Origin of the sequence: Loktanella sp. DSM 29012 (assembly GCF_900110705.1) — a bacterium.
Classification (GTDB): Bacteria; Pseudomonadota; Alphaproteobacteria; order Rhodobacterales; family Rhodobacteraceae; genus Loktanella; species Loktanella gaetbuli.
Window position 1 is genome coordinate 684,334 of record NZ_FOEJ01000001.1, and the last position, 54,676, is coordinate 739,009.

General features: G+C 62.0%; 61 protein-coding genes (2 of these 61 running past the window's edge). 26 read left to right on the forward strand and 35 right to left on the reverse strand.

From position 1 onward, the window contains the following. On the reverse strand, positions 1–1,373 hold the 5' portion of the coding sequence (locus BMX27_RS03410; RefSeq protein WP_090158461.1) for a hypothetical protein. The gene continues 31 nt to the left of window position 1, outside the view; the window shows 1,373 of its 1,404 coding nt (coding positions 1–1,373); it begins with the start codon at positions 1,371–1,373; its stop codon lies beyond the left edge, outside the window. 177 nt (positions 1,374–1,550) lie between these two features. Between BMX27_RS03410 and BMX27_RS03415 the strand changes: the two genes are divergently transcribed. Further along, on the forward strand, positions 1,551–1,835 hold the full coding sequence (locus tag BMX27_RS03415; RefSeq protein WP_056032489.1) for a co-chaperone GroES: 285 nt from the start codon (positions 1,551–1,553) through the stop codon (positions 1,833–1,835). 53 nt (positions 1,836–1,888) lie between these two features. After that, positions 1,889–3,541, forward strand: coding sequence for a chaperonin GroEL (gene groL / locus BMX27_RS03420; RefSeq protein WP_056033202.1), 1,653 nt, complete (start codon positions 1,889–1,891; stop codon positions 3,539–3,541). A gap of 238 nt (positions 3,542–3,779) precedes the next feature. Here groL and BMX27_RS03425 read toward each other — a convergent pair whose 3' ends face one another. Beyond that, on the reverse strand, positions 3,780–4,433 hold the full coding sequence (locus BMX27_RS03425) for an alternative oxidase (RefSeq protein ID WP_090158462.1): 654 nt from the start codon (positions 4,431–4,433) through the stop codon (positions 3,780–3,782). A gap of 126 nt (positions 4,434–4,559) precedes the next feature. Then, on the reverse strand, positions 4,560–5,447 hold the full coding sequence (gene yghX, locus BMX27_RS03430; protein WP_090158463.1) for a YghX family hydrolase: 888 nt from the start codon (positions 5,445–5,447) through the stop codon (positions 4,560–4,562). A 172-nt stretch (positions 5,448–5,619) separates the two neighbouring features. Between yghX and BMX27_RS03435 the strand changes: the two genes are divergently transcribed. Both BMX27_RS03435 and BMX27_RS03440 read left to right on the forward strand, forming a co-directional pair. Then, on the forward strand, positions 5,620–6,729 hold the full coding sequence (locus BMX27_RS03435; RefSeq protein WP_090158736.1) for a serine/threonine protein kinase: 1,110 nt from the start codon (positions 5,620–5,622) through the stop codon (positions 6,727–6,729). Between the two features lies 1 nt (position 6,730). Continuing rightward, the gene (locus BMX27_RS03440) at positions 6,731–7,576 is read left to right on the forward strand and encodes a DMT family transporter (protein ID WP_371260068.1); all 846 of its coding nucleotides are present in this window, start codon (positions 6,731–6,733) and stop codon (positions 7,574–7,576) included. On the opposite strand, the gene BMX27_RS03445 is transcribed toward BMX27_RS03440, so the two are convergent. Further along, positions 7,546–7,989 (reverse strand): NUDIX domain-containing protein, encoded by a 444-nt coding sequence (locus tag BMX27_RS03445; RefSeq protein WP_090158464.1) that lies wholly within the window; start codon positions 7,987–7,989, stop codon positions 7,546–7,548. The genes BMX27_RS03440 and BMX27_RS03445 overlap by 31 nt on opposite strands. A 137-nt stretch (positions 7,990–8,126) precedes the next feature. On the opposite strand from BMX27_RS03445, the gene BMX27_RS03450 reads away from it, so the two are divergent. After that, a complete protein-coding gene (locus tag BMX27_RS03450; RefSeq protein ID WP_256212381.1) occupies positions 8,127–8,813 on the forward strand; it encodes an esterase/lipase family protein in 687 nt (228 codons plus the stop codon). 8 nt (positions 8,814–8,821) lie between these two features. Here the strand turns inward: BMX27_RS03450 and BMX27_RS03455 are convergent, their stop codons facing one another. The 3 genes from BMX27_RS03455 to BMX27_RS03465 form a co-directional block, all read right to left on the reverse strand. Continuing rightward, entirely contained in the window at positions 8,822–9,895 is a 1,074-nt protein-coding gene (locus BMX27_RS03455; RefSeq protein ID WP_090158466.1) for a 5-(carboxyamino)imidazole ribonucleotide synthase, read from the reverse strand. Next, positions 9,888–10,376 (reverse strand): 5-(carboxyamino)imidazole ribonucleotide mutase, encoded by a 489-nt coding sequence (gene purE, locus BMX27_RS03460; RefSeq protein WP_090158467.1) that lies wholly within the window; start codon positions 10,374–10,376, stop codon positions 9,888–9,890. The genes BMX27_RS03455 and purE overlap by 8 nt, the downstream gene beginning before the upstream one ends. A 67-nt stretch (positions 10,377–10,443) precedes the next feature. Continuing rightward, positions 10,444–10,662, reverse strand: a complete 219-nt coding sequence (locus BMX27_RS03465) for a YdcH family protein (protein ID WP_090158468.1) — start codon at positions 10,660–10,662, stop codon at positions 10,444–10,446. Positions 10,663–10,819: 157 nt separating this feature from the next. Between BMX27_RS03465 and BMX27_RS03470 the strand changes: the two genes are divergently transcribed. Both BMX27_RS03470 and BMX27_RS03475 read left to right on the forward strand, forming a co-directional pair. Beyond that, entirely contained in the window at positions 10,820–11,233 is a 414-nt protein-coding gene (locus BMX27_RS03470) for an Hsp20 family protein (RefSeq protein WP_090158469.1), read from the forward strand. A gap of 3 nt (positions 11,234–11,236) precedes the next feature. Further along, positions 11,237–11,461: a DUF1150 family protein gene (locus BMX27_RS03475; protein ID WP_056032509.1), complete on the forward strand. Its 225-nt coding sequence runs from the start codon at positions 11,237–11,239 to the stop codon at positions 11,459–11,461. 40 nt (positions 11,462–11,501) lie between these two features. On the opposite strand, the gene BMX27_RS03480 is transcribed toward BMX27_RS03475, so the two are convergent. The 3 genes from BMX27_RS03480 to trxB form a co-directional block, all read right to left on the reverse strand. Beyond that, the gene (locus tag BMX27_RS03480; RefSeq protein WP_090158470.1) at positions 11,502–12,437 is read right to left on the reverse strand and encodes a response regulator; all 936 of its coding nucleotides are present in this window, start codon (positions 12,435–12,437) and stop codon (positions 11,502–11,504) included. 162 nt (positions 12,438–12,599) lie between these two features. Then, positions 12,600–14,675: a bifunctional sulfate adenylyltransferase/adenylylsulfate kinase gene (locus tag BMX27_RS03485; protein WP_090158737.1), complete on the reverse strand. Its 2,076-nt coding sequence runs from the start codon at positions 14,673–14,675 to the stop codon at positions 12,600–12,602. A gap of 227 nt (positions 14,676–14,902) precedes the next feature. After that, a complete protein-coding gene (trxB, locus tag BMX27_RS03490) occupies positions 14,903–15,910 on the reverse strand; it encodes a thioredoxin-disulfide reductase (RefSeq protein ID WP_090158471.1) in 1,008 nt (335 codons plus the stop codon). Positions 15,911–16,066: 156 nt separating this feature from the next. On the opposite strand from trxB, the gene BMX27_RS03495 reads away from it, so the two are divergent. Further along, positions 16,067–16,567 (forward strand): Lrp/AsnC family transcriptional regulator, encoded by a 501-nt coding sequence (locus BMX27_RS03495; protein ID WP_090158472.1) that lies wholly within the window; start codon positions 16,067–16,069, stop codon positions 16,565–16,567. 58 nt (positions 16,568–16,625) lie between these two features. On the opposite strand, the gene BMX27_RS03500 is transcribed toward BMX27_RS03495, so the two are convergent. Further along, positions 16,626–17,312 (reverse strand): Hint domain-containing protein, encoded by a 687-nt coding sequence (locus tag BMX27_RS03500; RefSeq protein ID WP_177172634.1) that lies wholly within the window; start codon positions 17,310–17,312, stop codon positions 16,626–16,628. 363 nt (positions 17,313–17,675) lie between these two features. On the opposite strand from BMX27_RS03500, the gene BMX27_RS03505 reads away from it, so the two are divergent. After that, a complete protein-coding gene (locus BMX27_RS03505) occupies positions 17,676–18,803 on the forward strand; it encodes a carboxylate-amine ligase (RefSeq protein ID WP_256212382.1) in 1,128 nt (375 codons plus the stop codon). 118 nt (positions 18,804–18,921) lie between these two features. Here the strand turns inward: BMX27_RS03505 and BMX27_RS03510 are convergent, their stop codons facing one another. The 4 genes from BMX27_RS03510 to lgt form a co-directional block, all read right to left on the reverse strand. Next, positions 18,922–19,101: a hypothetical protein gene (locus tag BMX27_RS03510; protein ID WP_090158474.1), complete on the reverse strand. Its 180-nt coding sequence runs from the start codon at positions 19,099–19,101 to the stop codon at positions 18,922–18,924. Between the two features lie 270 nt (positions 19,102–19,371). Next, positions 19,372–20,130: a peptidoglycan editing factor PgeF gene (gene pgeF / locus BMX27_RS03520; RefSeq protein ID WP_090158476.1), complete on the reverse strand. Its 759-nt coding sequence runs from the start codon at positions 20,128–20,130 to the stop codon at positions 19,372–19,374. Beyond that, the gene (locus BMX27_RS03525; RefSeq protein WP_090158477.1) at positions 20,127–21,182 is read right to left on the reverse strand and encodes a class I SAM-dependent methyltransferase; all 1,056 of its coding nucleotides are present in this window, start codon (positions 21,180–21,182) and stop codon (positions 20,127–20,129) included. The genes pgeF and BMX27_RS03525 overlap by 4 nt, the downstream gene beginning before the upstream one ends. Further along, on the reverse strand, positions 21,179–22,054 hold the full coding sequence (gene lgt / locus BMX27_RS03530) for a prolipoprotein diacylglyceryl transferase (RefSeq protein WP_090158739.1): 876 nt from the start codon (positions 22,052–22,054) through the stop codon (positions 21,179–21,181). Before lgt ends, BMX27_RS03525 begins: the two co-directional genes overlap by 4 nt. 109 nt (positions 22,055–22,163) lie before the next feature. Here lgt and BMX27_RS03535 point away from each other — a divergent pair, with 109 nt between their 5' ends. Continuing rightward, positions 22,164–22,406 carry an accessory factor UbiK family protein gene (locus tag BMX27_RS03535; RefSeq protein WP_056032536.1) on the forward strand — a complete coding sequence of 81 codons (243 nt, stop codon included), beginning with the start codon at positions 22,164–22,166 and terminating at the stop codon, positions 22,404–22,406. Positions 22,407–22,503: 97 nt separating this feature from the next. Then, complete coding sequence (locus BMX27_RS03540) at positions 22,504–22,836, forward strand: zinc ribbon domain-containing protein YjdM (RefSeq protein ID WP_090158478.1); 333 nt, start codon at positions 22,504–22,506, stop codon at positions 22,834–22,836. Positions 22,837–22,860: 24 nt separating this feature from the next. On the opposite strand, the gene BMX27_RS03545 is transcribed toward BMX27_RS03540, so the two are convergent. The 4 genes from BMX27_RS03545 to cobU form a co-directional block, all read right to left on the reverse strand. Further along, positions 22,861–24,375, reverse strand: a complete 1,515-nt coding sequence (locus tag BMX27_RS03545) for a YifB family Mg chelatase-like AAA ATPase (protein WP_090158479.1) — start codon at positions 24,373–24,375, stop codon at positions 22,861–22,863. Between the two features lie 134 nt (positions 24,376–24,509). Further along, positions 24,510–25,376, reverse strand: a complete 867-nt coding sequence (locus tag BMX27_RS03550; protein WP_090158480.1) for a glutathione S-transferase — start codon at positions 25,374–25,376, stop codon at positions 24,510–24,512. Between the two features lie 77 nt (positions 25,377–25,453). Continuing rightward, a complete protein-coding gene (locus BMX27_RS03555; RefSeq protein ID WP_090158481.1) occupies positions 25,454–26,026 on the reverse strand; it encodes a histidine phosphatase family protein in 573 nt (190 codons plus the stop codon). After that, the gene (gene cobU / locus BMX27_RS03560) at positions 26,023–26,547 is read right to left on the reverse strand and encodes a bifunctional adenosylcobinamide kinase/adenosylcobinamide-phosphate guanylyltransferase (RefSeq protein WP_090158482.1); all 525 of its coding nucleotides are present in this window, start codon (positions 26,545–26,547) and stop codon (positions 26,023–26,025) included. The genes BMX27_RS03555 and cobU overlap by 4 nt, the downstream gene beginning before the upstream one ends. 89 nt (positions 26,548–26,636) lie before the next feature. Here cobU and BMX27_RS03565 point away from each other — a divergent pair, with 89 nt between their 5' ends. From BMX27_RS03565 to BMX27_RS03600, 8 genes are all read left to right on the forward strand, one after another. Next, positions 26,637–27,515 carry an RNA polymerase factor sigma-32 gene (locus BMX27_RS03565; RefSeq protein WP_056032555.1) on the forward strand — a complete coding sequence of 293 codons (879 nt, stop codon included), beginning with the start codon at positions 26,637–26,639 and terminating at the stop codon, positions 27,513–27,515. Next, entirely contained in the window at positions 27,512–28,282 is a 771-nt protein-coding gene (locus BMX27_RS03570; RefSeq protein WP_090158483.1) for a ChaN family lipoprotein, read from the forward strand. Before BMX27_RS03565 ends, BMX27_RS03570 begins: the two co-directional genes overlap by 4 nt. Before the next feature lie 61 nt (positions 28,283–28,343). Beyond that, positions 28,344–29,537 carry a bifunctional phosphopantothenoylcysteine decarboxylase/phosphopantothenate--cysteine ligase CoaBC gene (gene coaBC, locus BMX27_RS03575; protein ID WP_090158484.1) on the forward strand — a complete coding sequence of 398 codons (1,194 nt, stop codon included), beginning with the start codon at positions 28,344–28,346 and terminating at the stop codon, positions 29,535–29,537. 62 nt (positions 29,538–29,599) lie between these two features. Beyond that, the gene (gene dut / locus BMX27_RS03580; protein WP_090158485.1) at positions 29,600–30,049 is read left to right on the forward strand and encodes a dUTP diphosphatase; all 450 of its coding nucleotides are present in this window, start codon (positions 29,600–29,602) and stop codon (positions 30,047–30,049) included. Then, positions 30,049–31,098 carry a HesA/MoeB/ThiF family protein gene (locus tag BMX27_RS03585; RefSeq protein WP_090158486.1) on the forward strand — a complete coding sequence of 350 codons (1,050 nt, stop codon included), beginning with the start codon at positions 30,049–30,051 and terminating at the stop codon, positions 31,096–31,098. The genes dut and BMX27_RS03585 overlap by 1 nt, the downstream gene beginning before the upstream one ends. A gap of 40 nt (positions 31,099–31,138) precedes the next feature. Then, the gene (locus BMX27_RS03590) at positions 31,139–31,918 is read left to right on the forward strand and encodes a transporter substrate-binding domain-containing protein (RefSeq protein ID WP_090158740.1); all 780 of its coding nucleotides are present in this window, start codon (positions 31,139–31,141) and stop codon (positions 31,916–31,918) included. 19 nt (positions 31,919–31,937) lie between these two features. Continuing rightward, positions 31,938–32,711, forward strand: coding sequence for an amino acid ABC transporter permease (locus BMX27_RS03595; RefSeq protein ID WP_226748924.1), 774 nt, complete (start codon positions 31,938–31,940; stop codon positions 32,709–32,711). An 89-nt stretch (positions 32,712–32,800) separates the two neighbouring features. Then, positions 32,801–34,825 carry a M3 family metallopeptidase gene (locus tag BMX27_RS03600; RefSeq protein ID WP_090158487.1) on the forward strand — a complete coding sequence of 675 codons (2,025 nt, stop codon included), beginning with the start codon at positions 32,801–32,803 and terminating at the stop codon, positions 34,823–34,825. A gap of 3 nt (positions 34,826–34,828) precedes the next feature. Here the strand turns inward: BMX27_RS03600 and BMX27_RS03605 are convergent, their stop codons facing one another. The 3 genes from BMX27_RS03605 to BMX27_RS03615 are packed head-to-tail and all read right to left on the reverse strand — an operon-like array spanning position 34,829 to position 36,530. Then, positions 34,829–35,056: a hypothetical protein gene (locus BMX27_RS03605; RefSeq protein WP_056032575.1), complete on the reverse strand. Its 228-nt coding sequence runs from the start codon at positions 35,054–35,056 to the stop codon at positions 34,829–34,831. A 22-nt stretch (positions 35,057–35,078) separates the two neighbouring features. Further along, positions 35,079–35,984 carry a cation diffusion facilitator family transporter gene (locus BMX27_RS03610; RefSeq protein WP_090158488.1) on the reverse strand — a complete coding sequence of 302 codons (906 nt, stop codon included), beginning with the start codon at positions 35,982–35,984 and terminating at the stop codon, positions 35,079–35,081. A gap of 6 nt (positions 35,985–35,990) precedes the next feature. After that, positions 35,991–36,530 (reverse strand): SH3 domain-containing protein, encoded by a 540-nt coding sequence (locus tag BMX27_RS03615; protein ID WP_090158489.1) that lies wholly within the window; start codon positions 36,528–36,530, stop codon positions 35,991–35,993. Between the two features lie 116 nt (positions 36,531–36,646). Here BMX27_RS03615 and BMX27_RS03620 point away from each other — a divergent pair, with 116 nt between their 5' ends. Further along, a complete protein-coding gene (locus BMX27_RS03620) occupies positions 36,647–37,633 on the forward strand; it encodes a 2-hydroxyacid dehydrogenase (RefSeq protein WP_090158490.1) in 987 nt (328 codons plus the stop codon). Between the two features lie 31 nt (positions 37,634–37,664). After that, the gene (locus BMX27_RS03625) at positions 37,665–37,973 is read left to right on the forward strand and encodes a hypothetical protein (protein WP_090158491.1); all 309 of its coding nucleotides are present in this window, start codon (positions 37,665–37,667) and stop codon (positions 37,971–37,973) included. Between the two features lie 69 nt (positions 37,974–38,042). Here the strand turns inward: BMX27_RS03625 and BMX27_RS16790 are convergent, their stop codons facing one another. The 4 genes from BMX27_RS16790 to BMX27_RS03640 form a co-directional block, all read right to left on the reverse strand. Beyond that, a complete protein-coding gene (locus BMX27_RS16790; protein ID WP_177172635.1) occupies positions 38,043–38,189 on the reverse strand; it encodes a hypothetical protein in 147 nt (48 codons plus the stop codon). Between the two features lie 189 nt (positions 38,190–38,378). Beyond that, positions 38,379–39,188 (reverse strand): 3-methyl-2-oxobutanoate hydroxymethyltransferase, encoded by an 810-nt coding sequence (gene panB, locus BMX27_RS03630; RefSeq protein WP_090158492.1) that lies wholly within the window; start codon positions 39,186–39,188, stop codon positions 38,379–38,381. Further along, positions 39,185–40,027, reverse strand: coding sequence for a pantoate--beta-alanine ligase (gene panC, locus BMX27_RS03635; protein ID WP_090158493.1), 843 nt, complete (start codon positions 40,025–40,027; stop codon positions 39,185–39,187). The genes panB and panC overlap by 4 nt, the downstream gene beginning before the upstream one ends. A 59-nt stretch (positions 40,028–40,086) precedes the next feature. After that, positions 40,087–40,725, reverse strand: a complete 639-nt coding sequence (locus BMX27_RS03640) for a DUF7002 family protein (protein ID WP_090158494.1) — start codon at positions 40,723–40,725, stop codon at positions 40,087–40,089. Positions 40,726–40,871: 146 nt separating this feature from the next. Here BMX27_RS03640 and BMX27_RS03645 point away from each other — a divergent pair, with 146 nt between their 5' ends. Continuing rightward, positions 40,872–43,376 (forward strand): GcvT family protein, encoded by a 2,505-nt coding sequence (locus tag BMX27_RS03645; RefSeq protein WP_090158495.1) that lies wholly within the window; start codon positions 40,872–40,874, stop codon positions 43,374–43,376. Between the two features lie 80 nt (positions 43,377–43,456). Here the strand turns inward: BMX27_RS03645 and BMX27_RS03650 are convergent, their stop codons facing one another. Beyond that, the gene (locus BMX27_RS03650; protein WP_226748934.1) at positions 43,457–43,816 is read right to left on the reverse strand and encodes a hypothetical protein; all 360 of its coding nucleotides are present in this window, start codon (positions 43,814–43,816) and stop codon (positions 43,457–43,459) included. Positions 43,817–43,904: 88 nt separating this feature from the next. Here BMX27_RS03650 and BMX27_RS03655 point away from each other — a divergent pair, with 88 nt between their 5' ends. After that, positions 43,905–44,939 (forward strand): Hint domain-containing protein, encoded by a 1,035-nt coding sequence (locus tag BMX27_RS03655; RefSeq protein ID WP_177172636.1) that lies wholly within the window; start codon positions 43,905–43,907, stop codon positions 44,937–44,939. Between the two features lie 16 nt (positions 44,940–44,955). Here BMX27_RS03655 and BMX27_RS03660 read toward each other — a convergent pair whose 3' ends face one another. Then, on the reverse strand, positions 44,956–46,026 hold the full coding sequence (locus BMX27_RS03660) for an NAD(P)/FAD-dependent oxidoreductase (RefSeq protein ID WP_090158498.1): 1,071 nt from the start codon (positions 46,024–46,026) through the stop codon (positions 44,956–44,958). Next, positions 46,023–46,955 carry an aldo/keto reductase gene (locus BMX27_RS03665; protein WP_090158742.1) on the reverse strand — a complete coding sequence of 311 codons (933 nt, stop codon included), beginning with the start codon at positions 46,953–46,955 and terminating at the stop codon, positions 46,023–46,025. Before BMX27_RS03665 ends, BMX27_RS03660 begins: the two co-directional genes overlap by 4 nt. A 169-nt stretch (positions 46,956–47,124) precedes the next feature. Between BMX27_RS03665 and BMX27_RS03670 the strand changes: the two genes are divergently transcribed. The 3 genes from BMX27_RS03670 (at position 47,125) to BMX27_RS03680 (ending at position 48,798) form a co-directional block, all read left to right on the forward strand. Next, complete coding sequence (locus BMX27_RS03670) at positions 47,125–47,436, forward strand: hypothetical protein (protein ID WP_090158499.1); 312 nt, start codon at positions 47,125–47,127, stop codon at positions 47,434–47,436. Between the two features lie 250 nt (positions 47,437–47,686). Beyond that, positions 47,687–48,007, forward strand: a complete 321-nt coding sequence (locus BMX27_RS03675; RefSeq protein ID WP_143056775.1) for a hypothetical protein — start codon at positions 47,687–47,689, stop codon at positions 48,005–48,007. Between the two features lie 104 nt (positions 48,008–48,111). Next, positions 48,112–48,798 (forward strand): haloacid dehalogenase type II, encoded by a 687-nt coding sequence (locus tag BMX27_RS03680; RefSeq protein WP_090158501.1) that lies wholly within the window; start codon positions 48,112–48,114, stop codon positions 48,796–48,798. On the opposite strand, the gene BMX27_RS03685 is transcribed toward BMX27_RS03680, so the two are convergent. From BMX27_RS03685 to BMX27_RS03710, 6 genes are all read right to left on the reverse strand, one after another. After that, positions 48,795–50,285: a mannitol dehydrogenase family protein gene (locus BMX27_RS03685; RefSeq protein WP_256212383.1), complete on the reverse strand. Its 1,491-nt coding sequence runs from the start codon at positions 50,283–50,285 to the stop codon at positions 48,795–48,797. The two genes, BMX27_RS03680 and BMX27_RS03685, sit on opposite strands and share 4 nt — an antisense overlap. Then, the gene (locus BMX27_RS03690; RefSeq protein ID WP_090158502.1) at positions 50,285–51,058 is read right to left on the reverse strand and encodes an L-iditol 2-dehydrogenase; all 774 of its coding nucleotides are present in this window, start codon (positions 51,056–51,058) and stop codon (positions 50,285–50,287) included. Before BMX27_RS03690 ends, BMX27_RS03685 begins: the two co-directional genes overlap by 1 nt. Beyond that, positions 51,055–52,059 carry an ABC transporter ATP-binding protein gene (locus tag BMX27_RS03695; RefSeq protein WP_090158503.1) on the reverse strand — a complete coding sequence of 335 codons (1,005 nt, stop codon included), beginning with the start codon at positions 52,057–52,059 and terminating at the stop codon, positions 51,055–51,057. The genes BMX27_RS03690 and BMX27_RS03695 overlap by 4 nt, the downstream gene beginning before the upstream one ends. Positions 52,060–52,071: 12 nt before the next feature. After that, positions 52,072–52,902, reverse strand: coding sequence for a carbohydrate ABC transporter permease (locus tag BMX27_RS03700; protein ID WP_090158504.1), 831 nt, complete (start codon positions 52,900–52,902; stop codon positions 52,072–52,074). Between the two features lie 14 nt (positions 52,903–52,916). Further along, on the reverse strand, positions 52,917–53,795 hold the full coding sequence (locus BMX27_RS03705; RefSeq protein WP_056033239.1) for a carbohydrate ABC transporter permease: 879 nt from the start codon (positions 53,793–53,795) through the stop codon (positions 52,917–52,919). 113 nt (positions 53,796–53,908) lie between these two features. Continuing rightward, a protein-coding gene (locus BMX27_RS03710) for an ABC transporter substrate-binding protein (RefSeq protein ID WP_090158505.1) crosses the window boundary here: on the reverse strand, positions 53,909–54,676 show its 3' portion. 546 nt of this gene lie beyond the right edge of the window; 768 of the gene's 1,314 nt are visible here — the last part of the coding sequence; the start codon falls outside the window, past its right edge; it ends in the stop codon at positions 53,909–53,911.

Consider the following 54,676-nt stretch of genomic DNA (forward strand, 5'->3'; position numbering starts at 1 on the left):
CCGTCGGACAGGTTGGCGCGGATCAGCGTTGCGCTGCCTGCGCCCGCGTCCTCTTGGACCAGTTCCAGGCCGGTATCGTCGCTATCGTCGTTTGCCTCGGTGGACAGGTCGACACCCGTCAGGGCAAGGTCGCCCGCGTCGGCCTCTTCCAGCACGATGCCCTTGCCACCGTTGGCACGCGCGGTGATGGCCGTGGCCACCACATTGACGTCGCCGGCATCCTCTTCGGACAGCTTGATCGCATCATCGGTGTTGCCTTCGGCCAAGGCCCCCACCAGCGTCAGCGTGATGTCGCCGTCACCTGCCTCGTCGAAATCCAATCCCTCGTCGGTGTTGTTCATGATCTGGCCGCCGGTCAGTGTCGCGATGATCGAACCGTCACCTGCCTCGTCCACGTCAAACCCGTCGTCCAGGTCGATGCCAAAGGCATATTCGGCAATGGACCCGTCATCATGCAGATCGACCTCGCGTTCGATGCAGCGATCATCCGGCGATCCTGTGACCGGTCCGGGGGCGTCCGCCTCGGCCAGGACGCCGGGTTCGAATTCACCCTCATCGGGATCGGGCAGGAAACTGGCCACCATGGCAGGATCGCAATAGTTCCCGTTCAGATCGTAATGGTTGTCGATCGAGGTCACGCGCACATCGCCTGCGTCGCCTTCGTCCAGTTCGACCCCGTCGGCGCCGACGCTGATGAACCGCGACGCGCTCGCGTGAAACATGATGTCGCCATCGCCGCGCTCGTCGACCCGCACGCCATCGGAGTCGAAATTGCCATGGCCTGCGTTTTCGACGGTCACCCCGTTCAGCATCACGGAAATGCTGGCGGCCGATCCATCGCCACCACCACCAGCGCCCGCGCCACAGGCATCCGCCAGTGAACAATCCGACAGGTGGATACCGTGTCCGGCCACGTCGCGCACGGTGACGTCCTGCAAGGTCAGGGTCACGGTACCTGTCGCATCCTGCGGGACGCCGACATAGATCCCCTTGCCCGGCGTGCCGGTGGACTGGTTTGCGATATCAAATCCACCCGGCCCGGCGAAATTCAGCGCATGGATGGTCACATCAGCACCCTGCGCAATGGCCAGCAGCGTGAAATCGCCGTTTGCCATCAGGGTCTGCCCGCGACCGATCAGTGTCAGTGGTGCCGCGCCGTCATAGGTTGCTGTCGCGTCCAGCGCGATGTCGCCCTCTGTCGTGATCAGGATGGTGGTGGGCGTGGTCGCGGCGCTGGCCTGTGCCAATGCCTCGGACAGGCTACCGGGGCCGGTTGCCGCGTCGGTCGACACGACCAGGGGGGCATGGCCTGCGGCCAGCAGCGGTGTTGCGAGGGCTGCGGCTGCCACGCTTGTCATCAGGGTGCGAAACATGAAAGTGGTCCTTGTGATCTATCAATTCCGCCGGTGACGCTAACCCGCCGGTGAAACGATTTTGCGACACGCAAACCAGTTGACAGCTGCACTTCCCCTCCCTAACTACACCCCGCTAGCACTCGCCTTGGGTGAGTGCTAACGAAATTGAAACATCAACGAAGGAAGGTCTTTCAGATGGCATTCACCCCTCTTCATGACCGCGTTCTGGTTCGCCGCATCGAAGGCGACGACAAAACCGCAGGCGGTCTGATCATCCCCGAAGCCGCAAAAGAAAAGCCCGCAGAGGGCGAGATCATCAGCGTTGGCACCGGTGCGCGCAAGGACAACGGCGAACTGATCGAGATGGCCGTCAAGGCCGGCGACAAGGTTCTGTTCGGCAAATGGTCCGGCACCGAAGTCAAGATCGACGGCGAAGACCTGTTGATCATGAAGGAAAGCGACATCCTCGGCATCCTGTGATCGCCTGAGACGCACGCTTTTCCAACGAAACCTAATATCAGGAGCACATGAAAATGGCTGCTAAAGACGTCAAATTCGGCACCGACGCCCGCAATCGCATGCTCAAGGGTGTCAACATCCTTGCAGACGCCGTCAAGGTCACGCTGGGCCCCAAAGGCCGCAACGTGGTTCTGGACAAATCGTTCGGCGCCCCCCGCATCACCAAGGACGGTGTGTCCGTCGCCAAAGAGATCGAGCTGGAAGACAAGTTCGAGAACATGGGCGCACAGATGGTCAAGGAAGTTGCTTCCCGGACCAACGACGAGGCCGGTGACGGCACCACGACCGCCACGGTTCTGGCCCAGGCTATCGTCCGCGAAGGCATGAAGTCGGTTGCTGCCGGCATGAACCCGATGGACCTCAAGCGCGGCATCGACATGGCGACCTCCAAGGTTGTCGAGGCCATCAAGGCCGCTGCACGCGACGTGACCGACAGCGACGAAGTCGCACAGGTCGGCACCATCTCCGCCAACGGCGAAGCTGAAATCGGTCGCCAGATCGCTGACGCGATGCAAAAGGTCGGCAACGAAGGTGTCATCACCGTCGAAGAGAACAAAGGCCTCGAGACCGAGACCGATGTCGTCGAAGGCATGCAGTTCGACCGTGGCTACCTGTCGCCCTACTTCACCACCAACACCGAGAAAATGACGGCCGAACTCGACGACGTCATGATCCTGCTGCACGAGAAAAAGCTGTCCTCGCTGCAGCCGATGGTGCCGCTGCTCGAGGCCGTGATCCAGAGCCAGAAGCCGCTGCTGATCATCTCCGAGGACGTCGAGGGCGAAGCCCTGGCAACGCTCGTGGTCAACAAGCTGCGTGGCGGTCTGAAAATCGCTGCCGTCAAGGCACCGGGTTTCGGTGATCGTCGCAAGGCGATGCTGCAGGACATCGCGATCCTGACCGGCGGTCAGGTCATCTCCGAAGACCTCGGCATGAAGCTGGAATCGGTCACGATGGACATGCTGGGCACCGCCAAGCGCGTTTCCATCACCAAGGACACCACTACCATCGTTGATGGCGGCGGCGACAAGGCCGAGATCGAAGCACGGGTCAACCAGATCCGCGGCCAGATCGAGGAAACCACGTCCGACTACGACCGTGAAAAGCTGCAAGAACGCGTGGCCAAACTGGCCGGTGGTGTTGCCGTGATCCGCGTCGGCGGCATGTCCGAAGTCGAAGTGAAAGAGCGCAAGGACCGCGTCGATGACGCGCTGAACGCAACCCGCGCAGCTGTCCAAGAGGGCGTTGTCGTCGGTGGCGGTGTGGCTCTGGTCCAGGGTGCAAAGGCACTGGACGGCCTGAAGGGTGCGAACTCTGACCAGGACGTCGGTATCGCGATCATCCGCAAGGCACTCGAGGCACCGCTGCGTCAGATCGCGGAAAACTCTGGCGTCGACGGTTCCGTCGTGGCTGGCAAGATCCGCGAAAGCACGGACAAGAACTTTGGCTTCAACGCGCAGACCGAAGAATATGGCGACATGTTCAAGTTCGGCGTGATCGACCCGGCCAAGGTTGTGCGCACTGCACTGCAGGACGCAGCATCGGTCGCAGGCCTGCTGATCACCACCGAAGCGATGGTTGCTGATCGTCCGTCCAAGGACGGCGGCAACGGCGGCGGCGACATGGGCGGCATGGGCGGAATGGGCGGCATGGGCGGCATGATGTAAAAAACGTGTTTTGAGGCATCGCCTCGAACACGTTTGGCGGGGCACGACAGGTGTTTGTGAACCAGACACGGATTGTGTCCCGCCTCCGCACCGCGGTGCGGGCATCTGCCAAACGGCACCTCGTTTCCGAACACAGACGTGAAATAAGAAGGGCGACCCCGGCGGGTCGCCCTTTTGCGTGTTCGGGTCGTGCGTTTGCCCCACACTACGGCTGCGGGCCGTCCATTGGCTGTCCAGCCTAGGCGTGTTCGCCGTTCTTGATCTGATCGGCAAACCCGTGGTTGGCGTCCCGGTGGCGGGCCTCGTCGTCGCGTATCACGATCACGACCTCGCGCAGGCGGGCGTCATCATCCAGTTTCCAGTAGTCCTTGGCGATCTGGGGGGCCGGGACGTTTTCGGCATGCCCGGCGTCGATCTGTTCCAGATAATGCGTGTAGCTGATGACGGCCTCTTCCTCGAGGTAGCCCACGACCCGGTGCGCAATGCGCGGTGCCAGCAGGTAGAGAAAGAAATACAGGTTGTAAAAGACGAGTTGCGCTGCGGCGATCAGAAACCGTTCCAACCGTGACGGTTGCGCGATTTCGATGAACGTCATCAGGTGCATGCGCTCGTTGTCGGCCTCTTCGATCAGCTCCTTGATCCAGCCCTGATCGTCGCGGATATGGCGCAGCGCCTTGAGGTGCTGCAACAGGCCGCCCACCATGCCGGGGACGGCAGCGACGGTTTCCAGAACGACGGCGCGGTGGCCATAGCGCTGGGCAAAGAACTTGTCGGCAAAGAAACGCATGAATCTCACGACGCGCAGCGCGGTCCGGTCACGCCAGTCCACCGGTTCGTGGTGCTGCGTGATGTAGGCGTCGGCGCTCAATGCCATGTCGGTGTCGTGTTTCATCGGATCAACTCCTGTCTGTGCGTCAAACAGATATGGTGCGACGGGCAAATTGCAGCGGGCATTTCTGCGACATAACGCGGCATGGTCGGTTGCGGGCGCATCAATCGGGATGCGCCCGCCCGCGCATCAGGTCAGATAAATGTTGAACCAGGCCAAGGTCCGGTCCCAGGCCAGCTCTGCCGCTGCGGCGTCGTAACGCGGTGTGCTGTCGTTGTGAAAACCGTGGTTCACACCGGGATAGATATGCGCCTCGTAGGTTTTGTCGTTGGCTTGCAGCGCCGCCTCGAACGGTGGCCAGCCTTCGTTGATGCGTTCGTCCAGTTCGGCGTATTGCAACAAGAGCGGTGCCTCGATTTTCGGGACATCCTCGATGCTGGCCTGGCGCCCGTAGAACGGTACACCGGCCGCCAATTCGGGGTAGGCCACGGCAATCGCGTTGACCACACCGCCGCCATAGCAGAACCCGACGGCGCCGACCCGTCCCGTGCTGTCGTCGCGGTTCAGCAGGTGTTCAAACCCGTTGAAGAAATCGTTCATCAACTGCGTGCCGTCCACCGTGCTTTGCAATTCGCGTCCGTCAGCGTCATTGCCGGGATAGCCGCCTACCGACGTCAGGCCGTCCGGGGCCAGTGCCATGAACCCGGCCTTGGCCAGCCGACGCGCGACATCCTCGATATAGGGGTTCAGGCCGCGGTTTTCGTGGATGACCAGCACGGCCGGCAAGGGCCCCGTGGCATTTGCAGGGCGCACCAGATACCCGCGCACATCGCCCGTGCCGTTGGGCGAAGGATAGCTGATGTAATCGGCCACGATATCGGGGTCGTTGAACGAAACCTGTTCGGCCATCGCATAATTGGGCGACAACATGCCCAGCAGCGACAGCGCCGTCACGCCGCCCACCGCATAGCGTCCCGCCTGATCCAGAAACTCGCGCTTGGTGATCTTGCCGTGCGCATAATAATCGTATAGATTCAGTAGTTCTTGGTCGAAATCCTTGGCTGTCATGCGTTTCATGGTCGTTCCTCCGTTTGAACCGCCCCACAGATAGCGCAGGCGCGGCTGTGTGCATGTCACGGTTGGGACAGCGGGGTGGGGCCGCCTGTGTGACGGGCCTTGGTTGAAACCCGTGCTTGCTGGATCGGTATGGCCGCCCTACCACTGGTCGGGTGCAGATGCGGAGGGCACCATGACCAAGACGATCGTCAACAGCTGGAATGAATGGGACCCCCTGCGCCACGTCATCGTGGGTCGCGCGGATGATTGCCATATTCCACCCGCAGAACCCGCACTGGACGCCAAGGTGCCAGAGGACAGCGACATGCGCGGCCAATGGGGCCGCCGGCCGCCGGACACCATCGACCGCGCGAATGAATTGCTGGACGGTTTTGCGGCGCTGCTGGAGGGGCGCGGCATCCGTGTCGATCGCCCCACGCCCATCGACCACGCGCAGCCCGCCACGACCCCCGATTTTCATACCGACAGCCAATTCGGCTGCATGCCGCCGCGCGATGTCCTGCTGACAGTCGGGTCAGAAATCCTCGAGGCGACGATGTCCTATCGCTGCCGTTGGTTCGAATACCTCAACTACCGCCCCCTGATGCAGCGGTATTTCGAAGAGGACCCCCGGTTTCGCCACGAATCCGCGCCCAAGCCGCGCCTGACCGACGCCGATTATCACCCCGACTACCTGTCGGACAAAATCGGCACCGCGAAACGGCTGGAATGGGCCGCGGCGAAACATTTCGTCACGACCGAAGAAGAGCCGCTGTTCGACGCTGCCGACGTGCTGCGCTTTGGCCGTGATCTGGTGGTGCAGCATGGTTTCACGACCAACCTCAAGGGGATCGAATGGCTACGCAGGCATTTCCCCGACCACCGCGTGCATGCCGTGAATTTTCCCGGTGACCCCTATCCGATCCATATCGACGCAACCTTTACACCGTTGCGCCCGGGTCTGATCCTGAACAACCCGCAACGGCGGTTGCCTGACGCGCAACGGCAGATGTTCGAACGCAACGGATGGGATATCGTGGATGCCGCTCAACCGGCCCACAACAGCCCGCCACCGTTGTGCTATTCGTCCACATGGCTGTCGATGAACGTGCTGGTGCTGGACCCCAAGACCGTCTGCGTCGAGGCGTCAGAGGTTTACCAGATGGAACAGATGGACAAACTGGGAATGAACGTCATCCCGGTCGCATTGCGTGACGCCTATGCCTTTGGCGGGGGGCTGCATTGCTGTACCGCGGATGTATATCGCGAAGGACAATGCGAAGACTATTTTCCCGTTCAATAACATGTTGCGCCTGATCTCTCTCGTGACGTTGGTCATGGTGGCCTTTGCCGCGAATTCGATCCTGAACCGGGTGGCCGTCGCAGGTCATAACATGGCACCGATGACATTCGCGGCCATGCGTGTGGCAGCGGGGGCTGCTGTGCTGCTGGCGTGCGCGCGGCGCGATCTGTTGCGCGTCACCCCTGCCAGGTTGGGCGGTGCCGTCACCCTGGCGATCTACATGATCGGTTTTTCCTGGGCCTACCTCGCGCTGGACGCAGGGTTGGGCGCGCTGATCCTGTTTGGATGCGTGCAGCTGGGCATGTTTGCCTCTGCCGTCGCGCGAGGGATCGTGGTCCCGGTGATGCGCTGGGTCGGTGCGGGGGTGGCGCTGGCCGGGCTGGCTGTTCTGCTGTGGCCCGCCGGCGGCGTGCAGGTGCCCGTGCTGCCGGCCATCGCCATGGTCGCGGCGGGTCTTGGCTGGGCTGGCTATACCTTGTTGGGGCAGGGGGCCGCTGACCCTGTCGCCGCCAGTGCGGTAAATTTCGTGCTATGCCTGCCGTTAGTGATCGTGGCGCTGATTGTCTCCGGCCAGATTGGGACGGTGACAGCACCTGCGATCCTCGCCGCCGTCACATCTGGTGCCGTGACCTCGGGGCTTGGCTATGCGCTGTGGTATCGGGTGCTGCCGCAGCTGCCGACGACTGTCGCCGCCATCGCGCAGCTCAGCGTGCCGGTCATCGCCGTCGCCGGTGGCGTGGTCTTGCTGGGAGAGCCTCTGACGCAGCGCCTCGTGATTGCAGCGGGGCTGGTGCTGGGCGGGATCGCACTGTCACTCTATCGTAAAAGCGGCTCGAGCGGGTCGTAAAATACCGTCACGCCGTCAAAGGCCACGGCCGCAAGACTGTCGGGTTTGACCTGCAGGCGTGTCAGTTCGGCCCGCGTGACCCAGCGCCTGTCGGTCACGATCCCCTCTGGGTCCTGCCAGTCGGGGTCGATCTGTGCATCGGCCACGGTACAGCGAAAATAGATGTCGACCTGATGCATGTCCCGTTCGGGATCGTGAAATTCGTTCACGAGGCAGACCGGACCGATGTCCACGCGCAATCCGGTTTCCTCGATCATCTCGCGGCGCAGATTGTCATGCAGGCTGGCGTGTGCCTCGGCCCCGCCACCGGGTGCACACCACAGATCATCGCGCCCCTTGTAGGCATTGACCACCAGCAGGCGGTCGTTTTCCACGAGGACGGCGCGAACGGCAATGCGGGGCGGTTTCGACATAAGCGGACAGTGACGCTCCGGCGATTTGATCGCAAGCCTATTGCGCTGCGCCTGCGACACTCTAGCTTAGCGCCATGAAACGCATCGCCCTGATACTGACACTATTTCTCGCCGCATGCGGCGGCGGAGGTCCCCTGATGGCTGATCCGGACAAGGATTGCGTCGTGCTGCTGCACGGTCTGGCCCGGTCTGAAACATCGCTGACGCCGATGCAGATCTACCTCGAAAACAGGGGCTATTTCGTCGTCAATCGTGGCTATCCCTCGACCGAAGAGACGATCCAGCAGCTGGTTGCCGAAAACGTGGGTCAGGACGTGGCGCAATGCGGTGACCGTCGGGTGAATTTCGTGACCCACTCGATGGGTGGCATTCTTGTGCGGGCATGGCTGGAAAACAACCGTCCCGCCAATTTTGGCCGCGTGGTGATGCTGGCACCGCCGAACAACGGATCTGCACTGGTCGATGTGTTCGGTGATTGGGAACCGTTCGAATGGATCAACGGTCCCGCCGGTGAACAACTGGGCACCGAGGCGACGAGCCTGCCCAATCGCCTGTCGGGTGCGGCCGACTACGATCTGGGTGTGATCGCCGGATCACGCAGCCTGAACCCGATCTATTCCAACGTGATCGACGGGCCAGACGACGGCAAGGTCAGCGTTGAATCCACGATGCTGGAGGGCATGAACGACCACATCACCCTGCCGGTGACCCATACCTTCATGATGAACAACCCGCTGGTCATGGCGCAGGTGCTGTCGTTTCTGACGACGGGCGCATTCGATCGTGGCCTCAGCCTGACCGGCGTTATCTTGGGCGACGAATAGGCGCGGGACTAGGTCGCCGCACCCGTGACCGTGTTCACATGACCCATCTTGCGACCCGGTTTAACCTCGGCCTTGCCATACAGGTGCAAGCTTGCGTCAGTCTTTGCGATTTGAGGAACACGGTCCATGTCGTCGCCGATCAGGTTTTCCATGGTGACATTGCTGTGGCGGCTTCCGTCGCCCAGCGGCCAGCCCGCCACGGCGCGGATGTGCTGTTCGAACTGGTCGATGGCGCAACCATTTTGCGTCCAATGGCCTGAATTATGCACGCGCGGCGCAATTTCGTTCACGATCAGCGCATCGCGGGTCACGAACAGCTCCACACCTAGCACGCCCACGTAATCCAACGCGTTCAGCACCCGTGCGGCAATCAGCACGGCGTCGGTGCGCTGACTGGGCGAGAGCGATGCAGGCACAGTCGTGGTGTGCAAAATCCCGTCGCGGTGCACGTTTTCGCCGGGGTCATAGCAGGCGACGGACCCGTCCTGCGCGCGGGCGGCTATCACCGACACCTCGCGCTGAAAATCGACGAAACCTTCCAGCACGGCAGGCGCACCGTTCATTGCGGCCAAGGCGGCGTCTGCATCGTCCGGCGATTTGATCCGGGCCTGTCCCTTGCCGTCATATCCCATGCGCCGGGTTTTCAGGATCGACGGTGTGCCGATACTGTTCAGCGCGGCGCGCAGGCTGTCCGCATCTGTCACATCGGCAAAGGGGGCGACCGACAGGCCGAGGCCGGTCAGAAATTCCTTTTCCGTCAAACGATCCTGCGAGGTCGCAAGCGCGCGGCGGTTGGGATGGATCGGCGTGATCGCCTCCAGCACATCCAGCGCGGCAGTGGGGATGTTTTCGAATTCATAGGTGATCACATCGACAGACCGGGCAAAGCGTTCGAGTGCCGCATGATCGTCGTAATCGGCCTTGAGATGGAAATTCGCCACATGGCTTGCCGGGCAGTCGGAACCCGGTTCGAACACGCAGGTCTTGAAACCCAACCGGCTGGCAGCCACTGACAGCATCCGGCCCAGCTGGCCGCCGCCCAGAATGCCGATGGTCGCGCCTGTGCGCAGCGGTTCAGTCATCGGTCGGGACCTCTGGAATGGATGCGGACAGATCGCTGCGCCACTGGTCCAGACGGGCGGCCAGATCGGCGTCCTGCAGGGCGAGGATTCCGGCTGCCATCAGGCCGGCATTCTGTGCACCAGCAGCCCCGATCGCCATGGTGGCGACAGGAAATCCGCGCGGCATTTGCAGGATCGAATACAGGCTGTCCACGCCCGACAGCGCCTTGGTCTGGACCGGCACGCCGATCACCGGCACGCGCGTTTTCGACGCCATCATGCCGGGCAGATGGGCCGCACCCCCGGCCCCTGCGATAATGACCTGCAACCCACGATCCACAGCACCCTTGCCGTAGTCCCACAGACGGTCCGGCGTGCGATGCGCCGACACGATCCGGGTTTCATAGGCGATGCCAAGGGTGTCGAGGATCAGCGCGGCCTCTTTCATCGTGGGCCAGTCGGACTGGCTACCCATGATGATGCCGACAGGTGGTTGGGTCATGGCGGGACACCCCGGTAATTGAACGAAGCGGCACTATAGTCAGCAGCCGCAGGGGCGCAATGCGCCTTTAGGCGATGATGTCGGGGTTCAGCTGGTCCTCGATCCGCGCGATCCGATCCTTGAGCATCAATTTCTTGCGTTTCAGCCGCTTGATGGTCAGCACGTCGCCGGGGTGTGTCATCTGCAACGCGGAAATCGCAAGGTCGAGATCATGGTGTTCCTGCCGCAGCACGCCCAATTCGATGCGCTGCACTTCGGTCTCTGAAAGTCGGGATGAGGTGTTCATGCGCGGTTGCCTGTCTGTCTGAACGTCCTTTTAGCGCGAACTGACCCACAGGCATAGGGTCTTGCGCGGGGGGCGCGCTGCACCCATATTTTTATCAGGACGGTTGCCGCAACGGGACCGCACGATTGATGTCGCTTGCATATAAGGACTGATCGCAATGACGAAATTGGCTTTGGGAACGCATCCGTTCCTGCTGGGGTTCGAGGGGCTGGAACGGCTGGTGGAACGCACCGCCAAATCCGGCAACGAAGGTTATCCACCCTACAATATCGAACAGACCTCTGACACATCCTACCGGATCACGCTCGCCGTCGCGGGTTTTGCAGAGGATGACCTGAGCATCACGGTCGAGGACGCGACCCTCTTGATCCGTGGCCGCATGACCGAGGATATGGGCGAACGCGTTTTTTTGCATCGCGGTATCGCCGGGCGGCAGTTTCAACGTGCATTCGTGTTGGCCGACGGTGTCGATGTCGGTGCCGCCACGATGGAAAACGGCTTGTTGCACATCGATCTGAACCGAAAGCAGCCCGACCGCGTTATCCAGACAATACAGATCTCGAAAGGTTAAATCATGTTTACGAAAAAAGACTTCGCCGATCTGGGCCAGAACATCGTCTATCTCAAGCAGGTACAGGTTGACGATCTGCCCGATGATGTCCGCCAGCAGGCGGGCGATCTGGATACGCTGTTCGCCGTGCATAACACCAAGGGCGAACAGGTCGCACTTGTTGCCAGCGAAGGCATCGCAACACATCTGGCCGCCGAACACGACATGCAGTTGGTGACCCTGCAATAGCCGACGGGGCGAACCAGCCCGGTTCGCCCATGTAGCGGCTTCAGGCGACTTCGAACAGTTCGTCGTCCATGACGTCGCCGGACCCACTGCAATCCGCATGAACATTCACGAAATGCCGAACTGCGGCCACCGCGGTTCTGCTGGTCCAGACGCGTGTGCCTGAAATGCTGCCGCATGTGATGCCGTCGGCAATCCGGTCCTGACCGGCCTCAATCAGCGATTTCACGATGTTGATCTGTAACGCGCTCATGGATTCGCAGCGGCGGCCGTAGGTCACACCGACGAACAGACCATGACCCGCGTAGGCCAGGTCCATCTTGTGGTTGCCTGATGACAGCGCGGCACTAGCGACCGCACGCAGGTCAGCTGCAAAGGCCTCGGCCTCTTGTGGCTTGGGGGTGCGCTCGGCATGGGGGACCATGATGTGGAACAGGTGCAACGCATGACATCCCTGCGGGGCGGTCAGTAATCGGTTTTCAAGCTCCATATAGCGCAGCAATCCGGTCTGTGCGGACTGCGGCGGCAGCAGGGAAAACGCGTCCGTCAGCAGCACGGACAGGCTGTTTACCCGGATCTGTGCCTCGCGCCTTTTTTGAACCGCGTCAGCCAGTGTTTCGGCAACCAGCACACGTGTCAGCAGTTCGAGACCGTCAAATGGTTTCCTGACAAAATCGGTTGCCCCGGCAGAAAATGCCTCTTGGATCAGATCGACATCGTTGCTGGCTGTCATGATCACGATCGGTGTCTGATCGTAGTCATTCAGTTTGCGCACGGCGCCACACAGCGCCATCCCGTTCTGGCCGGGCAGGTAGATATCGATCAGCAGCGCATCAAAAGGCGTGTCTGCCTCGGCGATGGCCCGCAGTGCGTCCGCCGCGCAACTAACGGGCGTGATCACGTGTGTGCCGCCCAGAACGTCAGGATCGCAAAGAAAGTCAAGAATGATAGGGTCGTCGTCCACCGCCAGGATACGCATTCCCTTTTTCCTCTCTTGAGAGCAGTTTTGTTTTGATCGTGATCGCAGCCGATCTGGGCAAAATCATGGAGATGACGTGGCAAGAGGTCGCAGTTTGTGGCCGACCACAGAAAAAAGGCCGGGCTGATGCCCGGCCTTTTGTTTTGCATGTTCGCGTTGGATCTAGCCGCTGATCAGGCCCATGGATTCCAGCTTCAGAATGACCTGATGCGCGCAGTTGTCGACATCCTGTCCTTCGGTATCCAGCCGCAGTTCGGGGTCCTTCGGAACGTCATAGGGGTCTGAAATTCCGGTGAATTCCTTGATCTTACCTTCGCGTGCCAGCTTGTACAGGCCCTTGCGGTCGCGGCGCTCGCATTCCTCGATCGAGGTCGCGACGTGCACTTCGATGAATGCGCCGAAATCCTCGATCTCTTCACGCACCGCGCGGCGGGTCGTGGCGTAGGGTGCAATCGGGGCACAGATGGCGATCCCGCCGTTCTTGGTGATCTCGGAGGCGACGTAGCCGATGCGGCGGATGTTCAGGTCGCGGTGTTCCTTGGAAAAGCCCAGTTCCGACGACAGGTTCTTGCGCACGATGTCACCGTCCAGCAACGTGACCGGGCGGCCACCCATTTCCATCAGCTTGACCATCAGCGCGTTGGCGATGGTGGATTTGCCCGAACCGGAGAAGCCGGTGAAGAACACAGTAAAGCCCTGCTTGGACCGCGCTGGTTTCGTGCGGCGCAGCTCTTCAACGACCTGCGGAAAGCTGAACCATTCCGGGATTTCCAGGCCCTCTTGCAGGCGGCGGCGCAATTCGGTGCCGGAAATGTTCAGGATCGTGACGTTGTCGCGGTCCTCGATTTCGTCTGCGGGCTCGTATTGGGCGCGTTCCTGCACATAAACCATGTGTTTGAAATCGACCATTTCGATACCCATTTCCTCTTGATGCTCGCGGAACAGGTCCTGCGCATCGTAGGGGCCGTAGAAATCGTCACCGGCAGAGTTCTTGCCCGGGCCTGCGTGGTCGCGGCCGACGATGAAATGGGTGCAGCCGTGGTTCTTGCGGATCAGCCCGTGCCAGACGGCCTCGCGCGGACCGGCCATGCGCATCGCGAGGTTCAGCAGGGACATGGTGGTCGTTGACGGCTGATACTGGTCCAGAACCGCCTCGTAGCAGCGCACGCGGGTAAAGTGATCAACGTCGCCCGGCTTGGTCAGGCCCACGACGGGGTGGATCAGCAGGTTGGCCTGTGCCCCCTTGGCGGCGCGGAAGGTCAGTTCCTGATGCGCGCGGTGCAGCGGGTTGCGGGTCTGGAACGCCACGACCTTGCGCCAGCCCAGCTTGCGGAAATAGGCGCGCAATTCGTTGGGCGTGTCGCGGCGGGCGCGGAAATCGTAATGCACCGGCTGCTGGATGCCGGTCACCGGGCCGCCCAGATAGACGTTGCCTGCGGTGTTGTGCAGATAGTTGACGGCGGGGTGCGCGGAATCGTCGGCGCCAAAGACCATCTCGGCCTCGCGGGCCTTGTTCGGCACCCATTTGTCCGTAACCGTCATGGTCGCAAGGATTACGCCTTCCTGGTCGCGCAGTGCGATGTCTTGACCCAGTTCGATCGTGTCGGCAAAGGCGTCAGTCACGTCCAGCGTGATCGGAATGGGCCACAGGTGGCCGTCTGCGGTGCGCATATTTTCCACGACACCGTTGTAATCTGCCTCGGACAGGAACCCCTTGAGCGGGTTGAAGCCACCGTTCATCAGCAGTTCCAGATCGCAGATCTGGCGTGGCGTCAGGTCGTGGCTGGTCAGATTCCCGGCCTCATGCTTCATCTTTTGTGCGCTCTCGAACGACACATATAGCTCTGGGATGGGGGCAAGGTTGTTTTGCATCATTTGGGTCCTGTGGGTGGTTGGAATGTAGCCGCTGGTCGTTCCGGTCAGTTCGGCATGAAGGGCGTCGTATTCAGCGAATTTTCGGGCAAGGAATTGATCCCTCAACCGCACCATTTCGGCTGCCCCGCGATGGGTCAGCACATAGGAAAACCGCTGTCGCCGGTCGGCGCTGGCACGGTCGCTGATCTGGATGAATCCGGCGGCAACCGCCGACTTGAGCAATGCGTTCAAACGTCCAAGCGACACCCCAAGCGCCACAGCCGTCGCACGTTGCGACGCCTCGGGCGCAAGGTTGACTTGACGCAGCAGCCGAAACAGGGCGACCTCTTCGTCAGATATGGGTGCTATGGTCTGGACGGCCACGATCACGACTCAATCTTTGTTCACGCGTGAACGCATACAGGAAAATTGCGTTCACAAAAGAACAAACATGTGTCCAAGGCTGAAAATCGCGGATTTGCGCTGAAAACAGGGCAGGTGCATGGCCAATGCGCCGCCCTGCGCGCCATTGCGCGGCGCCACAGAGACAACGGGGCCGGTCTGCGATGCGCAGCCCGGCCCCGTTTTCGCATCAGGCTGGTCTGTGCCGTCTACTCGGCTGCGTTTACAGGCGCGCCGTAGCCCAGCGGCAATGTCGTGTCGGCCTCGACATCACTGTCGTCCTGTTCGGCCAGGAACCGTTCCGCATCCAGTGCCGCCATGCAGCCCATCCCGGCGCTGGTCACGGCCTGACGGTAGACATGATCGGTCAGGTCACCAGCGGCAAAGACGCCGGGGATCGCCGTGCGCGTCGTTCCGGGTTCAACCACGACATAGCCGCCATTGTGGGTTTCCAGCTTGTCCTTGACCAGTTCGGACGCCGGTGCGTGACCGATGGCGATGAACACGCCCTTGGCTGCGATTTCCGTGATCTCGCCGGTTTCGACGTGTTTCAGGCGCACCGCCTCGACCCCCTTGGGGTTTTCCGTGCCGACGATTTCGTCGATCTCGTGGAACCACAGGGTTTCGATCTTGGGGTTTTTCAACAAACGGTTTTGCAGGATTTTTTCCGCGCGCAATTCGTCGCGGCGGTGCACCAGCGTGACTTTGGATGCGAAATTCGTCAGGAACAGCGCCTCTTCGACGGCCGTATTGCCGCCGCCGACCACGATGATTTCCTGACCACGGTAGAAAAACCCGTCGCAGGTCGCGCAGGCGCTGACGCCAAAACCCTTGAATTTATCCTCGGATGGCAGGCCCAGCCATTTTGCGCGGGCACCGGTGGCCAAAATCACCGCGTCAGCCGTCACAACCGACCCGCTGTCGCAGGTCGCGGTAAAGGGGCGTTTGGACAGGTCCAGATCCGTGACGATGTCATGCACAATGTTGCAGCCCATCGCGCGGGCGTGGGCCTCCATCCGGACCATCAGGTCGGGGCCCTGCACTTCGGTATCGCCGGGCCAGTTTTCGACCTCGGTGGTGGTGGTCAGCTGACCGCCCGGTTCGATCCCCTGGATCAGCATGGGTTCCAGCATCGCGCGGGATGCATAGACGCCTGCGGTATAGCCTGCCGGGCCAGAGCCTACGATCAAGACACGGGTGTGCTGGGGTGTGGACATGGGACCTCCTGTCGGTGTTGTTCCCCATATAGTCGGGCCGGGCTGGCAGCGAAAGGTCAACTGCGTTTCTGAAAGTTGCGCGTCAATGAAACTTTGTTGCGCAGGTTTGCCTTTGGTCGTAGTAATCAAAGCAACAACAAGGAGAGACCCCCCAAAATGCCGGGTGCAAAGCTGGACGAAATCGACCGGATGATTCTTGCAGAACTCCAGGCCGATGGCCGGATGACCAATGTGGAATTGGCAAAACGGGTCGGCATCAGCGCGCCGCCCTGCCTGCGCCGTGTCCGCACGCTGGAGGAGCAGGGCTATATTCTCGGCTATCACGCCGAGGTCGATCCGCGCGAACTGGGGTTCGAGGTTCAGGTGTTTGCCATGGTCGGTCTGGTCAGTCAGGCCGAGGCCGATCTGTCGGCATTCGAGGGGCGTTGCGAACATTGGCCGCTGGTACGCGAATGTCATATGCTAAATGGCGAGGTCGATTTTATCCTGAAATGCGTGGCCCCCGACCTGCGGACCTTTCAGCGTTTCCTGACCGAGGAACTGACCAGCGCGCCCAACGTGGCAAGCGTCAAGACATCCCTCGTGATCCGTGGTGCCAAGGATGAGCCGGGCGTGCCGTTCGATGTGCTCGAGGCGCGACTGGCAAAAGACGCCTGATACCACCCGTCATGAGCGTATGCCTATCCGCCGGACGACATGTCCTGCGACATAGGCCTCATGCAATGGATGACAGGTCCAGATCGCGCAGATGCAGGCGTGGATGCAGTAGCGGGCCGAAGTCGCCCAGCTGTTGCATGTGCGGAAACATCGACATCAACAGCTCGCGGCCGTCATTGCGCAGCTTGAGCAGGTGCGGCAGGCCCGGGTGCAGCGATTCAACCTCCAGACCGCCGCTGATGAGGATGCTGGCATGTTCGCGAAACCCCAGCTGATAGACATCGACCGCCGTGGCCGGATGCAGTTCGACGATCGCGGACTGGTCGATGAAATCACGCGCGGGGATGAACGATACCTCGTCGCCGGACAGACGCTTGCTCATGTTGTGACGGTGGGCAATGCGTGCGGCCGGGCCAAGCACGAGGTCCGCATTCGGTTTGCGGTAGCCCAGTGCGTCCTGCGTCAATCGCGTCATTGTTCCCATTTCGGGATTTGCGTTCTGCGCACCCGGTACGATCTGCATGCAGCCTTTCCACAAGAGCTGAACCATACCGTGACTGGTCGTCATCACACGGTCGCCGGGCCACAGGTCCTCGACCGCGCAGGGGCCGGTGTCCGTGGTAACGATCGCGCCGCGTCCAATCGCGGCAAAGCAATCTTCAAAAAGAGGTATTGCCGGGGCAATCCGGGTCACATCATCAATGTCAGAAGAGGGAGTCAGATGGACAATCTCGTAGCGACGCATGAGAGGCTTCACGCGTCGAGATTGTCCATCCAGACCAGCTGTCCGGTCTGAGGAAACCGGGGTCGTATTTCGTTGCGGCGCATAAGACGCGGACCGCGGGAGGGACTGATTTAACATGTGTCGCACCATCTGGCTTGTCACATCATCTGTCGGCCCCACCGACAACATCTGAGGAGATCGTTGCTGTTGGGTTGATTAAGGCGTTATCCGCCGCATTTCGTCAAACTATTCGCAGGATTGAGTTGTGACCGGCGATAGTTCTCCGTCTTGACGGCGATTGTTGAGGGAATGACGGGAAATTTTGCCATATTTGGCCGAATCAAAGGTCTGCACGCGGCGGGAATCACGAGGGAAAGCACAGACGTGACACAGTTGCCTGAATTCACCATTGGGATCGAAGAGGAATATCTGCTGGTCGACGCAGATACGTTTGACCTGGTTGCAGCACCGGATTCGCTGATGGCGGCACTGACCGGGGCGCTGGGGAATCAGGTCAGCACCGAATTCCTGAACTGCCAGGTCGAGGTCGGAACCGGAATCTGCGCAACCATCGCCGAGGCACGCGCCGATCTGGGGCATTTGCGCAGAACCGTTGCGGAACTGGCCGCAGATCATGGGCTACGGCCTGTCGCGGCCTCTTGCCATCCTTTTGGTGATTGGAAACAGCAGGGCCGCACGGACAAGCCGCGCTATGAACAGCTGGACGATGATCTGGGGGCGGTCGCACGACGCATGTTGATCGGTGGCATGCACGTTCACGTGGGGTTGCCCGATCAGGACAGTCGCATCGCGCTGATGAACCAGCTGTCCTATTTTCTGCCGCATCTTCTGGCCTTGTCCGCGTCTTCGCCGTTCTGGCAGGGCAGGGACACCGGGCTTGCCAGCTATCGCATGGCGGTTTTCGATTCCATGCCGCGGACGGGGTTGCCACCGCGTTTGCGGGACTGGGCGGACTGGGAGTCGCGGGTCCAGCGCCTGGTCGGGCTTGGTGTGATCGAGGATTCGTCCAAGATATGGTGGGATTTGCGCCCGTCGGGCAAATTTCCCACGCTCGAGACACGGATTTGCGATGTCTCACCGCGCCTCGCAGATACGCTGACGATCGCGGCGGTCGTGCAGGCGCTGACCCGGACGTTATGGCGGCGCACCCGCAATGGACAGCCCTGGCGGGAATCCGACCCGATCATGGTGCAGGAAAATCGCTGGCGCGCGCAGCGATACGGTGTCTCGGCTGGCCTGATCGACAGCGCAGCCGATCGGATCGTGCCGATGCCGCAGCTGATGGACGAACTGCTGGACCTGATTTCAGAGGATATGTTGGCGCTGGATAGCGTGGCCGAGGCGTCGCGGATTGCCGATATCGCAAGGTCGGGAACCGACGCGGATCGCCAGCGGGCGCTGTATCATTCTGCAATGGATGGGGGTGCTGACACCCATGACGCGCTGTGCGCCGTGGTTCGCGCCCTGGCGGATGATTTTACCGCCATCTGACGGGCCAACGCGTCCCTCTGGTGTGGTGGAAAAAGCCCGTGCGGCCAGAGGTGGTCCGCACGGGGGCAGTGGACCGGCCGAGGGGAAGCAGCCGGTCGTCGGGAAATCGGTGCGCGGCCTAGCCTGCCAGCGACATGCCTTCGGGAAGCGGTGCCAGAGAGATCTTCTTGTCGCGACCTTCGGTTTCAAGCCGGCGCGCGATCATGGCCTGACGGCGCAATCCGCGCTCCCAGGGCATCTTGGTCGTGCATTTCTCGGCTTCGGCGATGGTGTTCTTCATCCAGCGTGATTTGCTCATGGTCTCGGTCCTCTGTTTCAAAAAGCCCGCACTTTTCTGCGGGATTGGAAACAGTTTCACCCCGGGAATGGGCAGCAATTGGACAATCGATCGGGATTTTCAGTTTTTTTGCAGGCAGGGGCGGATGAACTTTGGCAACGTTGTTGCCGCATACGAAACACGATGTTTTCAGTGTTTTTGTGCTGAATTTTGGGTCAATGCGGCCCTCGGCCCGTGCATTGTTTCGCGTTTTGTGGCGAAACGGCGGCGGCATGCCGCCGCAAAGCGGCCCTAATCCAGCACGATGGACGCAATCATGCGCCCGTAATCTGCATCATTGGCATGGGTGGACCTGCGATAGCTGAAGAATCGCGCAGGGTCCGCATAGGTGCAGTGCCGCGTCCATGATGCATGGCCGATCCCGGCACCGCGCAGCCGGTGCAACCCGTAGGCGGGCAGATCGAAATGCAGCCTGTCGCCGGCCCCATTGGCAAAGAACCGGCTGTTGGCGTCGTCTTCGGTCAAAAAGGCATCCATGAATTCCGGTCCGACCTCATAGGCGGCCTGGCTGATGGATGGTCCGATGACGGCGCTGATCCGCGCCCGGTCCGCGCCCAGTGCCACCATCGCGTCGATCGTGTTTTCCAAAACGCCCGACAGCGCGCCTTTCCAGCCGGCGTGGGCCGCGCCGATCACCCGCGCTTGCGCATCGGCGAACAGCACGGGCTGGCAATCGGCGGTCAGGGTGCACAGGGCGACACCGGGGGTGGCCGTGACGATCCCGTCGGCCTTGGGCAGTGTGGTCGATGGCCCCGTGACGGCCACCACATCGGGCGAATGCACCTGATAGACACCCACCAGCCAATCCGGGTCGACCCCCATGTGACCTGCGACCCGTTCACGGTTGATCGCCACGATTTCCGACTGATCGGCGCTGCCGATCCCGCAATTGAGCGATGCGTAGATACCAGAGGACGCACCGCCCTTGCGGGTGAAAAAACCGTGGCGCAAGGGTGCCAGGGCATCGTCGGTAATCGGGGCAAGTGTCATGCGGTCAGTCCCGGTGGCGGCGTGCTGCCTGCGGCATACAGGCCCAATACCTTGAATAGGTCACCCATTTCGGCGGGGTGGGTCAACCGTCGGTGGGCCGAAATCAGGGTTTCGCGTGCGGGTTCGCTCAAACCTTTGGCAAGCGCCTGCGCCCGGTTGCTGATCCCGAGGCGTTCGAGAAACACGCCTTGTGGCGTCAGTTTGCTGTGCAGCGCAGGCTGTGCTGCCTGCGCCAAGGCCGCGAAATCGACATGCGCTGTCAAGTCCGCCGCCCCCGGAGTCGCAAAGGGATCGACGGGCTGGTGCGCCTGCACCGCCTGAAACGTGTCGCCGAAACTAGTCCAGCCGCCGTAATCCACGATCATTGCAGCACCACCATGACCTGCAATGCGCGCACCGATGATGCGTGCTGCGTCCTGCGCAGGCGTGCTGACCTCGACCACGTCGCCGTCGCGGGTGTCGTCCAGGCGGTCCGCCAGCATTGCCAGCGGGGCGGGGTCGGTCAGTCCCAGCGTCAGTGCGCCATCCGACAGGCCCACAACACGTTCCCGCCAGCCCTGACCGTCGCGCTGGAACTGCCGGATCGGCAGCGCGTCGAAAAATTCGTTGGCGACCAGAAACAGGGGCTGGGCAGGCAGGACATCCAGATGATCCAGCCAGATCGCATCAGGCACCATCTGCGCCTGTGCCGCGCGCAGCACCGGGGATGCCTCGATCAGATGGACCTCTGCGGCATCGCGGAATCCCGGCACCCGTGCTGTAGCGCGCAGGATATCCGCCATCAGCGTGCCGCGCCCCGGTCCCGGTTCAGCCAGCGAAAAACGCGCAGGCGATCCCTGATCCATCCACGCCTGCGCCAGCGCGAGGCCGATCAGCTCTCCGAACATCTGGCTGATCTCGGGCGCGGTGATGAAATCGCCAGCCGCCCCGAGCGGGTCGCGGGTCGCGTAATAGCCGTCGGTGGGGTCCAGCAGGCAGGTGGACATGTAGTCGGCCAATGTCATCGGGCCGTCAGTGGCGATGCGCGCCATCAGACGATCAGCCAGTGTCATCGGCGGGACAGAACGATCAGTGTCAGACCAAACAGGATCATCGGCAGGCTGAGCAATTGGCCCATCGTCAGACCCCATGCGCCGAAATCCAGCGCCCAGCCCAGCGGGTTGCCCGGGCCCTGAAACTGCGCATCGGGCTGGCGTACGAATTCGATCATGAACCGCGCCAGCGCATAGCCCGCGCAGAACACGCCGGTGATGAACCAAGGTGCCTTCAACCCGCCACGGCGGTATACAAGAAACAGCAGGATCGCACCCAGCACCAACCCTTCGAGTGCGGATTCGTACAATTGGCTGGGGTGCCGTGCGCACAGCCCCAGTGTGTCGCCACAGTCCTGTGCCGCAGCCCCGGGAAACACGACGGCCCAGGGCACGTCGGTCGGACGCCCCCAAAGCTCTCCGTTGACGAAATTCGCGACGCGCACCAGCAGGATCGCGGGTGTCGCAGCCAGACAGGTCACGTCCGCCATCGACCCGAACGACGCGCCATTGCGGCGGCTGAACAGATAGACTGCCAGGACGACCCCCAGAAAACCGCCGTGAAACGACATCCCGCCGGTCCAGATCGCGGGAATTTCCAGTGGATTGGCTAGGTAGTAGGCGGGTTGGTAGAACAGGCAGTAGCCCAGACGCCCGCCCGCGATCACGCCTACCACGATGTAGGTCAGGTAATCTTCCAGCCGCGCCGCCGCGACCGGCGGTTCACCGCGCCACAGCGCGGGGCGGTTCAGCGCCTGCTTGATCATCTGATAGCCGACGGCGATGCCCACGATATAGGCCAGCGCATACCAGCGCAGGGCAAAACTGCGCCCGAACAGGTCGATCGAAAATACCTCGGGCGAGATATCGGGAAAGGGAAGGGCGGCCAACATGCCGCCATCTGTGTAATCGGGCGCGGGTGAAGTCAACCAGCCGCGCTTGAATACAGGCGCGCCGCCGCCCATATATAGGATAACAAATTCCTCAGCGCAGGTGGATACCATGCAACAACGCGGCAAGATTTTCGACGACATCAGCCAATTGATGACCAACGCGATGGGCGTGGCCCAAGGTGCCAAGGACGAGGCGAACAACGCCATCTCGGGCATGATGGACCGCTGGCTGGCCGACCGTGATTTCGTCACGCGCGAAGAATTCGACGCCGTCCGCGCCATGGCGCAAAAGGCGCGCGAAGAGAACGCGGCCCTTCTTGCGCGGATTGAGGCGCTGGAGGCCAAAGGCTGACCTGACCCGCGAAAACGGACATCGAAAAAACACCCGCCCGCATCTGCGTGGCGGGTGTTTTGTTGTGCGTGGCACGCCGGTGGTCTAGGCGGTGCAGATGGATGATACCCTGCCACCGTGCCCCGAATGTGCTGCCGACATGACATATGCGGTTGATGCCTTGCTAAATTGTCCCGCCTGCGGCCATGCGTGGTCAGCCGCGGATACCGCCGCTGACGTGGTGCGCGATGCGGTCGGCAACCCGCTGGCGGATGGCGACACGGTCACCGTGATCAAGGATCTGCGCCTCAAGGGCGGGTCTGGTGTGGTCAAGGTCGGCACAAAGGTCAGCAATATCCGTCTGGTGGACGGCGATCACGATATCGATTGCAAGGTTCCCGGATTTGGCCAGATGGGCCTGAAATCGCAATTCGTGAAAAAGGTGACCTAGGCACCGGACCAATGGGTCGGGAAACTAGACCTCCTTAGTCAGGGTCAATCGAAAGCTGACGGCCTCGGCGATATGGGCGCGGCCCACGTCATTACTGGATTCGAGATCGGCAATCGTGCGGGCGACGCGCAGCACGCGGTGATATCCCCGCGCGGACAGGCCAAAGCGTTCGGCCACGTCGCGCAGCAACGCGCGGCCTGCATCGTCAGGGGTGGCAACCGCCTCTAGCACGTCGCCCTGTGCGTCGGCGTTGGACCACATCGCGGATTCTGCGGCATAGCGATCCGTCTGGATGCGGCGCGCACCGGCAATGCGCTGTGCGATTACCTGTGATGTTTCGCCTGTCGCGGGCAAGTCGAGGTCGGTATAGGCCACGGGCGGCACCTCGACCCGCAAATCGAAACGATCCATCAGTGGCCCGGAAATGCGTCCAAGGTAATCGTCGCCACAGACGGGTGCGCGCCCGCAGGCGCGGGCCGGATCGGGCAGATACCCACATTTGCAAGGGTTCGCCGCCGCCACCAGCATGAACCGGCAGGGATAGCGGACGTGCGCATTGGCGCGGGCAACCACCACCTCGCCCGTCTCGATGGGTTGCCGCAGCGTTTCCAGCACCTGGCGCGGAAATTCGGGGAATTCGTCCATGAACAGCACACCATTGTGCGCGAGGCTGATTTCGCCCGGTTTGGCCCCGCGCCCGCCGCCGACGATTGCGGGGGTGGATGCGGTGTGATGCGGTTCGCGAAAGGGTCGCGTGCGGTTGATGCCGCCCTCGGTCAGCAATCCCGCGACGGAATGGATCATCGAGGTTTCCAGCGCCTCGACCGGCGTCAGCGGCGGCAACAGACCGGGCAGGCGGGCGGCGAGCATGGATTTGCCTGATCCCGGCGTGCCGACCATCATCAGATGGTGCCGCCCGGCCGCCGCGATTTCCAGTGCACGTTTCGCACGTTCCTGGCCCTTGACCTCGGACAGGCAACGCGCGCCGCTGTGTTGGGTGACCTCGCCTGCCTCGGCAGGGTCCAGCACGCGGCGTCCGGTGAAATGGTCGATGGCTTGCGACAGCGTGGCAGGGGCCAGGACGCGGACGCTGTCCACCCAGGCGGCCTCTGCACCGCAGGGCTGCGGACACATCAACGCGCGATCCTCTGACCCGGCGGCCACGGCGGCGGGCAGTGCGCCTGTCACCGGCACCAATGCGCCGTTCAGCGACAGCTCGCCCAAGGCCACGGTGGCGGCGATGTCATCCTTGGGCAGGATGTCGATGGCCCCCAGCACCGCCAGGGCGATGGGCAGATCGAAATGCGACCCTTCCTTGAGGATGTCGGCGGGCGACAGGTTGATGCTGATCCGTGCGCTGGGCAACGCGATGGCAAGGGCTGCGAGGGCCGCCCGCACACGCTCGCGTGCCTCTGATACAGCCTTGTCCGGCAATCCCACGATGGCAAAGGCCGGCAGTCCGGGGGTGATGGCGCATTGCACCTGCACCAGCCGCGCGTCGATGCCGTCAAAGGCGACTGTATAGGCAAGGGCGGTCATGGCGGCCTGTGGTGGTTGCCGTGCCAGTTGACTGCGAGATCGTTGTTAATTGGTTAAAGCCGGGCTGATTTCGATGTCGGAGGGGGCGCTGCCCCCGCCTGCGGCCCCCCGGGATATTTCTGACCAGAAGAAGGTCAGACCAGTGCCATGAATTTTGGCCATGCAGCAGGATCGGCCACGGTCTTGTCGCGGCAAAACGCGTTGCAAAATCCGAACGTGCGTCCGTCCATGGTCATGAGGTGGGTCACGGGATCCCCCGAATAAGGGCAGGTCCGGTTTTCGGCTGTGCCCTGATCGACGGCGCGGGCGTGCAGTGGCGCGGGGCCGGGCCAGGGGCGTTTGGGCAGGTCCATCGCATAGGGCATCGGATCGTAGCTCTGCGTCAGCCCCATCGCCCGCCATTGCCGGATCAGCGGATCGTTCAAGTGGGCGGCAACATAGGCCTGCGCCGCGTCAGACACCGGCAGGTCGTATGTGGCGATGCGCAATGCCGCGGGCGCATAGAAAACATCCGCCAGCGAATAGGTCCCGAACAGCCAGGGACCACCTGCCTCATGGCGCGCACGGGCCAGCGCCCAGAGTGTTTCCAAGCGCGCCAGATCGGCCAGCACGTCCGGTCCGGGGGTGAACCCCTGCCAGCCGTGGGCCAGCATCATCGGGCAATCGCCGCGCAGGGCTGCAAATCCGCTGTGCATCTCGGCCACGAGCGACCGGGCCAGCGCGCGTGCGCCGGGATCGGCCGGGTACAGACCGGCCTGAGGATGCGCCTCGGCCAGTGTTTCGGCCATGGCGATGCTGTCGGTCAGCACGTGTCCCCGCGGCGTCCGCAGGACCGGGACGGTCCGTGCCGGAGCCAGATCAGCAAGGTCAGCTGCCATCGTCCCGGAATAGAGCCCCACCACATGGCTACGGTACGGCAGATCAAAAGCTTCAAGCATCAACCATCCGCGCAGGGACCAGCTGGAAAACGTGCGGTCTCCGATAAACAGGTCGTAGGTCATGGCGGATCTCCTTGATGTTAATCCATTTTAGCGGGCAAATGTGGCGTCGCGCCAACGGTTATCCGTGATGGGGGCCATCAAGGGCGGTGATTGACCGCACCCAGCGTCCAGCCGTCGATGCCCCGGTCCATCCTGCTGACACTGAGCGGGTCGATGCTGTGGCCCATCGCCTGATAGGCACTGCCCCCGGCGCGGGTGAATTGCGACATGATCACGCCCATGTGGGCCACCACGATCAGATGTTGCGGGGCATGGACCGCAATCAGCGCGTCAATTGCCGCGGTGACCCTATGCGTCAGGTCGTTCCAGCTCTCGCCGTCGGGCGCGCGCAGGTCACCGGGCTGTTCCCAGAACTGACGGGACAGCACCGGGTCGCGGGCACTGACCTGTGTATGGTGCAGGCCGTCCCAGGCACCAAAGTCGATTTCGCGCAATGCCGGGTCATGGGGCAGACGCAGGCGGTCGCCCTGGATCGCATCTGCCGTGGTCACGGCGCGGATCAGATCCGACGATATCACCGGTCCAATTGGCAGGTGGCCGGCAAGACGCGCCAGCGCTGCCCGGTCTGACAGATCCGCCGGCACATCACGCCAACCGGTCATGGATTTTTGATGCGTGGGCCCATGCCGGACCAGCCAGAGCGTCGTCATGGTGCGGCCTTGAGCATCAATGGCAGGCCAGCCATCACGGCGACCACCTGATCGGCCTGTGCAGCCAGGTCGCGGTTCAGGCGGCCCTGTGCCGTACGGAACCTGCGCGACAGCGCGTTATCCGGGACAATACCCATGCCCACCTCGTTGGAGACCACGACGACGGGGCAGGGGCAGGCGGCAATCGCATCCAGCAGATCGGCACAGGCGCGGTCCACATCCGCCTCTGCCAATATCACGTTGGTTAGCCACAACGTGACACAGTCCAAGAGCACCACGGCGTCCGGCGATTGCGCACGCAGGACCTGCGGCGCATCCATCGGGGCCTCTATCGTGGTCCAGTCCGGTCCGCGTTGCAGGAGGTGGGCTGCAATTTTCGCCCGCATCTCATCGTCAAAGGCCTGGGCTGTCGCAACGTAAACCCTTGAAAATCCAGTCTCGGGCAAGAGCGCCTCTGCATAGGCAGACTTGCCAGAGTTGGCACCGCCTAGAACGAAAGTAACTTTGGCCAACTTTTTCATGGAACTTTAATGCTTTCGTCGCGTTCTCAACCCAAGTTCAAGCTGTACCCGTTCGGAATGACAAACAGCAAGCTTCAGGGGGATGACCAATGGCGTTTGATGGATTTTCAGATCAGAAACTCTCACGCACAGCAATGAAGGCCGAATTGCTGGATGCGGAAACAGAACTCAGACTGGCCTATGCCTGGCGCGACGAGCGATGCGAGGAAAGCCTGCACCGCCTGATCACCGCTTACATGCGTTTGGCCATTTCGATGGCGGCCAAGTTCAAACGCTATGGTGCTCCGATGAACGACCTCATTCAGGAGGCCTCTGTAGGTCTCATGAAGGCGGCCGAAAAATTTGATCCCGATCGCGGCGTGCGCTTTTCGACCTATGCGGTCTGGTGGATCAAGGCATCCATCCAGGACTATGTGATGCGCAACTGGTCGATGGTGCGCACCGGGTCCACGTCCAGCCAGAAATCCCTGTTTTTCAACATGCGCCGGGTACAGGCGCGTCTGGAACGCGAAGCTGCGGCCGAAGGTCGCAAGCTTGAAGGGCACGTCATGCGCCAGTTGATTTCGACCGAGGTGGGCGTTCCGCTGCACGACGTCGAAATGATGGAAGGTCGTCTGTCCGGGTCCGACTATTCGCTGAACGCGACCCAGTCCTCCGAAGACGAAGGGCGCGAGTGGATTGATGCGTTGCAGGACGACAGCTCTCAGGCGGCGGAAAACGTGGAACTGTCGCATGACAACGAACGTCTGCGTGGCTGGTTGCTGGCGGCATTGTCCGACCTGAACGACCGCGAACGGTTCATCGTGCGCGAACGCAAGATCCGCGATGACCCCCGCACCCTCGAAAGTCTGGGGACAGAGCTTGGGCTGTCGAAGGAACGCGTGCGTCAGCTGGAGGCCGCTGCCTTCGGCAAGATGCGAAAGAACCTCGAGAGCCAGAGCCGGGAAGTCATGAACTTTCTCGCATGATCCGCCTGATCGCGGCTGTTTGCCTTGCGACACCTGTTGCCGCTGACGTCGGTCCGCTACCACGGGCCGACGTTTTCGTGTTGGGTGAACTGCATGACAACCCCGATCATCATGCCATGCAAGCGGACCTGACGGCACGGATCGCGCCCAGCGCGCTGGTGTTCGAAATGATCAGTCCGGCGGATGCAGATGCGGTGACGCAGATCACCGATGTCGAAGCGCTGGCGGAGACCTTGCGTTGGTCGGAAAAAGGCTGGCCGGATTTCGCGATGTATCACCCCATCTTTCTGGCGGCACCGGATGCGGTCATTGTCGGGGCCGATGTGGACCGCGATGACCTGATGGCCGCGATGCAAGGCAGTGCAGCCGATGTGCTGGGTATAGGCGTCACGGGTTTCAACCTGTGGACAAACTTTGGACCCGACTATGACGGGCTGATTGCCGATCAACGCGATGCCCACTGCGGGATGCTGCCAGAGGACATGCTGCCCGGCATGGTCGAGGCGCAGCGCCTGCGGGACGCGGCCCTGGCGCTTGCCACGCGTGATGCGTTTGACGACACCGGCGGGCCGGTTGTCGTGATCACAGGTAACGGTCATGCCCGCATTGACACTGCGGTGCCTGCGCTGCTGGCGACCTTGGCACCCGAACTGACCGTCTGGGCGCTGGGCCAGTTCGAGACCGACCCCGGCGATGCGCCATTCGATGCGGTCCATGTGACGCAACCGATCCCGCGCGATGACCCTTGCCTGATGCTGGCGAACTAGCCGCCGTTGCATCAGGCGTCCGGCCTGCCTACACCTGTATCGACCACAGGCGGGGCACCTCATGTTGCATGGCAAACGAATCCTCTTGATCATCGGTGGCGGTATCGCGGCCTACAAGTCGCTGTTGCTGATCCGGTTGCTGCGGGCCTCGGGTGCCAGCGTTACGCCCGTAATGACGCGTGCGGCGTCGGAATTTGTGACCCCCCTCAGTGTTGCATCGCTGGCCGGGGAAAAGGTCTATGATCACCTGTTCGATCTGACCGACGAGGCCGAGATGGGCCATATCCAGCTGTCGCGCGTGGCGGACCTGATCGTCGTGGCACCTGCGACTGCCGATCTGATGGCGCAGGCAGCCAGCGGTCTGGCGCGTGATCTGGCGACGACGCTCTTGCTGGCGACCGACACGCCCGTGCTGATGTCACCCGCGATGAACGTGCGCATGTGGAACCACCCTGCAACCCAACGCAACCTGACCACGTTGCGCGGCGATGGCGTCCGTTTTGTGGGACCGGATGAGGGCGACATGGCTTGCGGTGAATACGGCCCCGGTCGTCTGGCAGAACCAGAGGCGATCATGGACGCCATCCGGGCGCAGCTGGCGGACGGACCATTGGCGGGCAAGCATGTGATCGTGACTTCCGGTCCGACGCACGAACCGATCGACCCGGTACGCTATATTGCGAACCGTTCCTCCGGGGCGCAGGGCACGGCGATTGCCGTGGCGCTGGCTGCACTGGGTGCGCAGGTGACATTCGTGACCGGTCCTGCGGATGTGCCGCCCCCGCAGGGTGTGCAGGTCGTGGCGGTGCAGACCGCGCGGCAGATGCACGCGGCCGTCATGGCAGCGCTGCCTGCCGATGCGGGCGTCTTTGCCGCCGCTGTCGCGGATTGGCATGTCGCCAATGCAGGCGACCAGAAGATCAAGAAAACCAAGGACGGCCTGCCATCACTGTCCTTTGCCGAAAACCCCGACATCCTGGCGACGGTCGCGGGGCTGGATCAGGACCGTCCCCGGCTTGTTGTCGGCTTTGCTGCCGAAACGCAGGATGTTCTGGCCAATGCCACCGCCAAACGCCTGCGCAAGGGCTGCGACTGGATCGTCGCCAATGATGTGTCCGAGGGGACGGGGATCATGGGCGGATCGGAAAATGCCGTGACCCTGATCACCGAGGCCGGGGCCGAGGACTGGCCTCGCATGGACAAGGGACAGGTCGCGCGGCGTTTGGCACAGAAACTGGCCGAGGCGCTGGCATGAGGCTGCGGGACGCCTCGCCGGCGGGGCGGATATTTTTGACCAGAAGAAGGTAGGACCGGCGCTTGAGGATCAACGTTGCCTTTGTCGATGGGGCGGATCGTGACCTGCCGCTGCCGTTTTATGCGACGGGTGGTGCGGCGGGTGCGGATGTTTGTGCAAACCTTGCTGATCGCGGCACACTGACGCTGGCCCCTGGCGCGCGCGCAGTGGTGCCCACGGGTCTGCGCATGGCAATCCCAGAAGGGTTCGAGGTGCAGGTGCGGCCACGGTCGGGTCTTGCGCTGAAACACGGTGTGACTGTGGTGAACGCACCCGGCACCATTGACAGCGATTACCGGGGCGAGGTTGGCGTTCTGCTGGTGAACCTTGGCGATATGCCCTTTGTGGTCAGCCACGGGATGCGGGTGGCGCAACTTGTCGCGGCCCCGGTTGTTCAGGCGCAGTTTGCCCTAGGTTCCCTGACAGATACCGCGCGCGGTGCTGGCGGATTTGGATCGACGGGGACTGACTGATGATCATGGTTTTTGCGATGATTGGCGCGATCTGGGGGATCGGTGCCGTCATGAAGGCTCCGCGCCGTGGGCGCTGGATCATGACATTTGTCCTGCTGGGCGTGGTGATCCTGACCCACCTCGTTCTGCCTGCGGACAATGCGCTGCGGCAGGCCACGGGCGGGGATGCCCGCCTGTGGTTGCTGCTGATCGCCGCCGGTATCCTGATCAAGGGCTATTCCTTGATCCTGCGTCGTCTCAAGGCGCGGGTGCAGCCCGTTGAAACACAGGCCCCGCGTAAGGGATTTACCGAAACCGAACTGACACGCTATGCCCGGCACATCATGCTGCGCGAAATCGGCGGGACCGGGCAGGCGACGCTCCAGGGCGCGCGTGTTCTGGTGGTGGGGGCCGGCGGGCTTGGGTCGCCTGCGCTGATGTATCTGGCCGCCAGCGGTGTCGGGACGATCGGTGTGATCGACGATGACGACGTCGACGCCAGTAATCTGCAACGGCAGGTCATTCACCGCGACGCCTGGATCGGCACACCCAAGGTGGCGGCCGCGAAACAGGCGATCCTGGAACTGAACCCGCATGTCAAGCTGCGCCCCTATCACCGCCGTCTGACGCCCGAGATCGCCGCCGACCTGATCGCGGATTTCGATCTGGTGCTGGACGGCTGCGATAATTTCGAGACGCGCTACCTGGTCAACGAAACCTGTGTTGCCGCGGGCGTGCCGCTGATCGCAGGCGCGCTGACGCAATGGGAAGGGCAACTGGGACTGTACGATCCGGCGCGCGGTGGGCCCTGTTTTGCCTGCGTGTTCCCCGCAGCCCCGGCCCCTGACCTGGTGCCGACCTGCGCCGAGGCGGGGGTCGCGGGCCCGTTGCCCGGTGTCGTGGGATCCATGATGGCGGTCGAGGCGCTGAAGCTGCTGGTGGATGCGGGGACCGGCCTGCGCAACAGGCTGCTGATTTATGATGCACTTTATGCCGAAACCCGCGACATGAAGACCAAAGCGCGCGCTGACTGCCCTGTCTGTCAGGGACGGGGCTTGCACGTGACATGACGGATTGTCACTGTCAGACATCACATCCTTGGGGGATCACATGAAAATCATCACCACCATCGCCGCCACCCTGTTTGCGGGCGCGGCCAGCGCTGCGGCCCATTTGCCGGACCTGTCAGGGCAAGAGATCACGGTCGCTGTCGAAAATGCCTACCCGCCGCTGCAATTCATGCAGGACGGCGCGGCCGTGGGTTGGGAATACGATGCCATGGCCGAAATCGCGGCCCGACTGAACCTGACCATCGACTATCAGACCATCAGCTGGGATGCGATGATCCCCGCTGTAGCCGAAGGCCAGTTCGATCTGGGCATGACCGGGATCACCATCCGCGAGGACCGCGCAGAGGTGGTCGATTTTTCGGACAGCTACATGACCTCGGAAATGGTCATGCTGGTCCGCGGTGACGAGGACAGGTTCACCGATGCCGCCAGTTTTGCCGCCGATGCGGAGTTGCTGATGGCTGCCCAGCCCGGCACGACACCGTTCTATGTCGGCGTCTATGACGTGCTGGACGGTGACGAGGCAAACCCCCGGATCGTCAAGATGGAGACATTCGGTGCCACCGTGCAGGCGCTGCGCACGGGTGACGTGGATCTGGTCCTGACCGACGGCACGGCAGGTCAGGGCTATGTCGATGCCAGCGATGGCGGGCTGAAGGTCATCGGGGAAAAACTGGGGACCGAGGATTTCGGTTTCATCTTTCCCAATGGGTCCGACCTGGTCGGACCGATGAACGCCGCCATTGCCGACATGCAGTCGGATGGCACCATCGACGCGCTGAACACCAAGTGGTTCCTTGATTTCAAGATGGGCGAATAAGGATCGCCGGGCAGCGCGCGTGACACCGCAGGTGCCCGGCGACCGGGACTTTCCTTGGTGGCTGGTGGCCGTCGTCGGTCTGGGGATCTGGATGTTTTATCAGGTCGCGACCGACGACGCCTATCGCGGCGTTGTGGGTACGCTGGCCAAGGGTATCCAGATCACCGTTTTCGTGGCGATTGTCAGCTACCTGATGGCCTGCGCGTTGGGCCTGCTGCTGGCGGTCATGGCGTTGTCGAAATCGCGCGTCCTGCGGCAGGTCGCGCGATTTTATGTCGAGGTGATGCGCGGGATACCGATCATCGTGCTGCTTCTCTATGTGGCATTTGTGCTGGCCCCGGCGCTGGTCAGTGCGTGGAACGCCATCGGCCTGCCAGAGGCGCGCACCCGCGATTTCAGCCTGCTGTGGCGCGCGATCATCGCGTTGACACTGGCCTATGCATCGTTTCTGGCAGAGGTGTTTCGCGCCGGGCTGCAATCCGTGGACCGTGGCCAGATCGAAGCGGCCGAGGCGCTGGGCCTGGGCCGGTGGCAGCGGTTCCGTCACATCGTCTGGCCACAGGCGCTGCGCACGATCCTGCCGCCGCTGGGCAATGATTTCGTGGCCATGGTCAAGGATTCCTCGCTGGTGTCGGTCGTGGGCGTGGCCGACATTACCCAGCTGGGCAAGATTACGGCGGCTGGCAATTTCAGATATTTCGAGACCTATAACGTTGTCGCATTGATCTATCTGACGATGACCATCGGGTTGTCCATCGCGCTGCGCCGGTTTGAACGTGGACTGCGCCGCTGACGCGGCTGGTTGAGTATTTTCAGCAAGATGATGCAGGGGGGTGTGAGCCGTGGCACCCAATCCTTATGTTGATAGCAAAGGAGAATGACATGACCAATCCGCTACTGACCGCTTGGGACACGCCCTTTGGACTGCCGCCATTCGATGCGATCGAGGACGATCATTTTGCACCCGCGGTCGAAAAGGCATTGGCTGACGCGCGTGCGGCGATCAACGCGATTGCGACCTCTGATGAGGAGCCCAGCTTTGCCAACACCATTGAAGCGATGGCATTGGCAGAGGGCGATCTCGACCGGGTACTAGGTGCGTTCTACGGTGTTGCTGGTGCGGACAGCACGCCCGCGCGCGAGGCGTTGCAGCGCGATTTTGCGCCGCTGCTGTCGGCCTTTGGGTCGGAAGTGTCCAGCAACAAGGACCTGTTCGCGCGGATCGAGTCCCTGTGGCAGGCCCGCGATACGCTGGATCTGACCGACGAACAGGCCATGGTGCTGAAACTGACACACCGGTCCTTTGTGCGTCAGGGAGCAGAACTGGAAGGCTATGCCAGCGACCGGCTGCGCGACGTGACAGCGCGGCTGTCGGTGCTGGGCACGCAGTTCAGTCAGAATCTGCTGGCGGATGAACGCAGCTGGTTCATGCCATTGTCAGAGGATGACCTGGCCGCGCTGCCTGATTTCGTGGCCGACGCTGCCCGTGCGGCGGGTGAGGCTGGCGATCATGGTGGCCCCGTCGTGACCCTGTCGCGTTCGCTCATTGTGCCGTTCCTGCAATTCTCGCCCAACCGCGCCTTGCGCGAACGGGCGTATAACGCCTGGACGTCGCGCGGGATGAACGGTGGTGACACGGACAACCGCGATCTGGCGGCGGAGACGCTGGCGCTGCGGGCCGAACGCGCCAATCTGCTGGGCTACGACAGCTTTGCCGATTTCAAGCTGGAAACCGAGATGGCCAAAACCCCGCAAGCGGTGCGCGATCTGCTGATGCAGGTGTGGGAGCCTGCGCGCACAAGCGCGGAGGCTGATCAGACCAAATTGCAGGCGATGATGCACAACGATGGCGCGACCGGTCCGCTGGAACCCTGGGACTGGCGTTACTATTCGGAAAAGCGCCGGCAGGCCGAACATGATCTGGACGAGTCCGTGATCAAGCCATACCTGCAACTGGACCGCATGATCGACGCGGCGTTCGACTGTGCCAACCGCCTGTTCGGCCTGGAATTTTCACCGATCGACGCACCGACCTACCACGCGGACGTGCGTCTGTGGGAGGTCACGCGCGATGGTCAGCACGTCGCCGTGTTCATGGGGGATTATTTCGCACGGGCCTCGAAACGGTCGGGGGCGTGGTGCATGGCAATGCGCAGTCAGCAGCGGCTGGCGGGCGACATTCGCCCCATCGTCGTCAACGTCTGCAACTTTGCCAAGCCTGCCGCCGGGAAACCGGCGCTGCTGTCATATGACGACGCGCGCACGCTGTTTCATGAATTCGGCCACGCGCTGCACCAGATGCTGTCGGATGTGACCTATGCGTCGGTCAGCGGCACATCCGTCGCACGCGACTTCGTCGAGCTGCCCAGCCAGTTGTTCGAGCACTGGCTGGAGGTGCCAGAGGTGCTTACCAAATACGCGACGCATGCCGACACAGGGGACGCGATGCCAGCCGAGATGTTGGATCGCCTGCTGGCCGCCAGCACCTATGACATGGGGTTCCAGACGGTTGAATATGTCGCCAGCGCCCTGGTCGATTTGGAATTTCACGCAACAGATGACGCGCCGCGTGACCCGATGCAGCGACAGGCCGAAATCCTGGAAGAGATCGGGATGCCGCATGCCATTGGCATGCGCCATGCGACGCCGCATTTTGCCCATGTGTTTTCCGGCGACGGCTATTCCAGCGGCTACTATAGCTACATGTGGTCCGAGGTGATGGACGCCGATGCGTTCGATGCCTTTACCGAAGCGGGTGACGCGTTTGATCCCGCGCTTGCGAAACGGCTGGAAGACACGGTGCTGTCATCGGGCGGATCGGTCGAACCCGACGTTCTGTATACCGCGTTCCGGGGGCGGATGCCGGGGGTCGATGCGCTGTTGCGCGGGCGGGGTCTTGCCGCCTGACGGTCAGTCCAGACGTTCGACAGCCGCCAGGATCAGCCGCATTTCGTCGGCCAGGGCCGCCTCGATCGCGAATGCGGGGTCGGGGCCATCGGCGCTGGGGTCCTCTTCGGGGATGCTGACCGTGGACCGGTCCCGCAAAAAGCCGCGCATCGCATCGCCATGGGCGTGGATCAACCGTGCGAGGATCTGGCGCTGCGCGATCAGGCGGCCTTCGATGGATTCGGGCGACATGGTGATGTCCTCTCTGGGGTGTTCAACTGCGGGGATCGTCGGGATGGGGTTGGACGCCGCGCGGGTCCTTGTGGATCAGCACGTCGGCGCGCGGATAGGCCGCGATGATCGCGCGGCGCAGGGCCGCCCCGATGGCATGCGCCTCGTGCAGGGTCTGATCGCCGTCCAGTTCGATGTGCAGATTGACGAAAACGCGGCTGCCCGCGCGGCGCGTCTTGAGGTCGTGAAACCCGTGCACGCCGTCAAAATTGCGCGCAATCTCTGAAATGCCCGCGATCATGTCGGGATCGGCTTGCCTGTCCATCAGGGCATCCCACGCCTCTTTGCCGATGCGGATGGCACCGATGACGAGGATCAGCGCCGCGCCAAGGGCCACGACACTATCGACCTGTGCAAGACCCAGCGCTGACGAGGCCCAAAGTGCGACAAGGGCACCGACATTGGGGATCAAGTCACCGAGGTAGTGCAGGGAATCCGCCTTGACCACGGCGTTGCCGGTCCGTGCCGCGACCCTGCGTTGCCACAACACCAATGCCAGCGTCAGCACGATGGACAGTGCGATGATCGCCATGCCCGACCCTTCGTTTTCGGGCATCTGCGCATCGCCGCGCACCAGGCGCAGGATCGCAACCGTGGCGATCACGCCAGCCGAGGCGATGATGATCAGCGACTGACCTAGTGCTGCCAGATCCTCGGCCGAGGAATGACCGAAATTATGGTCGTCGTCGGCAGGTTTGGCCGCATAGGCAATCGCGGCCAGCGCGCCCAGCGACATCATGAGGTCCATCGCGGAATCGGCCAGCGTGGCGGCCACCGCCAATGACCCGGTTTCCCCAAGCGCCCAGAGTTTTGCGACAACCAGCGTGAGTGCGACGGCAGAGGACATCAGCCCTGCGGACAGGTTCAGGCGTGTGTCGCTGCGGCTCATGGTTGATTACTCTTTGGTCTCATCGGGATTGACACCCCAGATTGCGGCTTGTGGTGCCCAACCGCGATAGCCATCGGCATTCAGTTCGCACCAGTTTTGTTCACAGGCACCCAGTCTCGCGACGACGCCTTGTTCCAGATAGGCACGTTCGGATGCATTTGCATCGGGCTGGCTGTGCAGGGTCAGGACCTGTTCGGTCACAAGCGCGGTGCGCACGCCTGACAGCATCGTGTAGTGGACCCAGCCGCCCTGGCCATCGCGATCTATGACACGACGCCAGTGGCCGTATTCCGCGACGACCTGCAACGGCATGCCGCGCCGCTGGAACACCCAGTCGATCCGGTGGGTCAAAGATGGGCCGCGGCGCACATTGGCCTCGGACGCCTTGAGGCTGACGTAACGCGGCAAGGGCAGGTTCGTGACGGGTCCGGTCTGTGCCGCAGCGGCGGGGGCCGAGACAGGCACCACGTCTTGTGCCGCACCCTGCGTTGCCAGACATACTGCCAATGCGCTGGCCACGCCGCGCAACCACCCCGAGGTTCCCATATCCGCTATCCGCCTGCTGTCATTCGCTCTGTAGGCGCATCGGTTCTTGTGCCGCGCGTCCCTGACTGGCAACCTGCCACCGATGCGGTGCATTTGAAAGTGGGCAGGGGGGTCCGATGCCGGGTAAGAAGCTGAGTGTTGTCGTCACGCGACGGTTGCCCGAACCGGTCGAGACCCGGATGAAGGAACTGTTTGACGTCACCCTGCGCGAAAGTGACGAACCGATGACCCGCGAGGCGCTGGCCGCCGCCATGCAGGGGGCCGACGTCATCGTGCCGACCATTACGGACCAGATCGACGCGGCCCTGCTGGCGCAGGCCGGGGAACGGCTGAAACTGATCGCGAACTATGGGGCAGGGGTCGACAATATCGACGTCGCCACGGCCCGCCAGCGCGGCATTCTGGTGTCGAACACCCCCGGCGTGCTGACCGACGATACCGCTGACATGACGCTCGCGCTGATGCTGTCCGTCGTGCGGCGCATCCCCGAAGGCATGCGCATCGCCCAGGGCGAAAGCTGGGAAGGCTGGTCGCCGACCGCCAATCTGGGTGCGCGACTGGGCGGTCGCAGGTTGGGCATCCTTGGCATGGGGCGCATCGGTCAGGCCGTCGCACAACGTGCGCGCGCCTTTGGCATGCAGATCCACTATCATAACCGCAAACGCCTACGCCCCGAGGTCGAGAACCCTATCGAGGCGACCTATTGGGAAAGCCTCGACCAGATGGTCGCGCGGATGGATGTGGTATCGGTGAATTGTCCGCATACGCCGTCCACATTTCACCTGCTGAACGCGCGGCGGCTGAAACTGATGAAACCCAATGCCGTGATTGTGAATACTTCGCGGGGCGAGGTCATCGACGAAAACGCGCTGACCCGCGCGCTGCGTGCGGGCGAACTGGGCGGCGCGGGGCTGGATGTTTTCGAACGCGGCCATGAGATCAATCCCCGGCTCAAGGCGCTACCGAACGTGATCTTGTTGCCGCACATGGGATCCGCCACGATCGAGGGGCGGATCGAGATGGGCGAAAAGGTCCTGATCAACGTCAAGACGTTCGCCGACGGCCATCGTCCGCCCGACCTCGTCGTGCCGGGCCTGATGTGATAGACGTGTTCTGCAACCACCGGAGAAAACCATGTATCGCATGATGTCGGCCATTGGCCTGCTTGCATTGACCACCGCCTGCGCAGAGGTGCCGCCGACCCCGTTTGACGGACGTCAGATCAACCCTTCACGCCCGGCACCCGTGCAACCCATCTTGACCGCACCGCCCGTGTCGGCGATCCCGGAACCCGACCGGATCACCACCGGCCCCATCGGCGCGCCTGCCGTGCCGCGCCCCAGCACGAACGGCATGGCACCACCGCCCGTGGAAATCGGTGTGGTCGGCGCGCCGCCACCGCCACCACCGCCGCCCGCAGAAGACACGTCCGAGGACGCCTGACACAAGAAGGGACCGCCCAGCGGTCCCTTTTTCATTGGCCGAAAGGCCGCCGTATTTTTGAAAATGAGGTTACTGCACGCCTTCGGTGATGGCGACGTAGTTGCGCGTCGAAAACCGCAACATGTCGTTGTCGGCGCGACTGTTTACAGGCAGCGGCTGCGCACAGGCGGTCAGGCCCATCACGGCAGCCACCGCAATCAGGGTGGTGCGTTTCATACTGCTCTCCTCAGCCCGCCTCTGACGTGCGGTGCTGTGGATAAATTAGCATCAAACTGCGGCGGAAATAAGGCAAGCCGCCAAAAATTGGCCACATTTGCGCCCTGTACGCCCATGCGCCGACCGCAAATTTCCAGCAGGGCAGGGGTTTGCGGACCTGTACCCCCCGATCACTGTGGCAGCTGCGCCTCAGCGATAGATCTCTTCTTCGGTCGGAAAGGCGCGGTTTTTCACGTCCTCGGCGTAGCGCCGGACGGAATCCTCGATCATCGGACCCAGCTGGCCGTAGACCTTGACGAACTTGGGTGTCCAGGGGTTCAGGCCCAGCATGTCTTCCAGCACCAGGATCTGGCCATCGCAATCCTTGCTGGCCCCGATTCCGATGGTGGGAATGTCGATTTCGGTGGTGATCTTGGCGGCCAGCGGTTCGACCATGCCCTCCAGCACCACGGCGAATGCGCCGGCCTCTGCCACGGCGCGGGCGTCCTCGCGGTGCGCGTCCCAGCTGGATTCGTCGCGGCCCTGTGTCTTGAACCCGCCCATCACATGCGACGACTGCGGTGTCAGGCCGGTGTGCGCCATCACGGGAATACCGCGTTCCACGAGAAAGTGGATGGTTTCGGCCATGCGCGCGCCACCTTCCAGCTTGACCGCACCGCAGCCGGTTTCCTTCATGATCTTGGCGGCATTGCGGAACGCGACCTGCGGCGATTCCTCGTAGGTGCCGAATGGCATATCGACCACGATCAGCGCCTTTTGCGTGCCGCGCACCACGGCCTTGCCGTGCATGATCATCAGGTCCAGTGGCACGCCCACCGTGCTTTCCATGCCGTGCATCACCATGCCCAGACTGTCACCGACCAGAATGAAATCCGCGAATTTGTCCACGATGGCGGCCGTATGCGCGTGGTAGCTGGTCAGCGACACGATCGGTTCGCCGCCCTTGCGCTTGGCGATCTGCGGCACGGTGGTCCGGCGGATTTGGGCTTGGGTGCTCATGGTGTCATCTCCTTTTGGTCGATCAGCAGGACATCCCCGAACTGGGCGCTGATCATGATGCCAAGTGTATCTGTGGCCCGTCCGGACACGGGGGTAAAGGTCCGGGCGTCCACGACGTCGAGTCCAACCAGCGTGGCCTGCGGCACATCCGCGATCATCGCGCGGATGGCGTCTGTCGCATCCTCGATGGTGCCGCCAGCCTGGATGACCTGTTCTGCCGCCAGTAGCGCTCGGTGCAGCACGGGCGCCGCTGCGCGATCATCCGGCGTCAGCCGCACGTTGCGCGACGACATCGCAAGGCCGTCCGCCTCGCGCACGGTGGGCACACCGTGCACGGTGGTCGGCATCGACAGATCATGGGCCATGCGGCGGATCACGGCGAGCTGCTGATAATCCTTTTCACCGAAATAAGCGGCGTCCGCCCCGATGATGTTGAAAAGCTTGGTCACGATGGTCGCCACGCCGCGAAAATGGCCGGGGCGGACGGCCCCGTGCAGAATGTTGGCCAGATGTGTGGTTTCGACGATTGTTTCGGACCCCGCCGGATACATCGTGTCCACGTCCGGCATGAACACCGCCGCCACCCCGGCGGCCTGCAACATCGCAAGGTCGGCCTGTTCGGTGCGGGGGTATTTTTCCAGATCGGACGGGTCGCCAAACTGCGTGGGATTCACGAAAATCGTCGCAATCACGTTGGCATGGTCCGCCTGCGCCGCCGCAACCAGTGCCATGTGCCCCGCATGCAATGCACCCATCGTGGTGACCAGACCGACACTGCCTGCATCGCGCAATGCGGCAGCGGCGCTGCGCATCTCGGCAATCGTTTTGCAGATCAACATCCCGTGGCCCCCCATCCGTGCCGCGTTTCTAGGCGGCGGCGGTCAGCGGGGCAAGCGGGTCAACCGACAACGGACAGCACATCGGGATCGACGAGCATTGCCAGCAGATCGTCGCGCGGCAGATCACAGGTCAGGCTGACCTCCGACACGCTGTCGCTGCTCTTGCGCAACCCGCGCCTGACCCGGTTGCCGCGAAAACGGTCGACGGTTCCGGTGACGGGGCTGTAGATCCACAGCCCCCTTGTGGCGGGTTTGCGCCGCGCGGCACCGGTGTTGATCGGCGCAAGGAACAGGTGATCGGCGCAGGCATCGAATATCCGACCACTGTCGATCCGCAACAGCGTCAGATCACCCATCTGCGACAGGCTGCCGACAAAGGCGGCGGGTGCCTTGCGCGGCCAAAAGAAGATCCGTTCGTCCAGTTGCAGCGCCCAGTCCTGCAGGGTTCCACCGGTCAGAAAATCCTTGTCGCGGCCCGCCAGCAGGGGACGCTGGTGGTTCAGGGTCACGGGGCCGTGCCCCAACACGATCGTTTCGGGGTCGCGCCGCAGCGCCAGATCAACCGGGTTCAGCCCCACCGCACGCGCCACGGCGGCAGGCCGCATCAGCCCTGCGGCGGCGATGCCGGGCAGGTTGCTGGTCAGCGTGGCGTGAAACAGCACTGGTCCAGCCAATTTGATGAATGCATCGCGGTCCATCTGGTCAGTCTAACGCAGCCCGCACACACCACCTACAGCCATTGTGCGACGCAGGTCGGTTTCCTGCTATAATCTGTCGGATGGTTCCCGCACAGCCTGACCGTCTGGGGCATATGTGACGGGAATATCGTGCAAGGAATACTGCCATGAAAACGTCTGTCAAAGCTCTGGTCGTCGGTGGCGGTGCTGTCGGCACTTCGATCGCCTATCACCTGGCCGCTGCGGGCTGGGACGACGTGATGTTGCTGGAACGGGACGAGCTGACATCGGGGTCGACATGGCACGCCGCCGGTCTGCTGCCCTATTTCAACATGAGCTATGCGACGACCCACATTCACGACTATTCGATCAAGTTCTACAAGACGCTGGAGGAAGAGACCGGCCTGAACGCCGGTTTTGCCGTCGTGGGCAACCTGCGCATGGCCCAGACCCAAGAGCGGATGGAGGAATTCCAGCTTTATGCCTCGACCGCCGAAACGGTGGGCGTGCCATATGTTTTCATGACCCCCGACGAGATCAAGGCGAAATGGCCGTTGATCGAAACTTCCGACCTCAAGGGTGCGCTGTATCACACCCAGGACGGCTACATTAATCCTGCCGATGTGACGATGGCGATGGCCAAGGGCGCGCGCCAGCGTGGGGTCGAGATCGTGCGCAAGTGGCAGGCCGATGGGTTCAACTGGAACGGCACCGCGTGGGAGGTCACCTGCACCAAGATGGTGGAAAAGGGCGGCAACCTGATTCCGTCAGACGAACAGATCGTCATCACCGCCGAACATGTGGTCACCGCATCAGGCAACCACGCGCAGCGCACGGCGAAAATGCTGGGCATCAAGATTCCCGCGATCCCCGTCGAACACCAATTCATCGTGATGGATACGGACCCCGCGCTGGTTGATTTCCGCAAGGACAACCCCGAACACCCCGTCATCCGCGACGCCGACGCCCAATCCTATGTGCGCGAGGAACGCGGCGGCTGGATCTTGGGCGTGTATGAACCCAATGCGCCTGCACGTTTCGAATACGGCGTCCCCGACAGTTTCCGCGCGGACCTGTTCGAACTCGACCTCGAACGGATCGAGGAACAATACATGGCGATGATCCACCGGATTCCATCCTGCGAGGAATCGGGCCTGAAGAACGATTTCAACGGTCCCATCTGCTATACCCCTGACGGCAATCCACTGGTCGGCCCGGCCCCCGGACTGCACAACATGTGGCTGGCCGAAGGCTTCAGCTTTGGCATCACGGCGGCGGGTGGCACGGGCTACTACCTTGCGCAGATGATGGTGCAGGGCGAGGCAGAGATCGACATGGCGTCGCTAGATCCCAAACGCTACGGCGACTGGATGACGACCGAATGGGCCGCCCGCAAGAACGAGGAAGCCTACGAACACGTCTATATCCTGCACCACCCGGACGAGGAACGGCCCGCCTGCCGTCCGCTGCGCACCACGCCTGCCTATGACCGGCAAAAGGCGCGCGGCGCGCAATTCGGCTGGGTCAACGGCTGGGAACGCCCGAACTATTTCGGCCCCCTCGATGCGCCTGAAAATTTCGACCACGACGCGCGGTCGTTCCGCCGTGGTGGCTGGTGGCAATACGCCGTGGATGAGGCCCGCGCGATCCGCGAGGGCGTCGGCCTGATCGACGCCTCCGCCTTTACCAAGCACCGCATCAGCGGGCCGGGTGCGACTGCGTTTCTGGATTGGTTCACCACCAACAAACTGCCCAGCGTGGGCCGTATCAACCTGACCTATGCGCTGACCGACCACGGCACCACGCGCACCGAATACACCATCGCCCGGATTGCAGAGGATGATTATTACCTGATCTCTGCCGGGGCGTGGACCGCCTATGATCAGGATTACCTGTACAAGGCGATCATGGCGAACGAGGACCGGTTTGGCCGGATCAATGAACAAGAGGTGACGACGCAGTGGGGTGTCTTTGCCATCGCTGGCCCGAAATCCCGCGACGTGCTGCAATCCATCATCAAGGACGCGGACCCCGCGACCGTTCTGTCAAACAAGCGTTTTCCGTGGCTGTCCGTGCGCGACATCGAATTGGGCATGTGTCCAGTGCGCGCCATCCGCGTCGCCTATACGGGCGAGTTGGGCTGGGAATTGCACCACCCGATCGAAATGCAGAACTATCTGTTTGATCTGCTGGAAAAGGCAGGCGCGGAACACGGCATGAAACTGGTCGGCGCGCGGGCGCAGAACTGGCTGCGGCAGGAAAAATCCTATCGCGCATTCGGCAACGAGTTGGGTCGCGACGCCACCCCGCTGGAGGCTGACTTGCCGCGCTTTGTCGATCTGAACAAGGATTTCAACGGCAAGCAGGCGATGCTGGACAAGGGCATCCGGTCCAAATGCGTCACGCTGCTGATCGACGGCCCCGACGATGCCGACCCTTGGGGCCGCGAGGTGCTCTATGCTGGTGACACTCGCGTGGGGCGTCTAACGTCGGGCGGCTATTCGGTGCATTTCAACAAGAGCATCGGCATGGGCTACGTCCACCCTGACCATGCAACCGTGGGCACGCGTTTGCAGGTCAAGATGTTCGACCGGCTGTGGCCCTGCGAAATCGTCGAGGACAGCCCCTACGACCCCGAGAACAAGACGATCCGCAAGAATATCGCGGATTGATCCGCAAAGGTTCATGAGGGGTTAAATCGACCCCGACCCTTTGGAATCGCCTCATTTTAGCCCTGATTGCCAGTTGGCAATCAGGGTTTTTTGCGGTTTTTCCAGCGCTCGGCCCGCCTGCGCATGGCGATCAGGAATCCCGCCACGGGCCTGCGCAGCCGTGGCACATCGACCGACAGCAACAGCAGGCCGACCGGGATCATCCACAGCCCGAAAATCGGCAGGATGGCGAGGAATCCGCCCAGAATGAACAGGATGCCGACCGGCACGCGCACCAGCGTCCAGCCCGGTCGGCTGAGGGTCTGCACGATACGGCCAAGGACGGGGCTATAGCGGCGCAGCCAGGCGAACTGCCGTTCGAGACGCGCGCGCTCTCTTTTCACCGGTGACAGGAATCGGATCTGTCTGGGTGGCTTTTGCGATGGGGGACGGTCGGACACGCTGCCTTATTCTTTCCCAATACGGAACAATGATGAGCCATGCCGGGCATAGATGATGCAGATCGAACCAAATCTGGGGAGTGGCATCATGGCATTCATTTCGGCGATCACATATCCCAAGACCGTGCCAATGGCGACACCCGCCGTGGGCCAGGTGCAGATCACCGCCGCACCCGCCGACCTTGCGCGTCTGGACGCATTGTCACTGGCGATTTACCGCGACGATGGGACGCTGGCAGCCGGACTGTCGCTGTCCGAACAGGACGGCGTGATCGACCCCGATACAGGTTGGACCGCATGGAACATCGCAGCACCACTTCAGGTGCCCGGTGATGCGGCACGGGCTGTTGCGCTGATCGACGCAGGCAATGCGAACCCGGTGTTATGCTTTTATGCGCCCCATGGTCCCGTGACAGCCGTCGATGGTCCTGCTGCAGGCACCGATGCGATGGTGCTCTTGCCAGCGACAGATGAAAAAATCACCTTTGACGGGTACGGCAACCGTCTGGATGTCCCGCATGATGATGCCAGCGCACCAGTTTCCCTGACCAGCGGCACGATGATCGACACCCCCGAGGGCCCAAGACTGATCGACGATCTGGCCGTCGGTGACCTTGTGTTGACCTGGGACGGGACGGCACAGCCCATTCGGTTGATCCAAAAGCGCCGCATCGCCGGTGACGATCTGCGCAACCGCCGGACATTCTGGCCTGTCTGCATTCAGGCCGGCGCGTTGGGGTTCGGTTTACCGCATCGCAATCTGTGGGTCAGTCCGCAGCACCGGATGCTGTTTCAGAACATCAAGGTGTCACTGATGTTCGGCGAGGATGCGGTTTTTGTCCGGGCCAAATCCATGGCGGCCACGTTCGAGCAGATCTACGTTGACAGCGGACTGACCGAAGTCACGTATTTCAACCTGATTTTCGATCGCCACGAGGTCATTTTTGCCGAAGGGTCGGCGACAGAAAGCTTTCATCCCGGATCAGAGAGTGTTGCGACACTGTCGCCCGATGCGCGGCAAGAATTGTTCGCCGTCTTTCCCGAATTGCGGATCGGCGGGGGCAATCAGGATGCTGATTTCACCACGTTGCGCAGTTGGGAACTGATGGCCTGCGTGGCCTGAGCAAAGCCATTTGCACTTATCGGCTGAACCGCGCGGGCGACAACTGTGCTGCGACCTCTGCCCCGATGGCGGGCGTGCGTTCGGCTACGACATCCGCGATGTGCTGTCCCGCGGCAGGTGACGATTGCACGCCATAACCGCCCTGACCCGCGCACCAGATGAATGATGGGTCCGCCGTATCGCGCCCCAGCACCAGTGACCGGTCGGGGGCAAAGGTCCGCAGTCCGGCCCATGTCGCGATCGGGCGTGTGACCTCGACCGTGACGGCGTCCTGATATCGTGCGAGGCCTTCTGCCAGAACCATGTCATCGGGCCAGGCGTCCATCGGCGCGACCGGGTCCTCTTCTGCCGGGGACACTAGCAACGCGCCTGCGTCGGGTTTGGCGTACCAGCTTTCGCCGGGGCCAAAGATCATCGGCCAATGGCGCAGGTCGTGGCCGCCGGGTGCGGCCAGCCGCGCCATGGACCGGCGTAGCGGCGTCAGGCCCAGCGGTGCAATCCCGGCAATCTGCGCGATCTGGTCGGCCCAGGCACCGGCTGCGTTCACGATGACGGGGGCTGTCAGCACGTCACCGCCGATCTCCATGCGCCAGCCAGCGGAGGTCTTTGTGATCTGTGACACCTCTGCGCCGGTTTGGACCGTGCCGCCGTTGGCGCGAATTTGCTTGATCCATGTCTGCATCAGCAGATCGGTGTCGATGTCCTGCGCCCCGTCAAAATGTGCGGCGCGGGTGATGGCTGACGACAGGATCGGCACAAGGGCACGGGCGTCGTCCATCGAGATTTCCGACAGGTTCATGTCGAGGATATCGGCGGAAAATTGATCGGCCTCGTGGTCCTGTGCCACGATCATCAGACCGCGCGGGGATAACACGCCAAGCGCTGCATGGGCCTCACGGCTGGCGCGGTTCAGCGCGCGGGTCGTGGGTTTGCCGTAGTTCTCCTCGAACAGCGCGGCAGAACGGCCAGAGCTGTGATAGCCCGTCTGCTTTTCCCGTTCCAGCAACGTCACTTTGACCGTTTCAGACAGGGCAGCGGCAGCGGACAGGCCAGCGACTCCTCCGCCAATCACGATCACATCGGTCATGGCACTTCCTCCAGTCGGTCAGTTGCGGGCGGCGGTGTCGGTGATAATGCGGTAATGCGGTCATACAGCACGTCATCCATGACAAAATGCTGTGCCGCCAGCGAGGGAGCCAGTTGTTCTGTCGATTTCGCCGAAATGATGGGTGAAATGCCGGTCCGGCGTGCGACCCATGCCACAGCCAGTGTGGCGGGGTCGGTGCCGATGTCGCGTGCGATGTCCGCCAGACCCGCGGCGGCGGCATGCATCCAGTCTTGTCCGTAGCGTGCGGCATACATCTGGTCGGTGCTCAGCCGTCCGGTTTCCCCGCGGGCGTATTTTCCCGTCAGCAAACCACCGCCAAGGGGGGAATAGGTGCAGGCCAACATCCCCTGATCGGCTGCCATGGGCAGGATTTCGACCTCTGCCTGACGCTTCACAATGTTGTACATGGGTTGAAGCACATCAATCCGGGTGCCCAGCTGTGCACAAACGGCCTGTGCCTTCATCACTTGCCAGGCGGCGTAATTGGAAACGCCGATGTGACGGATCACGCCGTTTTGTTGCAGCTCGGCCAAGGTGGCAAAGGTTTCGGCCAGATCGGTGTCGGGGTCCCAGCGATGCAGATACAACAGGTCGACACTGTCGAGTTTCAGTTGGCTGCGGCTAATGTCCATCTGACGCAGGATGTTGGACCGGCCACATCCGCCTGTGTAACCTACTTTGGTTGCTAGGAAAATTGCGTCTCGTTCAGCGCTGGCCATAGGTCCCAGCAGCGTTTCCGAGGCCCCGTCGGTGTAGCGGACGGCGGTGTCAAAGTGGTTCACACCTGCGTCGCGCGCGGCATCATACATGCCGCGGCTGGCGGGCGGATCGGCCCGGCCACCAAATTGCATTGTTCCGAACGTCAGTGCGGAAAGTAGCGTTCCATCACGTGTTTGTAAGGCTGTCATGGGTTTTGTGTGACATGCCTGTGTCACAAAAAACAGGGGCTTTGTTCCGTTCATTTTTGCACACAAGGCTGTCTAGTACTGATGGGTATCGTATTTTCGATAGGCACCCTAATTGCCATTCACAACGACGGCCTACCCGCCGCCGACCAATTCAAATTAGGAGAAGACCATGAAAAACGTAATCAAATCCGCCCTGATCGTCGCAACCGTTGCACTGTCCGCAACTGCTGCATCCGCTGCATCCACACCGCTGCTGCCGGTCGAGCGTTTCGTCGTGTCCAACGAGAACCGCGCGAACTTTGACGCCAACCTGTCCACGCTGGGTATCGAACTGCGCCCCGGCCAGGTGCTGACTGGCGAAGAGCGTGACGACGCCGTTCGCATCATGAATTCGGGCATCTACGACGAGACCAAGATCCAGCTGATCCGCGCGCTCTATGCCGACGACGAGGCCGTGATCCAGTCGAACGGTCTGTACTAGGCCAGCTACAAACCCCGTTCCTCCACGGTGGTTTGTCTGCGAAAGGCCTGTCCATGATGGACAGGCCTTTTTGCTGTCCGGGCGCGCGCAAGCAGGGATCAGCAGGTGCGACGGTGTAAAAGTAGTTCCGTGCATAAATGCACAAAAAAATAGGCAGTACTGATGGGTATCAAATTTTTGCACGGTACCCTATCTCTATTCCACAAGGACGACGCTGATGTCGCCACTGAATAGAACTTTGGAGAAGACCATGAAAAACGTAATCAAATCCGCCCTCATCGTTGCAACCGTTGCACTGTCCGCAACCGCCGCAACCGCCGCATCCGCCGCATCCACGCAGTTGCTGCCGGTCGAGCGTTTCGTTGTGTCCAACGAGAACCGCGCAAACTTTGACGCGAACCTGGCTACGCTGGGCATTGCGCTGCGCCCCGGCGAGGTCCTGACCGGCGAAGAGCGTGACGATGCCGTCCGCATCATGAACTCGGGCATCTACGACGAGACCAAGACCCAGCTGATCCGCGCACTCTATGCCGACGACGAGGCCGTCATCCAGTCGAACGGCCTGTACTAAGCCGCAACCGGCCTGTCCGGATTGTGAACACAAGGCTCGCCCTTCGGGGCGGGCCTTTTTATTTGTCCGATGCCATGCCATCGTTTTCCCGACTGGAGGATCACATGGCTGACCATATTCTTGTTTTCGACGTGAATGAGACCTTGCTGGATCTGACGACGCTGGAGCCGCTGTTCGCGGGGCTGTTCGGTGATCCGGCGATGATGCGGCAATGGTTCGCCCATCTCATCCTGTATTCAGAGGCAATGACCCTGTCGGGTGAATATGCGCCCTTTGGCACATTGGCCCAAGGCACCTTGCGCATGATGGGCGAAACGCAGGGCGTGTCTGTCGGCGATGCCGATGCCGCGGAACTGGTGCATCTGCTGACCAACATGCCGGCCTGCGACGACGTGATTCCGGCGCTGACCCGGTTGCAAGAGGCAGGCGTGCGCATGGTGACGCTGACGAATTCGCCCCCCACCGACAGTCCGACCCCCATGGAAAAGGCCGGCATCGCCCATTTTTTCGAGGCGCATTACAGCGTGCACAGCGTCGGAAAATTCAAACCGCATCCCGATTGTTACCGGCTTGTGTCCGAATCCCTGGATGTGCACATCGCCTCCTTGTGTCTGGTTGCCGCACATCTGTGGGACACCATGGGCGCGCAGGGGGCCGGGGCCAGCGGTGCATTCATCACGCGGACGGGCAACGCGATGCTGCCGTCGGACGGCATCGCGCAACCGACCTATGTGGCCCCTGACCTTGGTGCATTCGCGGACCAGTGGCTGGCCCTGCAGGGTATCGTCTAGCGGGACAGATAGGCGTCGATCGTCGCAGCCGCCCCGTCGGCCCAAAGCTGATTGAGCCAGTTTCCAAAGGCATTCGCGAACAGTGGATTGTCGCCCAGTTCGCCATAAAAACCGTCTTGTGCCAGCCAGACCTGGGGATCGTGGCGGGTGGCCTGCGCTGCATCGACCAAGCTGTCCCATAGCGGATCATTGGGCGCGATCTGGCTGCCGTCCTCACGGGTGCCGGCACACATACGTGCCCACAATGCCTCGGTCAGGGCCAGACCCTGGATGTCTCCACCTGCTGCCAGCGCGTCGCGCAGGGTCGGCAGGACGAAACCGGGGTGACGCGACGAGCCGTCGAATGCGACACGCCGCGTCGTGTCGCGAATCTTGGGGTTCGCGAACCGCGTTTCAATAAGCGCGAGGTATTTCGCAGCGGGCATGCCGTCGACCGCATCGACATAGGGGATGATCCCCGTGGTCTGCACCTTGCGAAAGAAGGCGGCGATCCGCGGATCGTCCATGCAGTCCGCGATGGTCTGGTGACCGATGATTTCGCCCACGTTCGCCAGCACCTGATGGCCCGCGTTCAGAATCCGGATTTTCATGCTTTCGTACGGATGCACGTTGTCGGTCATCGTGGCACCGGCGGCGGCCCAGTCCGGGCGGCCCGCACAAAAATGATCCTCGATCACCCATTGGCGGAAATTTTCGTGGGTAACGGGGGCCGCGTCGTCGATGCCGAGATCCTGCACGATGCTGCGTTCGGCGTCGCCCGTTGCGGGAACGATGCAGTCGACCATCGCATCCGGAAACGCGCCCTGCGTGTCGATCCAATCGGCTAGATCCGGGTCCGACAACCGGGCAAGACCGACCACGGTCTGCCGCAGGATTGCGCCATTGCCTTGCAGGTTGTCGCAGCACATCGCGGTAAAGGGTGGGTGCCCCGCCGTGCGGCGCGCCCGTAGTGCTGCCACCATCGCGCCAAAGGCGGTGCGGGGCGTTGCAGGATGGGCAGCATCGTGTTTCAGGTCGGCATGTCCGGTGTCCAGTCCGCCGTCCGCGCGGCGGTAATATCCGCCCTCGGTCACGGTCAGGGACACGATCCGGATCGCGGGATCGGACATGGTGGCAATCAGTTGCGCGTTGTCCTCCTCGATCGGCAAAAAATCGATCATCGCGCCAGTCACCTCGGCCGAAATACCGGCGGGGTCCAGCTCGATCAGCGTATTCAGGCAGTCCTGCGCCAGCAGGCGGTCGCGCATCGCCGCATCACCCGGACGCACACCTGCGCCAATGATCGCCCAGTCATGGGCCTGACCCTGTTGCATCAGACGGTGCAGATACCAAGCCTGATGCGCACGGTGGAAATTGCCCAGACCGATATGCACGATGCCCGGCGTCAGCGCGGACCGGTCGTAGGTCGGCCTTACGATTGCTTGCGGCAGGTCGGCCAGCGTCGCATTGCTCAGTTTCATGGCGCGGTGTCCTTGTGCGTCTTTCATCAGCTCATCCAGTTGCCGCCGTCGACGTTATACGTCTGGGCGACGATGTATTCCGCCTCGGCACTGGCGAGAAAGATCGCCATGCCGGTCAGGTCGTCGGCGGTGCCCATGCGGCCAAAGGGAACGGCATTGCCGACCTCTTTTTTCTTTTGTCCGGGGGCCTTGTTTTCGTGTTTGGCAAAGAACGCATCGACGCCGTCCCAGTGTTCGCCATCGACGACACCGGGCGCGATGGCGTTCACATTGATGCCGTGCTGGATCAGGTTCAGGCCTGCCGATTGCGTCAGGCTGATGACGGCGGCCTTGGTCGCGCAATAGACGGCGACTAGGGATTCGCCGCGCCGCCCGGCCTGGGATGCCATGTTGATGATATTGCCGCGAATGCCACGGTCGATCATGTGCTGGGCGACAGCCTGCATGGTGAACAAACAGCCGCTGACGTTGATCGCAAAGGCGCGGTCATAATCGGCACGGGTGATTTCGGCGATCGGTGCTGCGGTAAAAATGGCGGCGTTGTTGATCAGAATGTCGATCTGGCCCAAGCGATCGACGGTTTCCGCCACACCGGCGTCGATGCTGGCCTGATCGGATACGTCCAGTTTGACGGCTATGGCGGCATCACCGATCTGGTCCGCCGCGGCCTGCGCACGGGCAAGGTCGATGTCGGCAATGGCGACACGCGCGCCTTCGGCGACGTAGGCCCGTGCAAAGGCCAGCCCGATGCCGCGCGCGGCACCGGTGATTAATGCTGTTTTTCCCTCTAGTCGTTTCATGCGATCCGCAGCCCCGCTTTGTCAAAGCGATGGAATTCGTCCATGCGAGGCGACAGGTGGATGGTGTCGCCGTGCCGCAGGCTGATGTCGCCGATGGCGCGCACGGTCAGGGTTTCGGCCAGCCCCGTGTTGTGGATGTGGAAAAACGTATCCGACCCAAGGTGTTCTGCCACGCCGACGGTGCCCTGCCAGACGCCGTCCGATTGCACGACGTCGATGTGTTCGGGACGGATACCGATGGTATGGGCGTTGTGCTTGTCCGCTTCTGGTCCTGTCAGCAGGTTCATTTTCGGCGACCCGATGAACCCTGCGACAAAGGTGTTGCGCGGCGCGCGATACAGTTCCAGCGGCGATCCGACCTGTTCGATCACACCGGCCTGAAGCACGACGATCTTGTCCGCCATGGTCATCGCCTCGACCTGATCGTGGGTCACATAGATCATCGTGGTGTCGAGCTTCTTGTGCAGTTCGGAAATTTCCATCCGCATGCCCACACGTAGGGCGGCGTCAAGGTTGGACAGTGGTTCGTCGAACAGGAATGCCGAGGGTTCGCGGACGATGGCGCGACCAATGGCGACACGTTGGCGCTGGCCACCTGACAACTGCCCCGGACGGCGGTCCAGATAGGCGGTCAGGTTCAGCACGGATGCCGCCCCTTCGACGCGGCGATCGATTTCCGCCAGGTCCATCTTGGCCATTTTCAGCGGAAACGCGATGTTCTTGCGCACCGACATATGCGGGTAAAGGGCGTAGGACTGGAACACCATCGCAAGGCCGCGCTTGGCCGGAACCAGTGTCGTCGCATCCTTGCCGTCGATTTCGATGTGACCAGAGGTGATGTCCTCCAACCCGGCAATCAGGCGCAGCAGGGTGGATTTGCCGCAACCTGACGGTCCGACGAAGACCGTGAATTCCCCGTCGTGGATCGTCAGGTCGAGTGGCGGAATGACCTCGGCGTCGCCAAAGCGTTTCGTCACTTGCTTGAGTTCGATTTTTCCCATGAGTCCGGGTCCTTATTTCACTGCGCCGAATGTCAGGCCGCGTACAAGTTGTTTCTGGCTGAACCAGCCAAGGATGAGGATCGGCGCGATGGCCATTGTCGAGGCCGCGCTGAGTTTCGCGTAGAACAGACCCTCGGGGCTGGAATAGCTGGCGATAAAGGCCGTCAGCGGTGCCGCCTTGGCCGCCGTCAGGTTGAGGGTCCAAAACGCCTCGTTCCAAGCAAGGATGAAGTTCAGCAACAGGGTCGATGCAATGCCGGGGATCGCCATTGGTGTCAGCACATACAGGATTTCTTCCTTGAGGCTGGCGCCGTCCATGCGGGCCGCCTCCAGGATCTCGCCCGGGATCTCCTTGAAGTAGGTGTAAAGCATCCAGACGATGATCGGCAGGTTGATCAACATCAGGATGACCACCAGCGCGATGCGGCTGTCCAGCAATCCCAGTTCGATGCAGATCAGATAGATCGGATACAGAACCCCCACGGCCGGCAACATCTTGGTCGAGAGCATCCAGAGCAGGATGTCCTTGGTCCGGCGACTGGGCACGAATGCCATCGACCAGGCGGCCGGCACCGCGATCAGCACACCCAGAACAGTGGACCCGCCTGCGATGATGACCGAATTCCACAGGAAACGCATGTAGTTGGACCGTTCCTGCACGACCGCATAGTTTTCCAGCGTCCAGTCAAAGAACAGGAACACCGGTGGATCGCTGATCGCCTGCGCCTCTGTCTTGAAGCTGGTCAGGATGGTCCAGAGGATCGGAAAGAAGATCGTGAAACCGATGGCCCAGGCCGCGGCTGTGGTGATGATCTTGCGGCGGGTTGTGGTCGAGCGTGCCATGTTCTGATCCTCCCTTATGTATCGAGGTTCTTGCCGACGATGCGCATCAGAAAGATCGCAACGATATTGGCAAGGATGATGGCATAGACACCGCCTGCGGACCCCAGGCCCACGTTCTGGCTTTCCAGCACGCGCTGAAAGATGAGGTAGGTCAGTGTCCGGGACCCAAAGGCACCGCCGGTTGTGACAAAGATTTCCGCAAAGACGGACAGCAGGAAAATCGTCTGGATCAGGATCACGATGGTCACGGCACGGCTGAGGTGCGGCAGAACGATATGGCCAAAGCGAGCCAGCGGTGATGCGCCGTCCATTTCGGCTGCCTCCAGCTGTTCACTGTCCAGCGATTGAATGGCGGTCAGCAGAATGAGGGTGGCAAAGGGCAACCACTGCCAGCTGACGATCAGGATGATCGAGGGCAGGGATGCCTCGCTGAGCCATGACACGGGTTCAGCGCCAAACAGTCGCCACAGGTGCGAAAACAATCCGTTGTTGGCGTCCATGAACATGTTTTTCCAGACCAGTGCGGACACGGTCGGCATGACGAAAAAGGGCGCGATGACAAGGATGCGGACAATGCCCTGGCCCCACATCGGCTGGTCCAGCAGCATCGCAAGCAGGATGCCGAGGCAGACGGTGATGACCAGAACGCCGCCCACGATGATCAGCGTGGTGATGACCGATGGCCAGAACGCGCTGGATGACACGAACCGCACGTAGTTTTCGAAACCGACCCATTCGAGGCCGTTTTCCCAGCGGTCGCCGCGCAGCGGCAGGAATTTCTTGAACGAAAAGAACAGGGTCAGGACGAGAGGAATCAGCATCCAGCCCAGTAGCAGGATCACTGCGGGTGCCATCATCATCCGCGCGGCAGAGCGGGAAGCCTTGGTCGCCATGAACACGTCTCCTTTGGCGGTGGTCATAAACCATCACCGGTGAGGCCAGAAAAATAAATGGGAAAGGGTGGTCAGGGGGCGGCGGATGCTGCCCCCTGACGGGGAGGGGTGCCTTAGTAGCCTGCGGCTTCCATGGCTTCGGTGGTGATGTCCTGCGCCTTGGCGAGGGCCTCTTCGACGGTCTGCTGACCTGCATAGGCGGCCGAGAATTCCTGGCTTACCTCGGATGCGATGCCCGCAAATTCCGGGATCGCCGCGAACTGCACGCCGACATAGGGAACCGGATCAACCGTTGGGTTCTGCGGATCGGCCGACAGGATCGAATCCAACGTCATCTGTGCGAACGGCACGTCCTGGTAGTTGGGGTTTTCGTACAGCGAGGTCCGTGCACCCGGCGGGACGTTGGCCCAGCCTTCGTTGGCCGCAACCAGCTCGATATAGTCTTTGGACGTGGCCCACTCGATGAATTGCAGGGCTTCTGCCTGCTGCTGCGTGCCGGCGGGGATCGCCAGTGCCCAGGCCCAGAGCCAGTTGGACCGCTTGCCCAGACCGGTATCGGGTGCCAATGCAAAACCAACGCTGTCAGCCACGGTGCTGTCGTTGGGGTTGGTGACAAAGGACGCCGCCACGGTGGCATCGATCCACATGCCGCAGTTGCCCTGCTGGAACAGGCTCAGGTTTTCGTTGAACCCGTTGGTGGCATAACCGGCGGGGCCGGATGCATCCATCATGTCCTTGAAGAAGTTGACGGTGTTTGCCCATGCTTCGGTGTCGAACTGGGCGTTCCACTCTTCGTCGAACCAGCGCGCGCCAAAAGAGTTGGACATGGCGGTGATGAACGCGCCACCCTCGCCCCAGCCGGCCTTGCCGCGCAGACAGAT

Bases quoted from the DNA above. Each gene is read 5' to 3' on its own strand.
- BMX27_RS03415 (WP_056032489.1), top strand. From the start codon at position 1,551: ATGGCATTCACCCCTCTTCATGACCGCGTTCTGGTTCGCCGCATCGAA.
- groL (WP_056033202.1), top strand. From the start codon at position 1,889: ATGGCTGCTAAAGACGTCAAATTCGGCACCGACGCCCGCAATCGCATG.
- BMX27_RS03425 (WP_090158462.1), bottom strand. From the start codon at position 4,433: ATGAAACACGACACCGACATGGCATTGAGCGCCGACGCCTACATCACG.
- yghX (WP_090158463.1), bottom strand. From the start codon at position 5,447: ATGAAACGCATGACAGCCAAGGATTTCGACCAAGAACTACTGAATCTA.
- BMX27_RS03435 (WP_090158736.1), top strand. From the start codon at position 5,620: ATGACCAAGACGATCGTCAACAGCTGGAATGAATGGGACCCCCTGCGC.
- BMX27_RS03440 (WP_371260068.1), top strand. From the start codon at position 6,731: ATGTTGCGCCTGATCTCTCTCGTGACGTTGGTCATGGTGGCCTTTGCC.
- BMX27_RS03445 (WP_090158464.1), bottom strand. From the start codon at position 7,989: ATGTCGAAACCGCCCCGCATTGCCGTTCGCGCCGTCCTCGTGGAAAAC.
- BMX27_RS03450 (WP_256212381.1), top strand. From the start codon at position 8,127: ATGGCTGATCCGGACAAGGATTGCGTCGTGCTGCTGCACGGTCTGGCC.
- BMX27_RS03455 (WP_090158466.1), bottom strand. From the start codon at position 9,895: ATGACTGAACCGCTGCGCACAGGCGCGACCATCGGCATTCTGGGCGGC.
- purE (WP_090158467.1), bottom strand. From the start codon at position 10,376: ATGACCCAACCACCTGTCGGCATCATCATGGGTAGCCAGTCCGACTGG.
- BMX27_RS03465 (WP_090158468.1), bottom strand. From the start codon at position 10,662: ATGAACACCTCATCCCGACTTTCAGAGACCGAAGTGCAGCGCATCGAA.
- BMX27_RS03470 (WP_090158469.1), top strand. From the start codon at position 10,820: ATGACGAAATTGGCTTTGGGAACGCATCCGTTCCTGCTGGGGTTCGAG.
- BMX27_RS03475 (WP_056032509.1), top strand. From the start codon at position 11,237: ATGTTTACGAAAAAAGACTTCGCCGATCTGGGCCAGAACATCGTCTAT.
- BMX27_RS03480 (WP_090158470.1), bottom strand. From the start codon at position 12,437: ATGCGTATCCTGGCGGTGGACGACGACCCTATCATTCTTGACTTTCTT.
- trxB (WP_090158471.1), bottom strand. From the start codon at position 15,910: ATGTCCACACCCCAGCACACCCGTGTCTTGATCGTAGGCTCTGGCCCG.
- BMX27_RS03495 (WP_090158472.1), top strand. From the start codon at position 16,067: ATGCCGGGTGCAAAGCTGGACGAAATCGACCGGATGATTCTTGCAGAA.
- BMX27_RS03500 (WP_177172634.1), bottom strand. From the start codon at position 17,312: ATGCGTCGCTACGAGATTGTCCATCTGACTCCCTCTTCTGACATTGAT.
- BMX27_RS03510 (WP_090158474.1), bottom strand. From the start codon at position 19,101: ATGAGCAAATCACGCTGGATGAAGAACACCATCGCCGAAGCCGAGAAA.
- pgeF (WP_090158476.1), bottom strand. From the start codon at position 20,130: ATGACACTTGCCCCGATTACCGACGATGCCCTGGCACCCTTGCGCCAC.
- BMX27_RS03525 (WP_090158477.1), bottom strand. From the start codon at position 21,182: ATGACACTGGCTGATCGTCTGATGGCGCGCATCGCCACTGACGGCCCG.
- lgt (WP_090158739.1), bottom strand. From the start codon at position 22,054: ATGTTGGCCGCCCTTCCCTTTCCCGATATCTCGCCCGAGGTATTTTCG.
- BMX27_RS03535 (WP_056032536.1), top strand. From the start codon at position 22,164: ATGCAACAACGCGGCAAGATTTTCGACGACATCAGCCAATTGATGACC.
- BMX27_RS03540 (WP_090158478.1), top strand. From the start codon at position 22,504: ATGGATGATACCCTGCCACCGTGCCCCGAATGTGCTGCCGACATGACA.
- BMX27_RS03545 (WP_090158479.1), bottom strand. From the start codon at position 24,375: ATGACCGCCCTTGCCTATACAGTCGCCTTTGACGGCATCGACGCGCGG.
- BMX27_RS03550 (WP_090158480.1), bottom strand. From the start codon at position 25,376: ATGACCTACGACCTGTTTATCGGAGACCGCACGTTTTCCAGCTGGTCC.
- BMX27_RS03555 (WP_090158481.1), bottom strand. From the start codon at position 26,026: ATGACGACGCTCTGGCTGGTCCGGCATGGGCCCACGCATCAAAAATCC.
- cobU (WP_090158482.1), bottom strand. From the start codon at position 26,547: ATGAAAAAGTTGGCCAAAGTTACTTTCGTTCTAGGCGGTGCCAACTCT.
- BMX27_RS03565 (WP_056032555.1), top strand. From the start codon at position 26,637: ATGGCGTTTGATGGATTTTCAGATCAGAAACTCTCACGCACAGCAATG.
- BMX27_RS03570 (WP_090158483.1), top strand. From the start codon at position 27,512: ATGATCCGCCTGATCGCGGCTGTTTGCCTTGCGACACCTGTTGCCGCT.
- coaBC (WP_090158484.1), top strand. From the start codon at position 28,344: ATGTTGCATGGCAAACGAATCCTCTTGATCATCGGTGGCGGTATCGCG.
- BMX27_RS03585 (WP_090158486.1), top strand. From the start codon at position 30,049: ATGATCATGGTTTTTGCGATGATTGGCGCGATCTGGGGGATCGGTGCC.
- BMX27_RS03590 (WP_090158740.1), top strand. From the start codon at position 31,139: ATGAAAATCATCACCACCATCGCCGCCACCCTGTTTGCGGGCGCGGCC.
- BMX27_RS03600 (WP_090158487.1), top strand. From the start codon at position 32,801: ATGACCAATCCGCTACTGACCGCTTGGGACACGCCCTTTGGACTGCCG.
- BMX27_RS03605 (WP_056032575.1), bottom strand. From the start codon at position 35,056: ATGTCGCCCGAATCCATCGAAGGCCGCCTGATCGCGCAGCGCCAGATC.
- BMX27_RS03610 (WP_090158488.1), bottom strand. From the start codon at position 35,984: ATGAGCCGCAGCGACACACGCCTGAACCTGTCCGCAGGGCTGATGTCC.
- BMX27_RS03615 (WP_090158489.1), bottom strand. From the start codon at position 36,530: ATGGGAACCTCGGGGTGGTTGCGCGGCGTGGCCAGCGCATTGGCAGTA.
- BMX27_RS03620 (WP_090158490.1), top strand. From the start codon at position 36,647: ATGCCGGGTAAGAAGCTGAGTGTTGTCGTCACGCGACGGTTGCCCGAA.
- BMX27_RS03625 (WP_090158491.1), top strand. From the start codon at position 37,665: ATGTATCGCATGATGTCGGCCATTGGCCTGCTTGCATTGACCACCGCC.
- BMX27_RS16790 (WP_177172635.1), bottom strand. From the start codon at position 38,189: ATGAAACGCACCACCCTGATTGCGGTGGCTGCCGTGATGGGCCTGACC.
- panB (WP_090158492.1), bottom strand. From the start codon at position 39,188: ATGAGCACCCAAGCCCAAATCCGCCGGACCACCGTGCCGCAGATCGCC.
- panC (WP_090158493.1), bottom strand. From the start codon at position 40,027: ATGTTGATCTGCAAAACGATTGCCGAGATGCGCAGCGCCGCTGCCGCA.
- BMX27_RS03640 (WP_090158494.1), bottom strand. From the start codon at position 40,725: ATGGACCGCGATGCATTCATCAAATTGGCTGGACCAGTGCTGTTTCAC.
- BMX27_RS03645 (WP_090158495.1), top strand. From the start codon at position 40,872: ATGAAAACGTCTGTCAAAGCTCTGGTCGTCGGTGGCGGTGCTGTCGGC.
- BMX27_RS03655 (WP_177172636.1), top strand. From the start codon at position 43,905: ATGGCATTCATTTCGGCGATCACATATCCCAAGACCGTGCCAATGGCG.
- BMX27_RS03660 (WP_090158498.1), bottom strand. From the start codon at position 46,026: ATGACCGATGTGATCGTGATTGGCGGAGGAGTCGCTGGCCTGTCCGCT.
- BMX27_RS03665 (WP_090158742.1), bottom strand. From the start codon at position 46,955: ATGACAGCCTTACAAACACGTGATGGAACGCTACTTTCCGCACTGACG.
- BMX27_RS03670 (WP_090158499.1), top strand. From the start codon at position 47,125: ATGAAAAACGTAATCAAATCCGCCCTGATCGTCGCAACCGTTGCACTG.
- BMX27_RS03675 (WP_143056775.1), top strand. From the start codon at position 47,687: ATGAAAAACGTAATCAAATCCGCCCTCATCGTTGCAACCGTTGCACTG.
- BMX27_RS03680 (WP_090158501.1), top strand. From the start codon at position 48,112: ATGGCTGACCATATTCTTGTTTTCGACGTGAATGAGACCTTGCTGGAT.
- BMX27_RS03685 (WP_256212383.1), bottom strand. From the start codon at position 50,285: ATGAAAGACGCACAAGGACACCGCGCCATGAAACTGAGCAATGCGACG.
- BMX27_RS03690 (WP_090158502.1), bottom strand. From the start codon at position 51,058: ATGAAACGACTAGAGGGAAAAACAGCATTAATCACCGGTGCCGCGCGC.
- BMX27_RS03695 (WP_090158503.1), bottom strand. From the start codon at position 52,059: ATGGGAAAAATCGAACTCAAGCAAGTGACGAAACGCTTTGGCGACGCC.
- BMX27_RS03700 (WP_090158504.1), bottom strand. From the start codon at position 52,902: ATGGCACGCTCGACCACAACCCGCCGCAAGATCATCACCACAGCCGCG.
- BMX27_RS03705 (WP_056033239.1), bottom strand. From the start codon at position 53,795: ATGGCGACCAAGGCTTCCCGCTCTGCCGCGCGGATGATGATGGCACCC.